The sequence below is a fragment of the Nocardia sputi genome, assembly GCF_023501985.1.
The window spans coordinates 56,752-114,422 of sequence record NZ_JAMFLC010000003.1 but is presented as its reverse complement, the minus strand read 5'-3'; the positions used below and the strand labels follow the sequence as shown (position 1 = coordinate 114,422).

Annotated in this window: 45 protein-coding genes and 1 pseudogene (2 of these 46 only partly in view); 26 read left to right on the top strand and 20 right to left on the bottom strand. The window is 67.5% G+C overall.

All coding sequences use genetic code 11. The features are described from left to right. From M8859_RS05375 to M8859_RS05350, 6 genes are all read left to right on the top strand, one after another. Positions 1-399, top strand: partial view of a hypothetical protein gene (locus M8859_RS05375; protein ID WP_159925792.1) — the 3' portion only. The gene continues 261 nt to the left of window position 1, outside the view; the window shows 399 of its 660 coding nt (coding positions 262-660); the start codon falls outside the window, past its left edge; its stop codon occupies positions 397-399. A 521-nt stretch (positions 400-920) separates the two neighbouring features. Next, entirely contained in the window at positions 921-1,364 is a 444-nt protein-coding gene (locus M8859_RS05370) for an IS630 family transposase (protein ID WP_236565508.1), read from the top strand. After that, complete coding sequence (locus tag M8859_RS05365; RefSeq protein WP_223514302.1) at positions 1,361-1,510, top strand: hypothetical protein; 150 nt, start codon at positions 1,361-1,363, stop codon at positions 1,508-1,510. The genes M8859_RS05370 and M8859_RS05365 overlap by 4 nt, the downstream gene beginning before the upstream one ends. A 494-nt stretch (positions 1,511-2,004) precedes the next feature. Further along, on the top strand, positions 2,005-3,009 hold the full coding sequence (locus M8859_RS05360) for a trehalose-6-phosphate synthase (RefSeq protein WP_195071100.1): 1,005 nt from the start codon (positions 2,005-2,007) through the stop codon (positions 3,007-3,009). A 367-nt stretch (positions 3,010-3,376) separates the two neighbouring features. Beyond that, entirely contained in the window at positions 3,377-4,165 is a 789-nt protein-coding gene (locus tag M8859_RS05355; protein ID WP_159925788.1) for an oxidoreductase, read from the top strand. A 480-nt stretch (positions 4,166-4,645) separates the two neighbouring features. Beyond that, positions 4,646-5,206 carry an EF-hand domain-containing protein gene (locus M8859_RS05350; RefSeq protein ID WP_195071099.1) on the top strand — a complete coding sequence of 187 codons (561 nt, stop codon included), beginning with the start codon at positions 4,646-4,648 and terminating at the stop codon, positions 5,204-5,206. A 184-nt stretch (positions 5,207-5,390) separates the two neighbouring features. Here the strand turns inward: M8859_RS05350 and M8859_RS05345 are convergent, their stop codons facing one another. Further along, on the bottom strand, positions 5,391-12,065 hold the full coding sequence (locus M8859_RS05345) for a type I polyketide synthase (RefSeq protein WP_249643939.1): 6,675 nt from the start codon (positions 12,063-12,065) through the stop codon (positions 5,391-5,393). A 191-nt stretch (positions 12,066-12,256) separates the two neighbouring features. Between M8859_RS05345 and M8859_RS05340 the strand changes: the two genes are divergently transcribed. From M8859_RS05340 to M8859_RS05330, 3 genes are read left to right on the top strand one after another with little or no spacing between them, the layout of a single operon-like run. Continuing rightward, positions 12,257-13,354: an AMP-binding protein gene (locus M8859_RS05340; protein WP_159925782.1), complete on the top strand. Its 1,098-nt coding sequence runs from the start codon at positions 12,257-12,259 to the stop codon at positions 13,352-13,354. Beyond that, positions 13,354-14,739 carry an aldehyde dehydrogenase family protein gene (locus tag M8859_RS05335; RefSeq protein ID WP_159925780.1) on the top strand — a complete coding sequence of 462 codons (1,386 nt, stop codon included), beginning with the start codon at positions 13,354-13,356 and terminating at the stop codon, positions 14,737-14,739. Before M8859_RS05340 ends, M8859_RS05335 begins: the two co-directional genes overlap by 1 nt. A 24-nt stretch (positions 14,740-14,763) precedes the next feature. Next, positions 14,764-15,750: an aldo/keto reductase gene (locus M8859_RS05330; RefSeq protein ID WP_255466201.1), complete on the top strand. Its 987-nt coding sequence runs from the start codon at positions 14,764-14,766 to the stop codon at positions 15,748-15,750. A 10-nt stretch (positions 15,751-15,760) separates the two neighbouring features. Here the strand turns inward: M8859_RS05330 and M8859_RS05325 are convergent, their stop codons facing one another. The 3 genes from M8859_RS05325 to M8859_RS05315 form a co-directional block, all read right to left on the bottom strand. Next, on the bottom strand, positions 15,761-16,993 hold the full coding sequence (locus tag M8859_RS05325; RefSeq protein ID WP_159925776.1) for a cytochrome P450: 1,233 nt from the start codon (positions 16,991-16,993) through the stop codon (positions 15,761-15,763). A 17-nt stretch (positions 16,994-17,010) separates the two neighbouring features. Continuing rightward, the gene (locus tag M8859_RS05320) at positions 17,011-18,108 is read right to left on the bottom strand and encodes an SDR family oxidoreductase (protein WP_159925774.1); all 1,098 of its coding nucleotides are present in this window, start codon (positions 18,106-18,108) and stop codon (positions 17,011-17,013) included. 664 nt (positions 18,109-18,772) lie between these two features. Next, positions 18,773-19,917, bottom strand: a protein-coding gene (locus tag M8859_RS05315; protein ID WP_249644009.1) for an IS3 family transposase whose coding sequence is annotated in 2 segments (ribosomal slippage) — positions 18,773-19,638 and positions 19,638-19,917 — 1,146 coding nt in all. Because the reading frame shifts where the segments join, the coding sequence is not laid out codon by codon here. Between the two features lie 159 nt (positions 19,918-20,076). Between M8859_RS05315 and M8859_RS05310 the strand changes: the two genes are divergently transcribed. The 3 genes and pseudogenes from M8859_RS05310 to M8859_RS05300 form a co-directional block, all read left to right on the top strand. Then, a complete protein-coding gene (locus tag M8859_RS05310) occupies positions 20,077-20,559 on the top strand; it encodes a hypothetical protein (RefSeq protein WP_249643938.1) in 483 nt (160 codons plus the stop codon). Between the two features lie 264 nt (positions 20,560-20,823). Continuing rightward, the gene (locus tag M8859_RS05305) at positions 20,824-21,030 is read left to right on the top strand and encodes a hypothetical protein (protein ID WP_159925770.1); all 207 of its coding nucleotides are present in this window, start codon (positions 20,824-20,826) and stop codon (positions 21,028-21,030) included. After that, positions 21,008-21,629, top strand: a pseudogene (locus tag M8859_RS05300) (transposase); the annotation flags it as partial. The gene M8859_RS05305 and the pseudogene M8859_RS05300, both read left to right, overlap by 23 nt. A gap of 211 nt (positions 21,630-21,840) precedes the next feature. On the opposite strand, the gene M8859_RS05295 reads toward M8859_RS05300, so the two are convergent. Next, complete coding sequence (locus tag M8859_RS05295; RefSeq protein WP_195139422.1) at positions 21,841-23,040, bottom strand: cytochrome P450 family protein; 1,200 nt, start codon at positions 23,038-23,040, stop codon at positions 21,841-21,843. Between the two features lie 126 nt (positions 23,041-23,166). Then, a complete protein-coding gene (locus tag M8859_RS37515) occupies positions 23,167-24,333 on the bottom strand; it encodes a TIGR04222 domain-containing membrane protein (protein WP_372492856.1) in 1,167 nt (388 codons plus the stop codon). 158 nt (positions 24,334-24,491) lie between these two features. Between M8859_RS37515 and M8859_RS05285 the strand changes: the two genes are divergently transcribed. Together M8859_RS05285 and M8859_RS05280 are read left to right on the top strand one after the other, a co-directional pair. Continuing rightward, complete coding sequence (locus M8859_RS05285) at positions 24,492-24,803, top strand: hypothetical protein (protein WP_249643936.1); 312 nt, start codon at positions 24,492-24,494, stop codon at positions 24,801-24,803. A 70-nt stretch (positions 24,804-24,873) separates the two neighbouring features. Beyond that, the gene (locus M8859_RS05280) at positions 24,874-25,446 is read left to right on the top strand and encodes a GNAT family N-acetyltransferase (protein WP_159925728.1); all 573 of its coding nucleotides are present in this window, start codon (positions 24,874-24,876) and stop codon (positions 25,444-25,446) included. Positions 25,447-25,460: 14 nt separating this feature from the next. Here the strand turns inward: M8859_RS05280 and fadD11 are convergent, their stop codons facing one another. The 6 genes from fadD11 to M8859_RS05250 form a co-directional block, all read right to left on the bottom strand. After that, positions 25,461-27,302 (bottom strand): fatty acid--CoA ligase FadD11, encoded by a 1,842-nt coding sequence (gene fadD11 / locus M8859_RS05275; protein WP_159925726.1) that lies wholly within the window; start codon positions 27,300-27,302, stop codon positions 25,461-25,463. A 69-nt stretch (positions 27,303-27,371) separates the two neighbouring features. Continuing rightward, a complete protein-coding gene (locus M8859_RS05270) occupies positions 27,372-28,250 on the bottom strand; it encodes a short-chain dehydrogenase/reductase (RefSeq protein WP_321209656.1) in 879 nt (292 codons plus the stop codon). Further along, positions 28,247-29,713 carry a flavin-containing monooxygenase gene (locus M8859_RS05265; protein ID WP_249643935.1) on the bottom strand — a complete coding sequence of 489 codons (1,467 nt, stop codon included), beginning with the start codon at positions 29,711-29,713 and terminating at the stop codon, positions 28,247-28,249. The genes M8859_RS05270 and M8859_RS05265 overlap by 4 nt, the downstream gene beginning before the upstream one ends. Next, on the bottom strand, positions 29,710-31,212 hold the full coding sequence (locus M8859_RS05260) for an aldehyde dehydrogenase family protein (RefSeq protein WP_195071943.1): 1,503 nt from the start codon (positions 31,210-31,212) through the stop codon (positions 29,710-29,712). The genes M8859_RS05265 and M8859_RS05260 overlap by 4 nt, the downstream gene beginning before the upstream one ends. A gap of 60 nt (positions 31,213-31,272) precedes the next feature. Next, a complete protein-coding gene (locus M8859_RS05255) occupies positions 31,273-32,325 on the bottom strand; it encodes a PDR/VanB family oxidoreductase (RefSeq protein ID WP_372492854.1) in 1,053 nt (350 codons plus the stop codon). Then, positions 32,325-33,215 carry a metal-dependent hydrolase gene (locus tag M8859_RS05250; RefSeq protein ID WP_159925720.1) on the bottom strand — a complete coding sequence of 297 codons (891 nt, stop codon included), beginning with the start codon at positions 33,213-33,215 and terminating at the stop codon, positions 32,325-32,327. Before M8859_RS05250 ends, M8859_RS05255 begins: the two co-directional genes overlap by 1 nt. A 96-nt stretch (positions 33,216-33,311) precedes the next feature. Between M8859_RS05250 and M8859_RS05245 the strand changes: the two genes are divergently transcribed. The 3 genes from M8859_RS05245 to M8859_RS05235 all read left to right on the top strand — a co-directional run bounded on the left by M8859_RS05245 (position 33,312) and on the right by M8859_RS05235 (position 36,787). Further along, positions 33,312-33,944, top strand: coding sequence for a TetR/AcrR family transcriptional regulator (locus M8859_RS05245; protein WP_159925718.1), 633 nt, complete (start codon positions 33,312-33,314; stop codon positions 33,942-33,944). Between the two features lie 145 nt (positions 33,945-34,089). Further along, a complete protein-coding gene (locus M8859_RS05240; protein ID WP_159925716.1) occupies positions 34,090-34,614 on the top strand; it encodes a hypothetical protein in 525 nt (174 codons plus the stop codon). Between the two features lie 601 nt (positions 34,615-35,215). Next, complete coding sequence (locus tag M8859_RS05235; RefSeq protein ID WP_249643934.1) at positions 35,216-36,787, top strand: flavin-containing monooxygenase; 1,572 nt, start codon at positions 35,216-35,218, stop codon at positions 36,785-36,787. A 16-nt stretch (positions 36,788-36,803) separates the two neighbouring features. On the opposite strand, the gene M8859_RS05230 is transcribed toward M8859_RS05235, so the two are convergent. From M8859_RS05230 to M8859_RS05215, 4 genes are read right to left on the bottom strand one after another with little or no spacing between them, the layout of a single operon-like run. Beyond that, on the bottom strand, positions 36,804-37,157 hold the full coding sequence (locus tag M8859_RS05230) for a VOC family protein (protein ID WP_195071941.1): 354 nt from the start codon (positions 37,155-37,157) through the stop codon (positions 36,804-36,806). Between the two features lie 34 nt (positions 37,158-37,191). Then, a complete protein-coding gene (gene lipP1, locus M8859_RS05225; protein ID WP_195071940.1) occupies positions 37,192-38,139 on the bottom strand; it encodes a LipP1 family hormone-sensitive lipase in 948 nt (315 codons plus the stop codon). Positions 38,140-38,157: 18 nt separating this feature from the next. Beyond that, entirely contained in the window at positions 38,158-38,916 is a 759-nt protein-coding gene (locus M8859_RS05220; RefSeq protein ID WP_159925714.1) for an SDR family NAD(P)-dependent oxidoreductase, read from the bottom strand. Between the two features lie 31 nt (positions 38,917-38,947). Next, positions 38,948-40,075, bottom strand: a complete 1,128-nt coding sequence (locus tag M8859_RS05215) for an LLM class flavin-dependent oxidoreductase (protein WP_159925712.1) — start codon at positions 40,073-40,075, stop codon at positions 38,948-38,950. 237 nt (positions 40,076-40,312) lie between these two features. Here M8859_RS05215 and M8859_RS05210 point away from each other — a divergent pair, with 237 nt between their 5' ends. The 4 genes from M8859_RS05210 to M8859_RS05195 are packed head-to-tail and all read left to right on the top strand — an operon-like array spanning position 40,313 to position 44,387. Continuing rightward, the gene (locus tag M8859_RS05210) at positions 40,313-41,050 is read left to right on the top strand and encodes a glucose 1-dehydrogenase (RefSeq protein ID WP_201295260.1); all 738 of its coding nucleotides are present in this window, start codon (positions 40,313-40,315) and stop codon (positions 41,048-41,050) included. A gap of 13 nt (positions 41,051-41,063) precedes the next feature. Beyond that, positions 41,064-42,776 (top strand): 3-oxosteroid 1-dehydrogenase, encoded by a 1,713-nt coding sequence (gene kstD, locus M8859_RS05205; protein ID WP_249643933.1) that lies wholly within the window; start codon positions 41,064-41,066, stop codon positions 42,774-42,776. Then, positions 42,776-43,510, top strand: coding sequence for a glucose 1-dehydrogenase (locus M8859_RS05200; RefSeq protein WP_159925706.1), 735 nt, complete (start codon positions 42,776-42,778; stop codon positions 43,508-43,510). The genes kstD and M8859_RS05200 overlap by 1 nt, the downstream gene beginning before the upstream one ends. Before the next feature lie 58 nt (positions 43,511-43,568). Further along, positions 43,569-44,387 carry an SDR family NAD(P)-dependent oxidoreductase gene (locus tag M8859_RS05195; protein WP_159925704.1) on the top strand — a complete coding sequence of 273 codons (819 nt, stop codon included), beginning with the start codon at positions 43,569-43,571 and terminating at the stop codon, positions 44,385-44,387. Here M8859_RS05195 and M8859_RS05190 read toward each other — a convergent pair. Next, on the bottom strand, positions 44,384-45,499 hold the full coding sequence (locus tag M8859_RS05190) for an AMP-binding protein (RefSeq protein WP_249643932.1): 1,116 nt from the start codon (positions 45,497-45,499) through the stop codon (positions 44,384-44,386). The genes M8859_RS05195 and M8859_RS05190 overlap by 4 nt on opposite strands. A gap of 330 nt (positions 45,500-45,829) precedes the next feature. On the opposite strand from M8859_RS05190, the gene M8859_RS05185 reads away from it, so the two are divergent. Together M8859_RS05185 and M8859_RS05180 are read left to right on the top strand one after the other, a co-directional pair. Continuing rightward, positions 45,830-47,989: a pyruvate, phosphate dikinase gene (locus tag M8859_RS05185; protein WP_195139311.1), complete on the top strand. Its 2,160-nt coding sequence runs from the start codon at positions 45,830-45,832 to the stop codon at positions 47,987-47,989. Then, entirely contained in the window at positions 47,979-48,764 is a 786-nt protein-coding gene (locus tag M8859_RS05180) for a tyrosine-protein phosphatase (protein ID WP_195071937.1), read from the top strand. Before M8859_RS05185 ends, M8859_RS05180 begins: the two co-directional genes overlap by 11 nt. A gap of 160 nt (positions 48,765-48,924) precedes the next feature. On the opposite strand, the gene M8859_RS05175 is transcribed toward M8859_RS05180, so the two are convergent. After that, positions 48,925-49,830 (bottom strand): tyrosine-protein phosphatase, encoded by a 906-nt coding sequence (locus tag M8859_RS05175; protein WP_249643931.1) that lies wholly within the window; start codon positions 49,828-49,830, stop codon positions 48,925-48,927. A gap of 80 nt (positions 49,831-49,910) precedes the next feature. Next, on the bottom strand, positions 49,911-52,316 hold the full coding sequence (locus tag M8859_RS05170) for a PEP-utilizing enzyme (RefSeq protein WP_249643930.1): 2,406 nt from the start codon (positions 52,314-52,316) through the stop codon (positions 49,911-49,913). Positions 52,317-52,481: 165 nt separating this feature from the next. Here M8859_RS05170 and M8859_RS05165 point away from each other — a divergent pair, with 165 nt between their 5' ends. From M8859_RS05165 to M8859_RS05155, 3 genes are all read left to right on the top strand, one after another. Continuing rightward, positions 52,482-53,963: an FAD-dependent oxidoreductase gene (locus M8859_RS05165; RefSeq protein ID WP_159925696.1), complete on the top strand. Its 1,482-nt coding sequence runs from the start codon at positions 52,482-52,484 to the stop codon at positions 53,961-53,963. A gap of 95 nt (positions 53,964-54,058) precedes the next feature. Then, complete coding sequence (gene hsaA / locus M8859_RS05160; RefSeq protein ID WP_195071934.1) at positions 54,059-55,222, top strand: 3-hydroxy-9,10-secoandrosta-1,3,5(10)-triene-9,17-dione monooxygenase oxygenase subunit; 1,164 nt, start codon at positions 54,059-54,061, stop codon at positions 55,220-55,222. Further along, a complete protein-coding gene (locus tag M8859_RS05155; protein ID WP_159925692.1) occupies positions 55,222-56,076 on the top strand; it encodes an alpha/beta fold hydrolase in 855 nt (284 codons plus the stop codon). The genes hsaA and M8859_RS05155 overlap by 1 nt, the downstream gene beginning before the upstream one ends. A 23-nt stretch (positions 56,077-56,099) precedes the next feature. Here M8859_RS05155 and M8859_RS36775 read toward each other — a convergent pair whose 3' ends face one another. Next, on the bottom strand, positions 56,100-57,671 hold the 3' portion of the coding sequence (locus M8859_RS36775; protein ID WP_283779376.1) for a LuxR C-terminal-related transcriptional regulator. It continues 711 nt past the right edge of the window; the window shows 1,572 of its 2,283 coding nt (coding positions 712-2,283); its start codon lies beyond the right edge, outside the window; its stop codon occupies positions 56,100-56,102.

The window sequence follows — 57,671 nt, the reverse complement described above, 5'->3', positions numbered from 1 at the left end:
TCCTCGGCAAAAAATTGCAGCTCGGCCAGCCTGGTGCAGACCGTCGCATGGAGTGATGAGACGAGAGCTGCGTACACCTTCGGCGTGAACGTCGGCCCGAATGTGGCGAATATTGCCTTCGGAGCCTCATCCGAGACCGCACACACCGAAGGCGGAAGCACTCAGGTGACGGTGGACCAGGGGACCATTGCTTTCGTCGAACGCGCGCAAATCATGAAGATCTATTATGGGTACCTTGAGACTCCATATATGCAAACTTACCCCGACGGGCCTCCTGATCAGAAGTATCGGATCTACACTGGTATCTTCAAAGCTGTCCCGGATGGAACAGACGGTAAGCATTCAACTATTCAAACAACGACTCGCAGTCTGAGTGATGAAGAAAAGTCGACCTGTTAGCCCAACCAGTGACTCGAGGATTTTACCTGGGAGGGTCTGCGGCCGAAGGTGTGTGGATGCCGAGACCTGGTCAGGTCAAGCTGGAAACGGATGAGCGATTGTCCGACCGCATCGCGGTCGGGCTGTCGACGTGGACGTTTCCGCCGGAGTTGGTGGATCGTGTGGTGGCCGATTTCACCCGCCGACCAGGCAGCGCCGCCGACGAGCCGTCCACGAGCCCTCTGGGCCAACGTCCTCAATTGCCGCGAGGCGCGGTTACCGAACGCCAGCAGTTGTCGTCGTTCGTAACGACGTCGTGTGCCGACTCACGGCGGTCGTCGAGATTCACGGACCACTGATGTTAGGCGACAAACAGTGGCACACCCTCGGCTTAGCAGCGAATGTGTCCACGGCCAACTCGTACCCAAGTTCGGGATCCAACCGGCAGCATCGATCGGGTTGCGCACGACGGTGTTGCGAGAATCAGCGAACAGGCCACGAAAACGTGGAAGGCTCCGGGCGACCCGGATTTTCAGGCCAAGATGGCGAGGGTGCTCGACCTCTACGACCATCCGCCCGCCGACGGCCGCGTGGTCTGCGTGGACGAGTTCGGGCCGCTGAACCTGCAGCCCCGCCCTGGCCGCGGCTGGTTCACCGCCCGACGGCCACGCCGGTTGCGCGCGACCTACCGGCGCACCCAGGGCGTCCGGCACATGTCCGGTGCGTTGCGTTCAGGCCAGTTGTACTACCGGATCCCGGACCGGAAACGGTGGACGGAGTTCCTGGCGTTCCTGAAATCGCTGCGAGCGCGCTGGCCGGGCCGGAAACTGTCTCTGATCTGGGACAACTACTCGGTCCACAAACGCGCTGAGGTCAAGGCGTGGTGCACGGCGAACGCGGTCGAGCTGGTGTTCCTGCCTACCTACTCCTCGTGGCTGAACCGTATCGAGTGCGAGTTCGCCGCGCTGCGGTACTTCGCGCTGTGAACGGCACCGACCACCGCAGCCACGGCGAACAAGACGAGGCGATCAGCACCTACATCCGTTGGCGCAACCAGCACGCCCGACCCGTCCGCGACTTCGCCGTCGGATCCAAGATCCGGCACCCGGATTACCTACCGAACGTTGCCTGACACAGCACTAGGTTCGAGTGGTGCCAGAAATACCGGGGTGGTGAGATCCAACAACTCCACGGTGCTGTCCTGCGCTCGTCGCCGCACCTCCTCGATGGTCCACTCATTCGGAAGCGTGCCCTTGTCCACCACCTGATTCTTGCCGAAGCGACGCCATTCTCCTCGTCCGGGTCGACGAACCGACCCTTGATGAACGCCTCGCCTCCAGTACAGAGGGGCCGGTGCTGCTGACCCTCGAGCCACCTGTCCAGCGCACCGCACCGGACACCCCGAGTCAGGTCGGTAGTTTCCTGATCGCGGGAGAGAAGCCTGTTGGAGGCGGGGCCGAGGCTGGGTACACTCGGCCGCTGTGAACTGGACTGCCGCTGATCAAGCCTTGTTAAGCATGGTGTGGCCAGAGATCCGTCATAGCTGGCGATGAGGTGGTTGATCTCTACGGCAACCCAGCAACCCCTCCGTGTCGCATCCGCACATCGGCTCCTTGAAAGCGATGTTTGAGCGCATATCGCCTGCGCATCGGACTGTTCCACCACACTCCGTTCCCACCGCCGGAGGTGTTCGCTGCCCTGCCCGCCGCAGACGAAATCCTCTGCTCGCTCGCGAAGTTGGATTGGGCTGGTTTTCACACCGATGCCTTCGCCGACAACTTTCGACAAACTCTGGTCGGCCAGCCCGCACTGCCAGCCTTGGGTGTGCATCCGCTGGGTATCGACCGTCCAGCCATCGAAGCACTCGCCCGCAGCCGCGCCTCGCGCATACGACCGAGCCGACACGCATTGGTGCTCTCTGTCGAACGTCTCGACTACACCAAAGCCCCTGTACACAAAGTCGACGCCATAGCGGCGTTGCTCGACCACCGCCCGGACCTGCACGGCCGACTGGTGTTCCGGCTCGTCTGCCCACCACCGGAACCAGGCATTTCCGCATACGACACCACTCGCCGCACTCTCGAGCGACGCACCACCGAGATCAACGACGCCTGGCGTGTCGGCAGTTGGCAACCAATCGACTATATCCCGCATAATCTGCCGCTCCCGGAGGTGATCGACCACTACCTGGCCGCGGACGTGTTCTGGGTAACGTCCCTGCAGGACGGCATGAACCTGACTGCGAAGGAATTCATCGCCGCCCAGTCGGCGGTGACCGGACCCGGCTTCCGCCCCGGGGTGCTGGTGCTGTCCCGCTACGCCGGTGCCGCAACCGAACTCGGCGACGCCGCCCTACTCGCCGACCCGAATTCCCCCGAGGACCTCACCACCACGCTGGCCCGCGCCCTGTCCCTCGACCGCACCGAGCGCCGCACTCGCGCGAAACGTCTGTCCCACCTCTTGGGCCACGACCGGCCCATCGACCGGGCAACCCGCATCATCGCCGCCATCCGCGCCCACACACCCGGCCCGGCCGCAGTGCGGATCACCTGTGGCGCAAGTCAGCGCCATGAGCCGCACCTACTGCCACGACCGAGTGGCCGACCTGGAACCACGGTTGGCACTGGATGACTACGTAGCGCTGCTTATGGAGAACCGGCTGACCGTCGTCGACACCGCTGACCTGTCCGACCGGATGAGCGAACGTGTTCCAGAGCCAGTCGCTGGCCGCTGTCATGCGGATCCGGTAGCCGCGGCAGCGGCGATTGGGACACGACTACATGTGTGCATCACCCCAGTTACTGGGCCGGGGCACTACATGCGGTGCCGAATTATTCGGTATGCCAACGTATTTCGTCCGACTTTGCCGATCTCGATTGAGATATTCGGATATCATCCCCGCATGCTGCCCGGCCTACCCCGGGCCGACCCGAAGCGGCGGTGCGGCTGAGCCCGGCGCCGGCTACCTTCGACTGGCAGTTCAGGAAGGAGAATCTGCATGGATCTCGAATTGACCGGCAAGACAGCAGTTGTCACCGGAGCCAGCCGCGGTATCGGATTGGCCATAGCCGAGGCATTGACTGCCGAAGGCGTGCGGGTCGTCGGTGGCGCCCGCACCATCACACCTGAACTGGAGAAGGTAAGTATCGCTGCGGTGTCAGCTGATCTGAGCACTGCGGAGGGAGCGACGCGGCTGATCGACGGTGCACTCGCCGAGCTCGGCGGTATCGACATCCTGGTCAACAACGTGGGCGCGGGTGATGCGGATCTGCTGGGGCTGGGCGGCTTTCTCGATGTCACCGACGATCAGTGGCGAAATCTGTTCGACCTCAATCTGTTCAGCGCCGTATGGGCCACCCGGGCAGCACTGCCTAGCCTACTGCAACGGCGTGGATCGATCGTGAACATATCCTCGATTTTCGCCCAAACCCCTACTCCCGGCCCAATCGGCTACAGCGAGGCCAAGGCCGCGCTGACTGCCCTCAGCAAACGACTCAGCGACGAGTTCGGCCCGCACGGGGTGCGCGTCAACACCGTATCGCCTGGTGTGGTGGGTAGTCCGCTGTGGCGTGGTCCGGAAAGTTTCGGAACAAACGTCGCTGCGGCACAGGGTATTTCTCATGCCGAACTACTGGAGAACCTCGGTGATATTTTCAATATCGCCTCCGGCCGGATCTCCGAGCCGGAAGAGGTCGCGGCACTGATCGCCTTCCTCGTTTCCGATAAGTCTGCCAATATCGTGGGGGCGGACTTCGTCATCGACGGCGGCACCATCAAGACTGTCTGACACCCGCACGAGCCGACCGAGGCCGGTGCAGCGGCGTCTCTGCTATATGCGCGTGCCCGGTTGCGGGACCAACCGCTCGGCGCCATCCCATGGCCATGCGGCCTTGTCGCTACGGATGAGGGTAGTGCGGTAGCCGTGCTGACCGGCTCGATCTGGCAGATTTGTCGGTGTCCGGCGGAGCGTTGATACACCACGTCATTCGCGGTGGTCCGCGGTGTGTTCTTTTCGGTGTCGCGGCCGCCGCTGGTGTGTCAGTGTCGGTGACGCGGGATCCGTTGAGGGAGTTCGTCTTCGGAGAGTCAGCACGGAGCGTGAGTCGGCGGTTGCCGAGATGGTTGATACCACAGCTGTGGACCCGGTGATTCCGGCATTTCTCCCCGAGCACGCCTAGCCGCTCGATATGCTGGACCTGCACTCGGTCGTGTCAGGACGAGTCCGCTTCTCGGCTGTAATGTCAAGAGAGAAAGAGTGTTCAGGAACATGATCTCTGATTTTCTCGACCGCAAACTCAGCAAGCGCTTCCATGCCTACGACGTGAATGGGGACGGTGTTATCGAGCGTGGCGACTTCGCCCTCGCGGTGGAACGTATGGGACAGGCCTTCGGACGGGAACCCGATGACCCCGAGATGCAGCGGGTCGCGGAGTTGAATTTCGCTGTGTGGGATCGACTGGTCGCTCATTGCGACGCGAACAGCGACGGGAAGGTAAGCGAAGAAGAGTTCAAAGAAGCATCTCTGTCAGGTTCGTTGGAGACGGTCGACTCGTTCGAAGAAGACTACCTTCCCCTGATCAACGCGGCTCTGGACATCGCGGACGCCGATCGTGACGGAAAGCTGACCGCGACCGAGTTCACTCTGTGGGCCGGTTCACTGCTGAACCATTCGCAGCCCGAGATCGATGAAATTCTCCGTCATTTCGATCGCGACGACGACGGACTGATCTCACGAGAGGTCGTCCTCGCCTCGATCCGCGAATACTTCTTCAACGACTCGCCGGACTCGGCGGGAAGCTGGGTGGTCGATCCGTCTCCCGGCCAATAATCCCGAGGATTCCGGGGAAGTCGTTTCCGCCGTTGGGCGGCCTTTTCATCCCTGCGCTCCCGGCGGCCTCCGGGAGCGCAGGGATGATTCTGTATACTCGAAATCTCACTCGCATTGCTCTGGCGCATACCTCATTCCGCGAAAAGTTTCCGAATACAGCTATCGCTGTCACCGCGGCTGTGTGTTATCGGTCTGCAGGCGCTTCCAGCACGGCATCGGCGTTGGCGTGGGGAACTTCCATCGTTTGAGAGGCCGGTGGGGTGGTAGTTCTGCTCCGCAGAAGTTCCCTGCCCAGTTGGTGTGCCAGAGCTGCGGAGTTCGGATGGTCGAACAACGCATTGGTTCCCATGTGTAGGCCGGTGATTCGGTTGAGGCGGTTACGGAGTTCCACAGTGGTGAGCGAGTCGAAGCCGAGGTCTTGGAACTTTTCGTCGGGAGCGACCGTGTGGCCGGCGGGGTATCCCAGCACATCGGCTGCCTGAGTGAGAACCAATTCCAGCACGAGACGGTGTTGTTCCGCCGCGCCGGCTCCTGCCAACCGCCGCGCCCAGGATGATGGGCTGTCGTGGTGTGCTCGCAAGCCGACAGGGAGGCCACGGCGCGGAACGAGGTCGCGCAGCAGCAGTGGTTGCTCGAGATGGGATGAGCGCAAAACGGCCAGATTCCACCGCATCGCGGCTGTCATCGCTCGTGCGCTGCCTCTGGCCGCGTCGAACAGCGTCAAGCCATCGGTGACCGACAGCGCCACCACCCCGCCACGGATGAGACGTTGCTGCCTGATGCGGTCCACCCCGCTACTGATTCGTGAAGGCGGTGCCCACAGGCCCCAGGCCACCGAGCAGGCGGGGAGACCTTCTGCGCGCCGGTGGTAGGCCATGGCGTCGAGGAAAGTGTTGGCGGCGGCGTAGTTTGCTTGGCCCGCGTTGCCGAACAGGCCCGCGCCGGACGAGAACATGATGAATTCCGCCAGGTCCAGGTCGCGGGTGAGCTCGTGCAGGTGGATGGCGGCATCGAGCTTCGGCCGCAGTACCCGCTCCAATTTATCGGTGTCGAGCGATTCGAGTGTCCCGTCGTCCACGGTGCCCGCCGCGTGCACGACAGAACCCAGTGAGGGTATCGACGCCAGTAGTGCGGCGACTTCTTCTCGATCCGAGACATCGCAGGAAACGATGCGGATTTCGGCGCCGACCGCGGCCAGTTCGGTGGCGAGATCAGGTGCGGTTTCGGTCGTCGTTCCGCTCCGGCCGGCCAGTACCAGTCGGCGCATTCCGTGTGCGGTCGCGAGGTGTCGGGCGAGGAGAGTTCCGAGTGTGCCGGTGCCTCCGGTGATGAGCACGGTTCTCTCGGGATTCGGCTCGACCGGGACGGTCAGTACTACCTTGCCGGTGTGCCGGGCATGGCTGACGAATCGCAGTGCCTCACCTGCCTGCCGGATGTCCCAGGCGTGAATCGGCAGCGGGCGGATGGCTCCGTTCTCGATCAGAACGACGAGCTCGGCGAACTTTTCCTCGAGGCGAGCTGGTCCCAGGTCTCCTAGGTCGAAGGGTTGGTAGCTCACTCCGGGATGTTCGGCGGTGACCGTTCGAGGCTCACGGACGTCGGTCTTGCCCATCTCGATGAAGCGCCCGCCCTGGCGGAGCAGACGCAACGAGGCGTCTGTGAATTCCCGAGACAGGGCATTGAGCACTACGTCGACTCCACCCCCAGCGGTGGCGCGGTGGAAGTGTTCTTCGAACTCGAGCGTGCGCGAAGAGGCGATGTGCCGGTCGTCGATGCCCTGCTCGTACAGGGCTTCCCATTTGCCGGGGCTGGCCGTGGCATACGCCTCTGCCCCGATGTGCCGGGCCAGTTGCAGGGCGGCCATGCCCACCCCACCGGCGGCGGAATGGATGAGGACCGATTCCCCGCGCGTCAGGCCCGCCAGGTCCAGCAAGGCGTAGTGGGCCGTCAGGAAGGCGATAGGGAACCCGGCTGCCTGGGCGAATGACCAGCCGGCGGGGATCCGGACCAGGGCCCGGTGGTCGGCATCGACCGATGACGCGAAGCCCCCTGAGACCACGCCCATCACTCGATCGCCCTGGACGAATCCGGTGACCCCGGTACCCACCTCTGTCACCACCCCGGCTACCTCGCGCCCCATCGTGGCCTCGCCCGGGTAGATGTCCAAGGCGATCATCACATCGCGAAAGTTGACGCCTGCCGCTCGCACCGAGATCCGGACCTGGCCCGCTCGAAGCGGACCGTGCGACCGTGATTCGAGGGTCCATCGGTCGAGATCGCCCGGCTCCGTGGGAGCGAGACGCCACGGTGAGCCGTCGGCGGGCCGCCGGAGCTCGTCGGTCGCGGTGTCCGCACGCGCCAACCGAGGCACGTAGAGTGTGTTCGCCCGGAAAGCCGACTGCGGCTGTCCGGACGCGCGAGCCGCTGCCAGCGCTTGGGGTAGGTCGGCGCCCTTCTCCACGTCGAGCAGCAGGATCCGCTCGGGGTTCTCGGTCTGCGCGACCCGGACCAGTCCCCAGATAGGTGCACAGGCAAGGTTTTCCACGCGATCTCCTGAGATGGCGGACACTGCCTCTCGGGTCACTACGACAAGTCGAGTTCCGGCGAAACGATCGTCTGCGAGCCAGGCCTGGAGCAGGTGCAGAATCTGGGCGCTCATGACGTGTGTTCGCCGGATCAGCATGCTGTCCTCTTCCCCACCGACGTACGGAACCAACACGACATCCGGTACGGGGGTCCCCCCGGCCACCGAGAGGACGAACGCTGACCAGTCGGGCGCCGCCACGACCGAGTGTCCGTTCGCTTCGAGCGCCGCGGCCATAGGGAGTCGGTCGGGACCCAGTACGGCGTAGGCACAGTCATCGGACCACGCCCATGCGTCCGGCTCGGGGGCGCGGACCCAGTCGAGCCGGAACAGGGCTTCGGCGGCGGATTGCTTGCCCTCTCCGGCCGGCATCGCCGGCCGCAGAACGAGCGAGGCGACCTCGATGACCGGACTGCCGGCCTCGTCTGTCACGGTGAGGGACAGCTCGATCGAGTCCTTGGTGTCGGTCCTCCCTGGCCGGAGCCTGGCCCGCAGCACGGACGCACCGGGTGCGTACCGATCGACGCCGCTCCACGAGAAGGGCAGCCACAGTTCGGCCGGTCCGTCGGCGAATCGTGCCACTGCGAACCGAGTCGCGTGCAGCACTGTGTCGAGTAGTGCGGGATGTACGCCGAACCCGCTCGGGGGGAGCTCCTCCGGGAGTCTCGCCTCCACATACACGTCCGTTTCCAGCTGCCAGGCGGAGCGTAGGCCACGGAACGCCGGCCCGTAGTCCATCTCACGTTCGGCCAGTTGCCGATAGAGATCGTCGAGTGGGATCGGCACGGCATTCGGTGGGGGCCACGGGGCGTCCCCAGCCCGCAGCCACGCCGACGACTCGGATGGTAGCCCGGTGGCGGGGGCCACGGTACCGGTCGCGTGTCGTGTCCATGAGCCGGGCTCGGCGACATCGGGATCGGCTTCGGGCCGAGCGTAGATGGTCAGCTGCCGGTCCCCGTTCTCGCCTGGCGGACCGACCTCGACTTGGAGCAGCACCTCGCATTCGTCGGGCACCGGCAGCGGGGCGTGCAGGATCAGCTCGTCCAGGCGATTACAGCCGAGTCGTTCGCCGGCGTGTGATGCCAGCTCGAGCAGTGCCGTGCCGGGGAACACCGCAGTGCCTCCGATGGCGTGTTCGGAAAGCCATGGGTCGGTCCTGGGTGTCAGTCGGCCGCTGTAGACGTGCCCGCCCGAACCGGCGAGTTCGACCGGAGCCGTCAACCACGGGTGGTCGGCGACAGCGGGGGTGACGGGGACGGCTCGGCGTCCGACCACCGCTCTCTCGGGCCAGTACCGATGACGCTGGAAGGCGTACGTGGGTAGGTCCACCTGCCGTGGCCGTAGCGCGGCGAAGAGGGTGTCCCAGTGCAGCGTCACACCGTGGATGTGTGCCCGGGCCAGTGCGGTCGTCATGGCCGAGGCCTCGGGCCTGCGGCGGCTCAGGACCGGGCCGAACGACTGTGCCTCGGGCAGGCAATCGCGGACCAGAGCGGTCAGCACGCCATCGGGGCCGACTTCCAGGTATCCGGTCACACCGTCGGCGTTCATCCGGCGCAGCCCATCGTGGAAGCGCACTGTCTCCCGGACGTGCCGAACCCAGTATGCCGGGGAACACGCTTGTTCCGCTGTGAGCGGAGCGCCGGTGACATTCGAGATGAGCGGGATACGGGGCGGGGCATAGGAGAGTTTCTCGGCCACCTGCCGAAATCGCTCGAGCATGCCGCCCATCCGCGGAGAGTGAAAGGCGTGGCCGACTCGCAGCCGCTGCGTCCGACGGCCCGATGCCTCCCAGTACGCGGACTGATCGGCGATTGCCTCCTCATCCCCGGACAGAACCACAGCCCGTGGACCGTTCACCGCGGCGATCGCCAACTCGTGCTCGTGACCGGCCAGTGCCTCGGCGGCTTCTTGCTCGCTCGCCGCCACCGCCAGCATCGCGCCGCCCGCGGGCAACTCCTGCATCAGCCGGCCTCGTGCCGCGACCAGCGCGCAGGTGTCCGCCAGCGAGAGCACGCCCGCGATATGCGCCGCGGCGAGCTCTCCGACAGAGTGGCCGAACAGCACGTCCGGCCGTAAGCCTGCCACCTCGAGGAGACGGAAGAGCGCGAGCTCGCAAGCCAGCAGCGCTGGTTGGGTGAAGTCGGTTCGGGCGAGCAGCGCGGCATCCGGTGACCCCTCGTCGGCGAAGACGACCTCCAACAACGGCCGGTCCAGCAATGGGTCCAGATGCGCGCAAACGGCGTCGAGGGCCTCGGCGAAAACCGCAGAGCGGTCGTACAGTTCCCGGCCCATGCCCGCGCGTTGAGCGCCTTGACCGGTGAACAAAAACGCGATCTTGGGGTCGGGCACGGCGGTGCCGAGGATCACTCCGGGCGTCTCGCGATCCTCGGCGATCGCCTGCATGCCCTCGAGGTAGCCGTCCCGGTCGGCGGCGAGCACCACGGCGCGGTGCGGGAACGCTGTGCGGGTGGTGGCCAACGTGTAGGCCACGTCCACCACCGACAGATCCGGGCGAGAGCGCAGGTGGCCGACGAGCCGATCCGCTTGGGCGCGCCGCGCGAGCGCACCCCGACCGGACACCACCCAGGGCACGGTCCCGGGCTCGGGTGCCGCGACCGGATGCGAGCCGGTGTCACCGACGGGCTCGCGAGCTTCCTCGAGGATTACGTGCGCATTGGTGCCGCTGATCCCGAACGAGGACACCCCGGCGCGGCGTGGCCCTTCGAGTTCCGGCCACGGCCGTGTCTCGGTCAACAGTGACAGCCCGCCCGCCGACCACTCCAGCGGCGCCGGTCGGTCGACGTGCAGCGTCCTGGGCAGCACTCCATGGCGCATGGCCTGTACGGTCTTGATGATTCCGGCGATTCCGGCGGCAGCCACCGTGTGGGTCAGATTCGATTTCACCGATCCGAGCCACAGCGGCCGTTCGGGGGTGCGGTCGCGGCCGTAGACCGCCATGAGTGCCTGTGCCTCGATCGGATCGCCCAGCTTCGTTCCGGTGCCATGGGCCTCGACCATGTCGATGTCGTGCGGTGTCAGGGCGGCGTTGGCCAGCGCCTGGCGGATGACGCGGCGCTGAGCCGGTCCGTGCGGGGCGGTCAACCCGTTGCTCCTGCCGTCCTGATTGACCGCCGTCCCGCGGACGACGGCGAGTACCCGATGGCCGCGTCTGCGGGCGTCGGTCAGCCGCTCGACCAGTAGCATCGCCACCCCTTCGCCCCAGACGGTCCCGTCGGCGCCCGCGGCGAACGCTTTGCATCGCGCGTCCGGCGCCAGGGCGCGTTGCCGACTGAACTGTACGAAGGGTTGCGGAGTGCAGAGGACCGTCACGCCTCCCGCGATGGCCAGCGAGCACTCGCCCGCCCGCAGTGCCTGACCGGCCAGGTGCAACGCGACCAAGGACGACGAGCACGCGGTGTCCACCGTCAGAGCCGGGCCTTCGAAACCGAAGGTGTAGGCCACACGCCCGGAGGCGACCGCGAACGAGTCGGAGGCACCCACGAATCGCCCGGCCGTGTCCGACTGCTGTGTCATCGAGTCGTATCCGAAGGTGCTCATCCCGAGGTATACGCCCGTCGGGGTAGCGCGCAGGGTGGTCGGGTCGATGCGAGCGTGTTCGAGCACCTCCCACGCGGCTTCCAGTACGAGACGCTGCTGTGGGTCCATCGCTACCGCCTCGCGGGGAGAGATACCGAAGAACGCCGCGTCGAACATGTCGGCATCGGCTAGGAAGCCGCCGTGCCGCACGTAGCAGGTGCCCGCGCGGTCCGGGTCCGGGTCGAACAGGTTGTTCAGGTCCCAGCCCCGATTCGTCGGGAAGGGGGACACGGCCGAACGTTCCTCGGTGACCAGGCGCCAGAGGTCGTCGGGGGATGCCACTGCACCGGGCAGCCGACAGCTCATACCGACGATCGCCAGCGGCTCATCGATGGCGGCGGGTGTGGCGTGGAGCGTGGCCTCGGTGATTCCGGATGCCGCCGCGTCCGAGGCCGTCAGTACGGACCGCAGATGCTCGGCCAGCGCTCGTGGCGTCGGATACTCGAAGACGGCGTTCGCCTCTATGGGAACGTCGAGCGCCTCGGCCAGGAGGTTGGCCAGCCGCACGCCGGGCAGCGATCCCAGGCCGGAGTCCCAGAATGCTCTGTCGACCGGGATGGCGGCACGCTTGTTCCCGATCGCTCGGGCGGCCGCGTCGCGGATCAGCTCGATGAGCCGCCGTTCGCCGTCGACGGAGCCGGATTCGAAGTCGGTGAGATACAGACGATCTGAGGGCACGAGCGGCTCGTCGCTACGGTTCAACGCGCACTCCCTTGGTGGGCCGGTACATCACCGATCTGTTACAGCGTTCGCTGACAAAGACTCTCGAATCACGCGATCGGGCCCTCGGACCCGCATCGCCATAGAAGAATGACTGATATCGTATCGCGTTGCCGAGTCGAATACCGTTGGTATCGAGAGGGTTTCATATGCCAAGTTTTCCGGAACCGGTGCTGGAAACGCCCATCGGAGAGACGCCCGACACCGCCGAGTTCTTGGCCGCCGCCATGCGCTGGCACTTCGGGCCGGAGACCGGCTCGACCTTCTGGCTTCAGCGCGCCGCGACCCTCGGCTTCGACCCGGTGCGCGATGTGCGGTCCCTCACCGATCTTCGACTCTTTCCCAATGTCGTCGACGAACTGCGCACGGTGCCGGTGGAGCATCTGATCCCACGTGGATACGGCGGAGGCGTCTCGGTCTTCGGTGTCTACGAGAGCGGGGGCACCACGGGCAGCCCCAAACGCCTGCCCTTCCTCGCCGACTGGATGGACCGCGTCATCACCTGGGCGATGCGGGACATGGACGCACGAGACCACCCGCGTAACGTCAACTGGCTGACACTGGTTCCGAGCGGGCCGCAACTGTTCGGCGACTGGACTGCGGAACTGGTCCGCCGCCGGGGCGGGGTCCGTTTCTGCATCAACATGGATCCTCGTTGGGTGAAGAGGACGATCGGCGCAGGCGAGACCGATATCGCGGATCGGTACGTCGATCATCTGATCGCTCAGAGTGCGCACATCCTGCGCAGTCAGCAGGTCGGGGTACTGGTATCCACGCCTCCCCTGCTGGAGCGCCTGTGCCGCGACGAGGAACTGGTCGATCTGATCAACGCCAAGGTGCGGCTGATCGTCTGGGGCGGAGCGCGAATGGATCCGGACACCCGCCGGGTACTGCGCACCGACGTGTTCCCCGGCGTGGAACTGTACGGCTACTACGGCAACGTCACTATGCTCGGCACCACGATCGAACGCCCCGGTTCCGATGACGCGCGGTGTATATTCGACACCTTCTCGCCGCACATCGTGCTCTCGGTCGTCGATACCGCTACCGGAGAGCCTGTCGCCTACGGCGAGCACGGCCAAGTGATCGTGAACCATATCAGCCGGGCCATGTTGCTGCCCAACAACTCAGAGCGCGATCTGGCCATCCGGATCGAGCCGCCGGTTGGACAACTCGGTGACTCCGTTGCCGACATCACCTCGATGACCTCCTTCGCCGGGGAAACGGTCATCGAGGGAGTGTATTGATGGCCGCCCCGGCGCAACTCGACGTGCTCGGTCCACGGGGTGCGTTCCGCGCCCTCACCCGCCATACGCTCGAAGACGTGACCGGCACACCGGCGGCGGAGCTGAGCCTGGCTCCGCCGGTGTTCGTGAGTCGCGCTCTCACCGCCCTACGCCGAGCGCCCACCCCGCCGCGGCGCGAGCGAATGGCCGCGCTGGCCCGCGCGGGTCACCTGTTCGCGGAGGCCTCTCTGGGCGGATTGTCACCTGAGGATTACCAGTACCTGGTCTGCAGGGTCAGTGGAGTACCCGCCGCGGTGGTGCGACGCGCGACGCGGTGGATCGAGAGCTGCGCCGTGGGAGCGGACCGTGCCGCGGCGGATGCGTGTCCCCGCGCGGCGGCGGGAGAGGATTCCGCCATCCGTTCCGGCTCGGAGCCGGAAACCCGGCACATCAGGTGGGCCCGGCGCGGCGATGTCCTGGCGGTCGGTGCGGCAGGCAATCACCCTGCGGTGCAATCGCAGTGGCTGGATGCGCTGGCACTCGGTTATCGGGTCGCCGTGCGGCCCTCGTGGCACGAGCCGTTCACCCCGCACCGGCTGGTTGCCGCGTTGCGGGCGGCCGGGTTCGGCGCCGACCAGGTGATGCTGCTGCCGACCGACCAGGAGGGCGTCGATGCCCTGATCGGCGGCGCGGACCTGGCCGTGGTGTACGGCCGTGACATGGTCGGTCGGTACGCGGCGGACCGTACGGTGGCCACGCACGCGGCCGGAAGGTCGAAGATCCTGCTCACCGGTGAGGACTGGCGCGACCATCTGGACATGGTGGCGTACTCCGTAAGTCATGACGGTGGCACCGCGTGCGTGAACGCGACGGCGGTCTTCGTCGAGGGTGATCCCGCGCCCTTCGCCGAAGCCCTCGCCACGCGGCTGGCGGAGCTGCCGAGTTCGCCGCCGGAGGACGATCGGGCCGTGCTGCCCGTACGCCGGCTCGAGGAGGCGCGGGTGATCGAGAAATACCTGCTGCGCCACGCGCAGAGCGTCCGGACATGGCTCGGCGATGACGGGATCGTGGATCCGTTGGGCGACGGCAGCGCTGTGCTGCGCCCGGCGGTGTTCCAGCTGGACCGGGCCGACGCCCCCCAGGCCAACCTGGAGCTGCCCTTCCCGTGTGTCTGGGTCGCCCCATGGTCGCCGTCGGACGGTCTGGCGCCCCTGCGGGACACCCTTGTGCTCACAGTGGTCACTTGCGACGACGCCCTCATCGATCGCCTGGTGGCCGAGCCGTCGATCGGCAATGTCCATGTCGGTAACCATCCGACGTGCGCGATGGAGCCGGGGCATCCGCAAGACGGGTACCTCGCCGAATTCCTCATGCGCAGCAAGACGATAGTGCAACGAAAGAGGTGATCGCCTGACCGAAAGGAGTTCTCGGTGGACACACGCCGCTTGGGTAGCTTGACCGTTGGTGCTCAGGGCCTTGGTTGCGCGGGGATGAGCGAGTTCTACGGAGTCACCGACGACGACGAGTCGGCGGCGACCATCCACCGCGCATTGGATCTCGGTGTCACACTCCTCGATACCGCCGACATCTACGGCAGGGGCGCCAACGAGGAGTTGATCGGCCGGGTGATCGCCGGGCGTCGCGACGAGGTGATGATCGCGACGAAGTTCGGTCTTGTCCGCGCCGACGACGGATACGCCAGAACTGTGCGCGGAGACGCTCGTCATGTGCGACATGCGTGCGAGGATTCGCTACGACGCCTCCGCGTGGACCATATCGATCTGTACTACCAACACCGCGTGGATCCGACGGTACCGATTGAAGAAACCGTTGCCGCAATGGCGGAGTTGGTGACCCAGGGCAAGGTCCGCGAGCTGGGCCTGTCCGAGGCCGGGACGGCGACCATTCGGCGAGCGCACGCGATCCATCCGATTGCCGCCGTGCAGTGCGAGTGGTCACTGTGGACCCGCGATCTCGAGCACGACGGCGTCCTGAGCACGTGCCGGGAACTCGGCGTCGGCCTGGTAGCGGCCTCTCCGCTCGGTCGCGGCTTCCTGACCGGGCGGTTCACCTCGGCCGCGGACTTCGGGCCGCTGGACTTCCGAAGGATCACGCAACCGAGGTTCGCCGACGGGAATCTGGAACGCAACCTACCGATCACGGCCCGATTGCGGGCGCTCGCCGACCGGTATGGCATGACCATGGCTCAGCTGGCGCTGTCATGGGTGCATCACCGAGGCCAGGACGTGGTGGCGATTCCCGGAACCAAGCGCCGATCCTATTTGGAGGAGAACGTTGATGCGGCCGGGCTAGTCCTGTCCGCTGCGGATCTCGCCGCGATCGAGGGCGCGGTACCCAGGTCCATGGTCGTCGGGGAGCGTTGCGATCCCGCGATGGCCCGTCAACTGGGCCTGTGACGCCGGCCGGTCACGCTGTCTCCCTGCGGTCGGCGCGGCATGGGCCGAAACCCACCAGCAGCGAGTCCAAGGACCGGACGGACAAGTTCTCCCTCCACCGGATCTCCTCACCGGCGAGCAGGACAACGGGCGCGACCCGGCACAGCTCCTCGAGCACGATCTCTGCCTCCATTTGTGCGAGCGTGGAGCCAGGGCAGGTGTGGATCGAATGACCGAACGCGAGGTGACGGTCGCTACCGCGTCCGATATCGAAGCGATCCGGTTCCGGGAAGGCCGAGGGATCACGGTTGGCCGCGCCGGCGTGGAAGTAGATGAGGCTGCCCTTGCCGATCCGTGTGCCCCGCAGCGTCAACTCCGCCGTGGCCATGCGGGAGATCCGCTGGACCGGGCTCTCGAATCGGAGGACTTCCTTGACCGCGTTGCGGATTCCGCTCGGGTCTCGACGCAATTGTTCGAATTGCTCCGGATGCCGCAGCAGCAGCAGTATTCCGTTGCCGATCAGATTGCTCGTGGTCTCGAATCCGGCGAAGACCATCATCAGGCAGACTGCGACGATGTCGTCGTCGCTCAGCGATGGGTCGTCGACCAAAGCGCTCAATAGATCCGCGCGCTGTTCCCCGCGCCGGGCGCGCACCAGTGGGCGCAGCAGGTCGGTCGTCTGCCGAACGGTGTCCATCGCGGCCTCCGCCCGAGGCAGATAGGCATGGGGCGCCGCCCCGAAGAAATCGACGATGTCGACAGCGCACCGCTTGAGCAACTCGACCATGTTGTCGGGTACGCCGAGGATCCTCGATGTGACGTACAACGGAAGCGGCAGGGCCAGATCCGCGATGACGTCCATGCCGCCGCGTTCCACCGCCCCACGCAGAATGGTCCGCGCGGTATCGCGTATCAGCGGTTGGAAACCGGCGACGATCGTCGGTCTCATCGCACGCGTGACCGGCGTGCGCAACCGCGCGTGCTCATGGCGGTCCAACATCAGCGGCCAACGGCGCAGCACCAGGGACAGCGGCTCGAACCGGTCCCGCTGCTCCGCGGGGAACTGCGCGAGGCGTGGGCTGATCCGGTCCGCGGAGATCGCCGGATGGGCCAACCCGAAGCGCACATCCTCATACCGAGTGACCACCCAAGCATGGAGCTGCTCGCTGAATGTCACCGGCCGGTTCTCGCGCAACCTGCCGAGTACAGGGTATGGATCGGTTCGGGCCTGAGTGCTGAGCAGATCATACGCGGCCTCCGCCATGGTTTTCCTCCTCGAGATCAAGTCCAGGAGGAGGCCGCTGGTACGGCTCTCACGCCTGCCATCAGGTAGTCGTAGTCGACGCGGACCGACGAGGAGGGCACCCCGAGCAGCGCGACGATCCGGGTGTCGTCATACCGGCGACGGTGGCTCAGCATTCCCGAAGTGGGTGTTCTGTCGAGGAACGCTTCCAGCGCGGTCCGCTCGGTGGGCGGTGCCGCTCCGATCACCAGCCGCAGCGGAGCCAGCGCCTCCATGACGTCCATCAACACCCGCACCGGGACGTCATGGCCGTGCACGACGTGGTATGTCTCCACCCGGCCGGTGTGCTCGAGGTCGGTCAACCGCGCCATGACCTGCGCGGCCCGCTCCACCGGCACGAAGTTCAGGTGCGCCTGGGGATGACCGATGGCGCGCACGACCGTTCGGGATGCCCCGCACGTTGTCGGGCAGAAGCGCCCGACGGCCGCCCGGATGGTCCGACCCAGAGGCAACAGGGGATGCGGCGGTAGACCCGCCTGCGGGGGGCGGTTCGTCACCAATATGCTGGGCCGCACCACAACAGCTGGCCGACCGTAGCGGCGGGACCACGTTCGTATCAGTGTTTCCGCCTCGAATTTCGTCTGCTCGTACGCGTTCTCGAAACCGGCCGTCCCGTCCAGTTCCGACTCGTACACCACGCCATCGCGTCGTGCGCCGGCTACGAATGCGGTGCTGACGTGGCACAGCAGGGGTTGGCGTTCCCCGGCGGACACCAGATCGAGTACGTGGCGGGTGCCGGCGACATTGACCGGGCGGAGCGCACTCAGATCGTCGTGCATTTTGATGCTTGCGGCGCTGTGCCATACGACGTCGATCGCATCGGCCAAGTCGCGGAACGCCGCGGGGGAAAGACCGAGGCGTGGCAACGACACGTCCGACTCGACTATGCGCATCCGGTGGGGCAGCGCATCGATCAGGCTACGCGGTTCCCCCACGAGCTGGAGGAATCGCGTGATGCGATCCAGCGCGGCTGGATCGCGAGCCAACACGACGAGGTCGTGATTACGAGCAAGTAGCTCGCGAACGAGGTGAAGACCGAGAAAGCCGGTCGCACCGGTTATGGCGACAGAAGACATGTCGACCTCCGCTGACAGCAAGAGCAATGTAAGACTACAGGCTCATCCGATACATGTCCTTCATTGGCGCACAACGGAATAGGACGAAAGTTCGCGCAGTCACCGTCGTCCACCTCGGCGGGCCCCCGGCCCGTGGCGGCCAGGGTCCGTGATCGCCCTGTGTGTCGTCGAGGTCACGTCGCAGACGGCTTCGGACCGACATGACCGGCGGCGAGCAAATGTCGCAAGTGTTCCGAAAACAACACCGGCGGACCCGCCATCCCGACCGGCCGGGTTACAGCATCAACCTTCCTGGACGCGGCACTAGCACCGCTGGATCAGGGCCCGACCTCTCGCGACTTCCGTGGCGCATCATTGTTGCGTCTGATGCAACCGCAAAGTACCGACCGCCTGTCGGACTAACACGCCGCAGGGCGGGCAACTGATAAACAGGATTCAGGTCATAAGATCAGCGTGCATATCCATTGACGCGCCGTGAGCGGAGGAACGATGGGTGCCGAACCGCAGCAACAAGCCGGGGAGGGGGCGCAACGTGATTCACCTGAGGAGCTGGACACCTCGCCGGGGCCACCCTCTGGCCATGGGGCCGTTTCGGAGGCCGGTTCAAGGCCGGCGCCGGAGGTTGGGACTGCCCCGAGTTCGGTTGACTCGCGGGTGTGGTGTTTCAGGCCGCGAGCGCGGGCTGGTTTATTGTCTCAAACTCGATCGGCGTCAGGCGGCCGAGTGTGCGTTGCCGCCGTTTTCGGTGGTAGGTCTTCTCGATCCAGACCACGATCGCCAACCGCAGTTCGGCCCGGGTTGCCCAGCGCTGCCGGTCGAGAACATTCTTCTGTAGGAGCGCGAAGAACGACTCCATCGCCGCGTTGTCACCACACGCGCCGACTCGGCCCATTGACCCTCGTAACCCGTTGACCGACAACGCATTGACGAATTTCCGAGAGCGGAACTGACTGCCCCTGTCCGAATGCACGATCGTCGCGGTCGGCGAGCGGAACGCGACCGCGTGACGCAGCGCCGAGGTCGCCAGCGACGCTTTCATCCGGGAATCGATCGAATAGCCGACGATCCGGTTGGAGAACACGTCCTTGATCGCACATAGATAGAGCTTGCCCTCGCTGGTGGCATGCTCGGTAATATCGGTCAGCCACACCGCATTCGGGACATCAGCGGTGAACTTGCGGTCGACAAGGTCGTCGTGGACCGGCGGGCCGGCCTTCCGGTTCAACCCGCGCTTCTTGGCGAATACGCTCCAGATCTGCTGCTGAGAGCATAATCGAGCGACTCGGTTCTCGCCCGCGTGGATGCCGCTGGCGGGCAGTTCGTCGGCGATGAACCGGTAACCGAACGCCGGGTCATCGGCATGGATGTCGTAGGCGGCGTTGATCAGATGCGCATCGTCCCAATCACGTTGCGAGACACGATTCTTCTTCCATTTGAAGAATGCTTGGGTGGAGAATCCGAGCACCCGACAGGTCACCGCGACAGGGATCTTGTCGGCGGCCAGGTCCAGGACCAGCGGGTACATCATTTTGGGTTGACGTCGCGGGAGAAATAGGCGACCGCGCGGCGCATGACCTCGGCTTCTTGTTCCAGTTGCCGGATTCGTTTGCGGGCCTCGCGTAACTCGGCCGACTCATCGGCAGTGGCGCCGGGGCGGTGTCCGTCCTCAATATCAGCTTGCCTGACCCAGTTCTTTACGCAGCTCTGCGAGATCCCGAAGTCCTTCGCTATTTGGGTCAACGGGATCTCGCCCTTACGGGCGACCGCGACAACATCGCGGCGGAACTCCTCGGGATAGGGCTTGGGCATGGTGGTCATCCTTCCACCGCGAGGACGCATCCTCACAGATCAGGAGTCAACCAAACCGGGGGCAGTCCCGTTGGGTCTCGTAGTGGGCGGTATGCGCTGATTACAGCGCTGGTCACTGCCGTGATCTCGAGCTTTGTTTCTGCGGGTGCAGCTGTCTACGTGAGTATCAACGAGTCGAACCGAAGTAGTCAGCTGGCCGCATCCGAGGCGGCAAGGGAGAGTCGCCAGAAGTTGTACCGAGAGTTCCTCAGCACTCTGAACCGCTATGAGGCAGCATTGTCCGAAACCAGCCATTTGCTGATCGAGCCGACCACTTCACCAGATCTCCAAATCGAGAAGCTGGGGGAGGTCGGCAAGACCCAGATTCTGTTCGTAGACGCTTTGAACACCGTATGGATGACGGGAAGTCATGACATGTTTATGATCGCGGACCGATTTGTGACCCGTATCGCCGTTTTTAGCAGCGATCACTATGGCCCCTTCGTTAGTCGGTACATATCAAAAAACACCTACCCCACTTGGGGCGATGATGAGTGGCGAAAAGCCACATCTTCTCTGGGGAAAGCGGCTCTGGACTTCCTCGCAGACCTTGGAGAGATCACCAGCGACTTCCTGAAACAGGCGCGAAAGGACCTCGCTTGAGCGCCCCGACTGGGAGTGCAACGACTGCAACTGGCCGGAACCGGGCGAAGCTGTCGGCCACTGATCTACTACCTGCTGGCTAACCGCTTCGCAAAGACTTTGCCAAGAATTGCATGCCGCCGTCGCGACCCGCGTGGGAACGAGCCACCGCTGACGGCTGGCCACCCGTTCTGACGAATAGCGCAAGCTTCGAATACATGCACGCCACCGGTGGCCGATGGGCATGTCGCGAGCGGTAGCCGTCGCCGGTGCGCCCGACCAGGAGTGTTCGATCAGCTGCGGGTGCAGCGTCCGGAACGCATCGATCAGCCCGCAGTCGGTGGTGAGACGACGGTAGAAGTCGTATTCGAATTCGACGAAGAAGCGGTAGCGCGGTTGATGGTCGGGTTCGAGAACGTTCAGCTCGCCCAGGAACACCGTCTGGTCTCTCGGTCGCGCGGCGGCGAACAGGTGGTGGAGCGTGTTCGGTAAACCCCGCCGCGGCAGGTCCCGGCGTCCGGGTCCGGCTGTCCACGACGATCTCGTCCGCCGGAAATTCGCTGTGGATCGTCCGAACATGTTGTGGCTCAGCGATATTTCCGAACATCGCATGAACGCGCCGAGTTTGGCGAGGATGCGCGAGACGTGCACACCGGCGGTATTGGCGCTGATGAACAGTTCGGGTCGGATCGTGGGCTATTGCATCGACTTGCGAATGAAATCACGGCTCGCGGTCACCGCATTGCACAATGCCGTCGCCCGCCGTGGCGAGGTGGCCGGCTGCATCGTCCACACCGACCACGGCAGCCAATTTCGTTCCAGGCTTTTCATCCACGAGATTCCGGATGGACGGGTCGATGGGCAGGGTCGCAGCCGCGGACGACAACGCCGCGATGGAGAGCTTCTTCGGCCTGCTGCAACGCAACGTCCTGGACCGGCATCAGTGGACCAACCGTGAACAACTCCGGATCGCGATCGTGACCTGGATCGAACGCACCTACCACCGGCGCCGACGCCAAACCCGACTCAGACGTTTGACCCCGATCGAATACGAAGCGATCATGACCCCAGCAGCCCGACAGGCTGCATAACGCCTGTCACCTCATCGTGCAGCAGCCCCAACCGGGGAACAACACACTCGCTCGCCCGAGACGCGCGCGCCCGGTCTGCTGATTCTTGGGCGAGGATGGCTGGTGCCCGCCGGCGCATCGAGTTTGCATCAGCTGGGCCCAAGAACGAGGTTGGACCACGTAAGCATTCGCCAGTCGGGCTTCCGGTCAACCGTGCGACCGAGGTACCTCCTCAGAGGCGGAACGGGGTAGAGGGCGGGAACACGACCGGCAATGCTTCCAGTGCTCGGTGGAATGGGCCAGGGCGCCATACAAGAGCCTGCTTGGCGACCGCTAGCCTCAGCTCTGGGAGGGTGTCGAGGAGTTGGTCGATGACTTCCTGCGCGAGCAGGAGACCGTAGGGTCGAGCGTGAGCTGGGCAGGCGTGCGGGCCGGTGCTGAACGCCAGATTCCATCCGTTGTCCAGGAATTCGCCTGTGTTCATCGCTGGATCGGTGTTGCAGGCGGCCATGCTGATGATGACCGGCTGATTCGCTGGCAGCCAGACGTCTTCGATCAGGATTGGCTGGCGCGGATAGGTGATGCAGTAGTTCGCCATCGGCGGGTCGGTGGCCAGCCTTTCGTGGAGCGCGGTTTTGGTCGACATGTGCATGCTGTCGCCGAAGCGGGTGTCGGTGAGCATCAATAGCAGGGTGTTGGCGATGAGGTTCAATGGGGGTTCGACACCGGCCGCGAACAGCAGGACCAGCTGATGCACCATCTCCTCGTCGTCCAGCCTGGCGGGATGCTGCACCAGTCTCGTGACGACGTCGTCATCGGGGTAGGAGCGTTTGAGCGCGGTAAGGTCGAGCAGCGCTGGGCCCATGATCGCGTTCACTGTTTCGGTATCCACGCCGTCGAACATCGCGGCGCTGGCCTGCGCGACTCGCTCACCGATGTCCGGTGGACAGCCGAGCACCTGGCAGAAGACTGAGAAGACCAGCGGTTGGACGTACTGGCTCAATAGTTCGGCATTCCCGGCCTCGCAGAACGTGTTGATGATGGGGATGGCGGATCTCTCGACCATGGCGCGCAGAAGGTTCAGGTCGATCCCGTCCAGCGCGTCGGTCAAGGCAGCGCGGTAGCGTGCGTGCCTTTCACCGCTGGTGCGGATGGCGTTGGGGCGGGCCTCGATCATCGGCATGATCGGGATGCCTGCGGGTGCGGTCTTCTGCCACACGCTTGGATCGGCGGGGAAGTGGTCGTCGTCGTTGAGAATCCGCACGGCGGTGCGATAACCGATTACCAGGGTCGCGGGGACTCCTGGCCACATCTCGACCGGCACCAACGGTCCGTAGTCTCTACGCATCAGACGGTAGTGTCCGTGTGGATCTGCCGCGAATTCTGGACTGTGGATCGGGATTCGAGGACCGATGCTCTCGATCGGCGACATTGGGTCGGTCGCGGTAGCACCCTGATGCGTGTACTGCGGATACACGAAGTCTCCTTGGTTTCGGTTGCGGCAGCATACTACCCGAGACGAGGACCGCCAGCTGACCTATGTTGTTGTCTATCAACATTATTCGTCACCCATTTTGCCGTATCGGCGGTGCCCGCCCCTGGCTGAGGCTCCAACAGCAGAAGACCTACGAGTTCTGCTACGACCCCGTGGTGGGGGGGGGGGGGGGGGGGCCCCCCCCCGCGGGGGGGGGGGGGGGGGGGGGGGGGGGGTGGGGGGGGGGGGGGGGGGGGGGGGGGGGGGGGGGGGGGGGGGGGGGGGGGGGCCCCCCCCCCCCCCCCCCGCCACCCCCCCCCCCCCCCCCCCCCCCCCCCCCCACCCCCCCCCCCCCCCCCCCCCCCCCCCCCCCCCCCCCCCCCCCCCGCGGCCCCCCCCGCGCCCCCCCCCCCCGCCCCCCGCCCCCCGGGGCGCCGCGACCGCCTGTGCGAGTCCCGGATCCAACGCGATAAGGGCGCCTATGCCGAACACCGCGGCCGCCAGCGCCGCGGATTCAGCGCCGTAGGTCGCGTAGGACGGTGAATTGGTCGGCCGCAGATGCCCACTGCGCTGGGTCGCGGCCTCGCGAGCACGGACACCGAGCGCGGTCAGCCGGGGCTTGCGCACCACCAGCCAATAGCAGAGTGCCTGCGCGATCACCAGCGCGACCACCAGGCCGACCGGGTTCCCGTGCGAAGCGCCCGCGATGACCCGCACCACACCGAGCGCGCCCGTGACCAGGATCGGCATACCCGCGTCACGCAGGCCGTGGCGCATGCCGGGCCCCGGGAAATACCCGAGGTCGACCATCCTGGTGCGCAGGGCGTCGAAGGCGCCGGGCGATCCGTCGACGACTGCGCGGACGGTCTTGCGCTGCCCCACCGTCAACCGGTCGTGCACCGACATCGTGAACGGATCCAGCTGCCCGCGCTCCTGAGCGGTGAGCGTGCGGACCGGCGCGGCCGCCGAATCGATCGCGTCGGCAGCGCGCAGCCGGGCCATCGCCGCCAGCGTGGCGTTCTGGTCGCCGAACAGCATCCCCAGTTCGGGCGGCGTCAGCTCCGCGCCCGGCGCGGTGGCCGTGTCGGTTTCCGGATCCGCGGCCGTGATCCGTGACCGCAGCCAGAATCCGGCGATCACCGCTACGAGCACCAGCGGCAGGTAGAGGGTCAGGAACGTCGGCCCGGAGATCCCCCACGTCTCGCCCGCGGCGACCAGCCCGTCCGAGCCCACCCCGTCGATCACAGTCATTTTCCACCTCGGAATCGGTCCAACCTGCAGTCAGTATCAGGCCGTATCGACCCGTGCGCCATGGCGAATCGCCGCTGGGACGAAAATGGCCGTGATCGACTCGCAGCGTCCGGATGGCGATGGCCGACCGGTTTCCCGCCGGATTGCCAGGGCAATCGGTGACCATGGAAGCTGACGATACGAGCCGAGCGGCACAACCAGCGGGCGCCGCGGCGAGCGGCGCACATCGGTCCGGCCGAGTCACCGGAGACGAGCTGCGCCGATTGCTGGCCACCGACGAACCGGACGCACGCTTGGTCCTGGAAGAGGGGCAAGTGAGGATCGAACACAGTGCCGGGCCGCAACCGCGCGGAATGCTCATCGTCTCGCGAGTCGAACTGGCCGACCGGCTCGGCGACGATCCCGACGCTACCGCACTGGCCGAAGCCGCCGCCGAGCTCGACGCCGAAGTCCGCCTCCGCGGCGCGTGAACCACCACGATCAACCCGCACCCGAACAATCGGATTGCACGGCCGTGCCTGTGAGCGCCACCATATCGGCATGGACATCGAGCCATGCTCGGCACTGGCACCGGGCGTCGGGCCACCGCAACGAATCGAGGTGGGAGAACTGTTGTTGCGGCGGTGGCAGCCGGAGGATCTGCGGCCGCGGCTCGAGGCCGTCAACGCGTCGTTCGACCTCATCCACCCGTGGATGGACTGGCTCGCCGTACCGGCGACACTGGACAGTCAACGCGCCTTCGGCCGGGAAACGGATGAAAGCTGGCCCAGCGCCGCCGGAAGTTTCAACTACGGGATCTTCGACGCAGGCGGCAACGTGCTCGGAGCGATCGGCCTGCACGACCGTCTCGGCTCGCGAGCTGTGGAACTCGGCTACTGGTGTCACGCCGCGCGGACCGGCCGCGGGGTGATCACCCGTAGCGCGGCCGCGTTGACCCGGGTCGCGTTGGCGCTGCCCGGCATCGACCGTGTCGAGATCCACTGTGACGAGGCGAATGTCCGCAGCGCCGCGGTCGCCCGGCGGCTCGGCTACCGGCTCGACCGGATCGAGCCACGCGAGAGGCGCGCGCCCGCGGAGTGCGGCCGCGGAATGTACTGGGTCAAGGAGCGCTGACCCCCGCGCCCTGGTCAGCTGGTCGCCACCGCCGCGTCCGCCGTCGTGGTGACCGGTCCGGTGGGCTCGTGAACACCGGGGCCGAGGTCCGGTGCGTAGAGTTCGGCGATCTCGGTGGCGTACTTTTCGGCGATCACCCGGCGCTTGAGTTTCATGGTGAGGGTCACTTCGTCGCCGCCTGCCTCCCAAAAGGTGGGCAGGACGCGGAACCGTTTGACTTGCTCCACCCGCGAGAGTCGACCGTTGCCCGCGGCGATGCCCGCCGCGATCTGCTCGATGACACCGGCGTCGGCCGCCAGGGCCGCCGCCGAGGGATCGGTCAGGTGGTGGCGCGCGGCGTACGGCCCGGCGGTCTCGGCGTCGAGGACGACCAGTGCGGTGTTGTAGGGCCTGCCGTCGCCGATGACCGCGATGGCCCCGATCAGCGGTGTCGCCGCCTTGATCGCGTTCTCGATATTGGTGGGAGACATGTTCTTGCCCGCGGAGTTGATGATCAGCTCCTTCTTGCGGTCCACCACCCGCAGATATCCGTCCTCATCGATGGTGATCACGTCGCCCGTGCTCAGCCAGCCGTCGGAGTCGACCGCCTCGGCGGTCTTACCGGGTTCCCCGCGGTAGCCCTTCATCACGAGCGGGCCGCGGACGTGCAGTTCGCCGTCGTCGGCGAGCCTGGCCCGCATACCCGGCAGGAGCTTGCCCACGGTGCCGAGCCTGGCGTCCCGGGGGTGGCTGACGCTGCAGATGCAAGTGAGTTCGGACATGCCCCAGATCTCGGCGATCGGGATGCCGAGTCCGGCGAAGAATCCGAGCGTTTCGGCCGGGATGGGCGCGGCGCCGGACATCGCCCAGCGGACGCGGTCGAGACCGAGTTTCGCGCGCAGCCCCGACAGGACCAGTTGGTCGGCGCGCGCCCACTCGGCGGCTACCGAATCCGGGACCGGCTCCCCGTTCAATTGATGCGCACTGCGCTGCGCGGCGACCGCCAGCGCCCAGCGCAGCGCGGCTCGCCTTACTTCATCGGGTTCGTCGGCGACCGCGAATTCGACTGCCGCTTTGAGCTTTTCCCACACTCGAGGCACCGCGCCCCAGATCGTGGGGTGCAGGTCGGCCAAGGCGCTGCCGATCCGGCTCGGGTCGGCGACGCAGGTGACCTGGGTGCCGAACACCTCCTGGAAGTAGAGCGCGGTCAGCCGGTCGGCGATGTGCGCGGTGGGCATATAGGAGGTGATGGTGTCCCCGAATCGGATTCCCAGCACTTGATCGACGGCGTAGCACTCGAACATCAGGTTCCCGTGGGTCGTCTCCACCCCTTTGGGATTGCCGGTGGTGCCCGAGGTGTAGATCAGCGTGGCCACGTCTTCGGCCCGCACTGCCCGCCAAACGGCCTCGAAGTCGAAGTTCCGGTCGCCCGCGGCGATCAGGTCTGCGACCGACAAGGTCCCTCGCGGTGCGTCGTCGAGGCAGACGATGTGGTCGAGTTCGACCCCGCTGGCGCGTACTCGCTCGACATATTCGGGTTCGCACAGCACCAGGCGGACACCGGCGTTGCCGAGGACGTACGCGATCTGCTCCGGCGACGCGGTGTTGTACACCGAGAAACTGGTCGCGCCGAGGTGCTGCGCCCCGACTTCGAGTGGATAGAACTCGATGCGGTTGGACATCATCAAGGCCACCGCGTCGCCGCGCCGCACCCCCAGCCCCGCCAATCCGGTGGCGACCGTCCGGACCTGCGCCGCGTAGTCGCGCCAAGTCAGAGTCGCGGCGTCCCCGGGAGTCCGAAGCGCGACCGCGTCGGGGTCGACGCTCGCGTTGTGTTGAAAGGCGGCGGGGAGTGTGTCGAAGCGTCGAGTACTCACGCAGGGATTCCCTTCGGATCAGAGGAAGCGTGCCGGCTGGATCGAGGTGGGTGGAAGGGTCGGGAGACGTCAGGACCGTGCTGTGCGGGCTTCCACCCTGCGCAGCAAGTCGTGGACCCGGGCGTCGCGGGCGAGGGCGTGGTCGAGGACGACGTTGATCGCGCCGCGCAGCAGGGCATAGGGCTCCCAGCCTGCCGGTGCGATGGTGCGCGCCGCGCGGCGCTCGATTCCGTCGGCGATGGTCCGGGCCGCGTGCGCGGCCGAGATCCGTACGTTCAACGGCCACGGCAGTAGATCGTCCAGCTCACGGCCGAGTTCGTCGTGATCGAGCGTGTCGTGCGTCATCCGGGTGTCGACTATGCCGAAGTAGGCGATGCCCGCGGTAGCGCCGAAAGGCGCCAGCTCCACGCGCAGCGCCCGGCCCAACTGTTCGACCGCCGCTTTGCTGATCATGTACGGCGCTCCGGCCATGCCGGGCGCGAACGCCGCGCACGAGGAGACCACGACCACGTGGCCACCGGCGGCGACGACGTGGTCGAGCGCTGGGCGCACCGTGTTGAACGCACCGGTGAGGTTGATGTCCATGACCCGATCGAAGTCGCGGCCGTCGAGGGTGCGCACCGTCGACGGACGAGGCACCACCCCCGCGTTGGCCACCACCACGTCCAAGCGGCCGAAATGGTCGGCGGCCCGGTCCACGACCGCTTCCATCGCCGAGCGGTCGGCGACGTCGGCGGCGACGGCCAAGGCCCGGTCGCCGAGCGCGGCGGCTGCCGCGGCGACGGCGTCGTGGTCGACGTCGACGAGGACGACCGCGGCCTGCCGCTCGTGCAGCATGACCGCCAGCTCGCGCCCGATCCCGCGGCCGGCGCCGGTGATCAAAGCGACCCGTCCCTCGACGGCATACCCGCGTCGCCCGCGAACGAAGGAGAGAAGGTCGCCCATCATCGGCTCACCTGGTAGGCCGCGGTGTCGAACCGGCTGGTGCGGTGCCGGTATTCGAAGCTCCAGTTCGGGTAGAGACCGGCATTGAGACCATCCGGCGTCTGGTAGTAGCTCTGGCATCCGCCGGTGAGCCACACCGTCGACGAACTACGCCGGGCCATCTCCGCGACGAAAGCCGCCTGCGCCGCGGGCCGCACCTCGATCCGCCGCGCTCCGGCCGCGCGCGCGTTGCGCAAGGCGTCGACGATATAGGCGATCTGGGATTCGATCATGTAGATCGCGGACTGGTTGCCCGCGGCCCCGAAGGGTCCGAGCGTGCAGAAGAAGTTGGGAAACCCGGCGACCGTGACACCGAGATAGCTCTGCGGTCGCGTGCGGTAGAGCTGTGCCAGCGTTCGACCGTCGCTGCCGGCATAGCGCTCGTAGGCGCTGGGGATCGAGGTGAAACCGGTGCCGAAGATGATGGTGTCGACCGCGTGCTCGCTGCCGTCGCGCAGCAGGATCGAACGCGGACGGATCTCGGCGATGGCCTCGGTGAGGACTTCGACGTTCGGCTGGTCGAGCGCCGGGAGGTAGGTGTCGGAGAAAATGGCGCGTTTGCAGCCGATCACGTAGTCGGGGGTGAGCTTCGCGCGCAGGTCCGGATCGCGCACCTGACGCGACAGCTGCCATCGGCCCAGCGCTTCGTAGGGATGCCGGAAGCGTTGGTCGACCAGTGAGATGAGTCCGAACGTCTCGATCGCCGCGTAGAACCCGCCGCGAATCACGCGCTGCGCCAGCGGGATACGCCGGAGCAGACGTCGCTCCAGTTCGGACGTACGCCGATCCATGCGCGGGACGATCCACGGCGCCGATCGCTGCAACAGCAGCAACCGGGCCACTTTCGGCTGGATCTCCGGTACGAACTGCACCGCGGAGGCGCCGGTGCCGATCACCGCGACCCGCTCACCGGTGAGATCGTGCTCGTGATCCCAGTGCAGTGAGTGGAAGGCCGTGCCCGCGAAGGACTCGATGCCCGGCAGCGGCGGGTACTTCGCCTCGGCGAAAAGCCCGGTCGCCGAGAGCAGGAAGTCCGTGGTGAGCGTTCCTCGCGAGGTCTCGATCCGCCAGAGCGAACGCTTCTCGTCCCACCGGGCGTCGAGCAGTTCGGTGCCGAACCGGATGTGCCGGACGACATCGTGTTCGGTGGCCACCGCGCGGATGTACTCGAGGATCTCCCGCTGCCGCCCATAGGTGCGCGACCAGTCCGGATTGGGTGCGAACGAGTAGCTGTAGAGGTGTGATGGCACGTCGCATGCGCAACCGGGGTAGGTGTTTGCGCGCCACGTACCGCCGAGGTCGTCGGCTCGTTCGAGGACGACCAGGTCGTCGAACCCGGCCTCGCGCAGCTTGATCGCCAGGCCGATGCCGCCCAGTCCCGCACCGATGATCGCTATCGGTGTGTGCTCGATCCGATCGGCATTCACCGGCGCTTCCTTCCGTGCAGAACCGCCACGAGCAGGTCGACGATCGTGTCCACGCGGTGGTCCCGCCGGAACGATGTCAGCGGCAGCGGAGACGGGAAGCGCTGACGGGTGGCCGCTTTGGCGTAGGTGAACTCCCTGAGCCCGTCCGGCCCGTGGACGCGGCCGAATCCGGAGGCGCCCACGCCGCCGAGCGGCAGAGCGGGGATGGTCGCGTGCGCGACGAACGCGTTGATCGAAACGCCGCCCGCGCGAATGCGGTCGGCGATGTCGCGCCCGTGGCGGCGGGCGAAGACGGTTCCGCCCAGCCCGTACGCCCCGCGGTTGACCAGCTCGACGGCCTCGTCCATGTCCCGGACCTTGGTGACGGTGAGCGTGGGACCGAAGGTCTCCTCCGTCACCGCGGGTGCGTCCTCGGGGACGTCGACGAGGACGGTCGGCTGGACGAACTGACGATCGATGCCGTCCGGGCCTCCGAGCACGGCCCGGGCGCCACGGGCGATGGCATCCTCGACGTGGCGGCGAATGATCGAAAGCTGTTTCGGCATGGTGATGGGCCCGATCTTCGAATCCGCCTTACCGGCCTCGATCCCGGTCGCCGCCGCCACCAGCTCGGCGAGGAACTCGTCGTAGACCTCGGCGTGGACGTAGACGCGCTCCACGGCCAGGCAGGTCTGTCCGGCGTTGGACAATCCGCCCCATACCGCCGCGTCGGCCGCGGCCTCGAGGTCGGCATCGGCGTCCACGATCAGCGCGTCCTTGCCGCCGCACTCCATCAGCACCGGGGTGAGATTCTGCGCGCACGCGGCCATGACGAGCTTGCCGGTGGCGGTGGAACCGGTGAACCCGATCTTCCCGACATCGCTGCGGCACAGCGCGTTCCCGGTAGGGCCGAGACCTGTGACCACCTGGAGGGCCGGTGCGGCGGGCGCAGTGCGAGCGAAGGCCTCCGCGAGCCAAAGCCCGACACCGGGGGTGTACTCGCTGGGTTTGAACACCACGGCGTTCCCGGCGGCCAGCGCGAACGAGATCGACCCGAGCGGAGTGAAGACCGGGTAGTTCCACGGTCCGATGACGCCGACCACTCCGAGGGGAAGGTACTCGACCGAGGCCGCATGATTGAACGTCAGCATGCTCGACGGCACGCTCCGACGCCCCAGCACCTTCTCGGCGTTGGATGCAGCCCACCGCAAGTGTTCGAGGGCCATGGCGATCTCGAGCTTGGCGTCGGAGATCGGTTTGCCCATCTCACGGTGGATGACCTGTGCCAATCCCGCGCGTCCCGAGGCGATTTCGGCGCGCCAGGCGTTCAGGTACCGAGCGCGTCCGGCGAAGCCGAGGCCGCGCCACCAGGCCGCGGCCTCGTGGGCGGTGGCGACGACGGCATCGACGTCGTGGCGGTCGTGGACCGGATAGGTGCCGACCACCTCACCGGTGGCCGGATCGTGCACGTCGAAGGTCGACACCGCGGGCTGTACGGGATTGTTCGTCGAGACTTTCAACGACTCGTCTCCCTCGATCGGCGACGGATAGACAACAGGTGTCCCTTTCGTTCAGCGGTCTCAGAGATCGACCACGAGGTGGTCGCCGGCGGCACGAGAGACGCAGACCAGCATCTGGTTCTCGCGTTCGGGCGCGGTGAGCAAGCGGTCACGGTGGTCGACGGCCCCGTCGACCACCGTGACCTTGCAGGTGCCGCAGAAACCCTGGCGACAGGAGTAGGGGGCGTTCGGCAGTGCGCGGTGGATCGCGGTGAGCGCCGATTCGTCGGCCCCGACCCGGACGGTGGCGCCGGTGCGGATCAACGTGAGGTCGAACTCGGCGCCGTCGACGACCGGGAGGGCGGAGAACCGTTCGGTGTGCAACGATCCGGTCGGGTTGAGTTCGAACATGCACCGCTGCGCCGCCTCGAGCATCGGTGGTGGTCCGCACACGTACACCGCGGCGCCGGGTTCGGCGCGAGACAGCAGGGCGGCGACGTCGGGTGGACCGAATTCGTCGTCCGGCCGGATTTCGGCATCCGGCAGGTCGGCGAGAAACGGCATGGTCTCGCGGGAGCGGCCCAAGTACACCAGGCATCCACGCGTACCCGCCGCCTCGACCATCGGGAGGATCGGTGTGATGCCGATGCCACCGGCCAGGAACAGATACGAGGGCGCGTCGATGAAAGTGAACGCGTTACGCGGCCCACGGATCCGCAGCGGATCACCGACCCGCAGCGATCGGTGTATCTCCCGCGATCCGCCGCCGCCCTCGGGAATCAGCCGTACGGCGATGCGATAGCGGAAGCGGTCGGCCGGGTCGCCGCACAGGGAGTACTGGCGCTGTCGGCCCGACGGCAAGAACACATCCACGTGCGCCCCCGGTCGCCACGCGGGCAGCGGCCCGCCATCGGCCGCGCGCAGGGTCAGGCTCACCACGTCGGCCGCTTCGCGAGCGATGCCGGTGATCGTGGTGTCCAGATCGAATCCGGTGCGGCGCACCGCGTTCGGGCGCGACAGGAGTGCGGCGGCGCGGCCGGTGACGAACAGCTTGCGATAGATGTCCATGACGTCGCCGAGCAGACGTAATCCCGTCGGCGCCGGGCGGTCGGCCACGGCCGGTGGTCCGCTCATCACCGCGCCGCCCGTGCTGCCGGCGAATGCGCCAGGTAGCGTAGCGCTTTGTCCATCGGGCCCAGCTGGGACGGATGGAATCCCGGCCGCAGATACCGCGGCATCTCGGTGAAGAACACCGTCCATTTCGGGATGACGCCCCGCCGGGTGGCGCTCCAGAACTGCAGACCCCAGAACCGGCCTTTCCGCGGCGACGGATCCTTCCGGTACAGACAGGCGGTCGAGACGATGAACAGCGGCAGCAACGTCGCGCTCGCCAGGATCGCCGTGCGAGCCTTTCGCGCATAGCTGCCGTCCAAGTGCATGAACGCGTCGTAGACGACGCTGCGGTGCTCCACCTCTTCGGCGCCGTGCCACCGGACCAGGTCCAGCATCGCCGGATGCATGCCTTTCTCCTCGAGGATGTCGGCGTTGAGCAGCCATTCCCCGAGTACCGCGGTGTAGTGCTCCATGCCCGCGAACAGCCCCAGTCGTTCCTTGAGCCACTCGTCGCGCGCGCGTCCGGTCAAGCCGTGGTCTCCGAGGATGCGATCGACCAGCCAGGCGACTTTGGCGACGTAGGAGTCGACGTCCAAGCCGATCGCTTGCAGATGCCTGCGCGCGGCTTCGTGACTGTTGGCGTGCATGGTTTCCTGCCCGATGAACCCCGTCACCTCCTCCCGCAATCGCTCGTCGTCGATGTGCGGGAGAGCTTCGGCCAGCGCCTGTGCCATGGCGCGTTCCCCTTCGGGCAGCACCAGGTGCATCACATTGACGATGTGGGTGGCCAGGGCTTCACCCGGCACGTAGTGCATGGGCACGGAATCGAAATCGAAATGGACGTCGCGCGCGGTGATCGCATGCGCTTCGTCGCGATACCGGCGCTGGGTCGCGCCCGCCTGCTCAGCCATGACCCGACCGTACATAACTACAAATCATATTGCAATGTTGCAGCAACAACTAGGCTCGAATGTTGCAGAAAGGATCGGCTTTGCTAGCGTTGGCCTATGCCCACCGCGTCGAAGAGCCCTGCGAACAGCGAAAACGCTGCCAGTGACCTCGTCACCCGGATTCTGGACGCGGCCTTGGTCCTGTTCGAGCAGGTCGGTGTCAAGAAAACAACGATCGAGGAAGTGGCCAGGAAGGCAGGCGTCGACCGGGTAACCGTCTATCGCCACGTCGGAGGCCGCGACGACCTGGTGCAAGCCGTGATCAGTCGCGAGGTCGCCGCGGTACTCGCCGAAATCGCCGAGATCCCCAATCGCCACGACGATCTCGGCGATCTCGTCGCCGACATCTTCGTTACCGTCATCACCCGCTGGCGCACGAATCCGCTCGTCGACCGCATGCTGGCCCTGGAGCCCGCGCGTGTGGTCTTGAAACTCACCGTCGACGGCGCGGGACCCTTCGCGATGTCCGTCCATACCACCGACACCGCGCTCCAGCGCGCCGTCGAGCGGGGAATACTCCCGCCCGCTACGGATTTGACCACCCGTGCGGAAATCGTGTGCCGGATCGTCCACTCGCTGATCCTCGCCCCGCACGGGCTCACCGAACTGCGAACCGACCGGCAACTCGGCGATTTCGCTCGCACCTACCTGGTGCCCGTGGTGGCCGGACCCAACGTCCTGCCCGGCTGACATCCGAGCGCGCGAGACCCCCGCGCCGTCGTGCTGATGCGCGCGAATGCTCGGTTCCGGCGCGACAACCGCTTTCGGCGACTTGTAGGGTTCGGGCAGCGCCGGAAGAATGTCCGGCGAAGACGCGGAGGAAGGGACGGCGGGGATGTCGGACGCTTCGGTCGAGGTGCTCCTGGACGACTTCGAGAACAAGGACAAGTGGGAGGTCGCGGCAGCGGGGGCGGACCGGACGCATCTGACGACGTTCGCCGAGGGCGCGCCGGGCAAGAGGCCCGGGGTGTACCCCGATGGCGTCGCGGGCGCCGACTACCGCGCGCTCGTGCTGTTGATCCGGTCGGCGACCGACGATCTCGAGGTCGAGCTCGACGTTCGGCCGGGGCAGTCCTTCTCGATCGCCGGACGGTTGGAAGCCTTGAGCCTGTGGGTGCGCTCGCCGCACGCGTCGATCCGGGTGTCCGCGCGGCTGCGCGGCGCGAGCCGGGACGAGCGAGAGCTGGACTTGGGGGACATCGCCGCGAACGGAGAGTGGCGACCTCTCACACGGGAACTCGCCGACCCGATGGACGACGCCGACCTCATAGCTTTGACGATCCGGCTCACCCAGGTAGTGAAGCGGGAAGGCGAAGTGATGATCCTGCTCGACGACCTGACCGCCCGCACGACGGCATAAGAGCGACCGGCAACCCGCTGCCGCTGCAACCGCTTTGCTTCGGGCCGCCCTGCGAATGGTCATCGTGGGGGGCCGGAAGCGATCAGCCCGTGAGCCATCTGAAGTCCTTGCGGCTCACCCTGTCCAACTTCTCCTGTCCCCGAAGTGCTTCGACGCGTGCGGATGTCGGCCGGAACGAGTAGTTGTCCATATGGCGACCCCGGGTGTGCCGCCGAACAGCGCCCCGACGAAGTCGTACCCACGCGCAACCTGTAGGCGCTCGGTGGCAATGTGCCCCCTGGGCTCGGCCGGTAGCTGCCTCGATGCTGACAATCCGCGGGGGGAACCGAACATTTCGGACCTGAAATTAGCTAGAAGTGTGCTGAGTTATGCGTGCCTCTCCGGCCGCTTCCCCGTGTCCGGAATCGCCCGGACGGTGATGAACGGTTCGCCGCGCATCGTCCCGCTGATCATGTCACATGCTTCCCGATGCGGCTCCGTGCTTCTGGCGCACTTGGCGCCGAAGAAGGCGACTTCATGATCTTGCCATCCAGACTGCTCCAGCCAACGAAGAGATGAGGTAGCTGCACGTTGACTATCTGCTGATCGTGAAGGAGGAGGGTTGGCGAACGCGATGAACTGCAAGGTGGCCGTCGTCGGCGCGGGCTTCGGTGGCATCGGGATGGGAGTCGCGCTACGACGCGCCGGGATCACCGATTTCGTGATTTTCGAGCGGGGTTGCGACGTCGGCGGTGTCTGGCGGGACAACACCTATCCGGGGTGCTCCTGCGATGTGCCGTCCCACTTGTACTCGTTCTCGTTCGCCCCGTATCGCAGTTGTCGCGTCCGGTTTCCGCGCCAACGGGAGATTCTCGACTACCTGCGCCAGGTTGCCGCCGACCACGGGTTGGGCCCGCATCTGAAGCTGGGTGTCGCGATCGAGGAGGCGACCTACCTGGAAGCCGAGGGCCGCTGGGAACTGACCACTTCCTGCGGGCAGCGCGTGCTCGCCGATGTGGTGATCTTCGCCGTGGGCCAGTTGCACCGGCCGAATGTGCCGGATTTCCCCGGTCGAGCCGATTTCGCCGGACCGTCCTTCCATTCCGCGCGATGGGACCACGACCAGGACTTGCGTGGGAAGAACGTGGCCGTGATCGGCACCGGCTCGAGCGCGGCGCAGATGCTGCCGACCCTGGCCGCGACGGCGCGTCACGTCCGCGTCTTCCAGCGCACGCCGCACTGGGTGCTGCCCAAACCGAGTTCCGGCTTCGGACCGGTCGCCCGAGCGGCGCTGCGGCTGCCGGGCGCCCACGGCCTGTACCGCCGGGCCCTGTACTACTGTGCCGACGTCGTGCTCACACCGATCATGCGCCGGGGCTGGTCGTCGCGGCCCGCCGAATGGGCTGCCCGGCGGTACCTGCACAGCCGGATCAGCGACCCGCGGCTGCGCGCGAAACTCACCCCCGGCTATCCCATCGGCGGCAAGCGCATAATTTTCGACAGCCACTATTACACGGCGTTGACACGCGAGAACGTCGACCTGATCACCGCCCCCATCACCCGGATCACCCGCGACGGACTACTCACCGCCGACGGCGCGCATCATCAGGCCGACGTGATCATCTACGCAACCGGCTTCCGCGCCCCGGAATTCCTGGTCCCGATCAGCGTGCGCGGACGTGGGGGAGTGCTCCTGCACGACCAATGGAGCTCGGGCGCGACAGCCCTGCTCGGTGTGGCGGTTCCCGGCTTCCCGAATGCCTTCCTGATCGCCGGGCCGAACAGCTTCAACCCGGCAGGCAGTAACCCGGGTATGAAGGAACTCCAGATCGACTACATCATCCGGTGCCTGCGCTGGCGGGACCGGATCGGCGCTTCCGCTATCGAAGCCCGGGCCGCCGCGATGCGGGCGCACCAGCAGTGGATCGAACGAGCCGTCGCGACGACGGTGTGGCCCACCGTCGAGCAGAGCTGGTACAAGCACAGCAGCGGGCGGGTCACCAACCCCTGGCCTGCCTCGGCCCGTGCCTATGACCGCGCGTTGCGGCGACCGCCCGACGAATCGTTCCGCGCTGTCTCCCTCGATCCGGCGACGCCGGATCGCAAGCCTGCGCCACGAGCGAAGCGCGGGCGACCCCCAGCCGTGCCGGAGCGTTCCGAACCGGAACCGACTGCGGTGATCCGCACCGAATAGGGGTGTGCTCGACGGGTCAATGTCCTGATGCCACGGGCTCGTACAGGGCGATGTGCCAGGGAGAGCCGGGCGTCGGCTGTATGACCGCGCGGCGTTCGTGTGGTCCGGTGACCGGCTGCCCCGCCGCGAACCCGTTGGCGCGCACCCGGTTCAACGCGGATTCCAGGTCGTCTACCTTGATCGCGAGGAACGGGGTGTCGTCGTCGCGGTCGGTGCCCGCGAGCATGACACGGACGCCATCGCAGTCGAACTGGGCCCAGCGGTCGCCGTCTACGACGGTGGGCTCGGCGCCGAAGACGGCGCTCAGCAGTGCCACGGTGGCGGGTAGGTCGTCGGTGGGGTAGGCGGGGCTGAGCCGCTGGATCGTCATGGGTGCTCCGTAACAGTCGAAGGCGCAGGTTGGTTCAGCAATGTCCCGCCGCGCGTGCGCTGCGAATGGCCGCGTATGTGGCGGTGTTCGCCCGCACCGCCTCGGGCAGGTGGACGGCCATGCTCATGAAGCCATGGAACATGCCGTCGTAACGGTGGACTTCGGCCGCGACACCGGCTTGCCCGAGCCGCCGCCCGTAGTCTTCGCCCTCGTCGCGTAACGGATCGAACTCGGCGGTGACGATGTGTGCCGGCGGAAGTCCGGACACCTCGGCGCTGAGGGGGTTGACGTACGGGTCGGCGCCGTCGTGCGAGCCCAGGTACTGGCTCCAGTACCAGCGCAGGTGCGCGGCGGTGGTGAAGTAGCCTCTGGCGTTCTCGCGGTAGGAGTCGGTGGCGCACGCCGGGTCGAGCATGGGGTAGAGCAGTAGTTGCCGGGCGATCGGAGGACCGCCCCGGTCCCGTGTCATCAGCGCCATGACGGCCGCGAGATTGCCGCCCGCGCTGTCCCCGGCCACGACGAGGCGGGCGGGATCGCCACCCAACGACTCGGCATGGTCGGCGACCCAGCACAGCGCGGCGTAGGCGTCCTCGGCCGCGGCGGGAAACCGGTGTTCGGGCGCCTGCCGATAGTCCACCGACACCACGATCGCCCCCGCTCCGACGGCAATGGCCCGGCAGAACCGGTCATGGCTGTCGAGGCCGCAGAGCACGAATCCACCGCCGTGACAGAAGATCACGATCGGCGCCCGCCCCGCCGCGGCTGCGGGCCGATAGATCCGGACCCCGACCTCGGGTGCGCCCGGCGGGCCGGGAATCCGCCGCTGCCGTACCTGCGCGACGGGGATCGGCTCGAGGACGGGCGCTGGACGAGCGGCGAGTAGCCTGCGCGCCTCGGCGGCGTCGAGCACCGCGGTGCCCAGTTCGGGAAACGCGGCGCTCGCGGCATCGACGATCGCCCGCGCCTCGGGTGTCAGCGGCATCGTGCTTCGCTCCTTCGGCTATCGCTGCGCATCCGGCGGCAGGAACTTGCCCGCTGCCAGCCCGCCATCGATCGTCACTTCGGCGCCGGTGATGTAGGCCGAAGCGTCCGAGGCCAGGAACGCGACCAATTCGGCGACTTCCTCCGGCGTGCCGGTGCGTTGCAGCGGTAACGCCGGAAAGCTGCCTGGCCCGGTGGTCAGATACGGCACCATCGGCGTCGCGATCGGGCCCGGATGCACCGAATTGACCCGGATACCGGCCGGGCCCAGCTCGAGCGCCGCGGTCTTGGTCAGGCCGCGCAGTCCCCATTTCGAGGAACCATAGGCGGAGTGGCCCATCAGCCCCTCGAGGCCCGCCTGCGAGGAGATGTTGACGATCGAGCCACCCCCTGCCCGCGTCATCGGACCGACCGTCGCGTGGATGCCGCGGAACGGGCCGACCAGGTTGACGCGCAGGATCCGCTCGAGCTCCTCGGGCGAGGTCTCCGTGAGCGGCCCGGCGGTGTAGACGGCGGCATTGTTCACCAGGACGTCCAGCTTGCCGTAAGCCGAAATCGCCGCGCTCACAGCGGCATTCCAGTCGTCACCGCTGCTGACGTCGTGCCGGACGAAACGCGCCGCGCCGCCGAGGAATTCGGACAGTTCCGTGCCCTCGGCCTCCAATACGTCGGTGATCACCACTCGGGCGCCGCGTTCCACGAACAACCGGGCTTCGGCAGCACCCTGTCCCCGGGCGGCCCCGGTGATCAAAGCGACTTTTCCGCTCAAATCGACCATGTCGAACTCCTCGATGTCTTCGGCGCGGGAATCAGTGGTTGCGGAAGTGGGGGATGACCTTCTCGCCCCAGTGCCGGATGGTCTCCAGGCAGGCCTCTTGCGGCACGGTGCCCATCTGGATGAGGCAGAGGATCTCGTCGGCGCCCGCGTCCTGCAGGCGCTCGACATAGGCGATGGCGTCCTCGGGGCTGCCGTAGGCGTGTTCGACATTGAAGACCGAGGTGGCGCCGGTCCGCACCGGGATCTTGGCCTCGTGCAGGTAGGCCACATGGTCGTCGGCGGCCTGCTTGATGGCGGCGACCTCGTCCGCGTTCGGATCGACCGCCTCGTCGGGGGCGGGTCCCGCACCGTAGTAGTGCTTGATGGACTGCGCGAAGAAGCGCTGCCCGCGCGCGCCGATCTGCTGGGCCCTCTCCCGGTCGTCGAGGACGATGGTCGGGCACAGCGCCGCGAAGTGATCGTTCACGACGGTGGACACGAACCGCTCACCGGTGCGGACGGCGATCGCCTCGTCGTAGGTGCGCCGCAGATCCGCGATCTCCTCCACGCCCGCGAAACCGAGGACGAGCGCGCCGATTCCGTAGTCGGCGGCCATCTTCAGGGTGTCCTTCTTGGTGCAGGCCATGAACAGCGGCGGATGCGGCAACTGCTCCGGCCGCGGCAGCAGTGAGTGCGGTGGAACCTGCAAGAGCTCGCCGTGGTACTCGAATTCTGCTTCCGGGTCCTGCCACGCCTTGCCGATCATCCGCAGCGACTCCTCGACCTCCTGGTAGGTGCGCTCGGGGTCGACACCGCACATCGACGTCTCGACCGGCGTCGCGCCGCGACCCGCGCCGAGGTCGAGGCGGCCACCGGACAACACGTCGAGCATCGCGGCGCGTTCGGCCGCCCGCACCGGGTGGTTGAAGTGGAACGGCATGCACACCACGCCGTGGCCGATCCTGATCCGCTCGGTCTTGGCGGCCACCCAGGTCAGGAAGACCTCCGGTGCGCTCATGTGCGCGTACCACTTCAGGCCGTGGTGTTCGACCGCCCAGACGGTGTCGAACCCCATCCGGTCGGCGAGCACCGCCTGCTCGACACAGTCGCGCAGCACTTGGTGCTCGTGCTCGCGCGACGGGTCGGCCATCTGGGCTTCGAAGATCATCGAGAACTTCATCCGGTCTCCTTGTCGATCGCCCGATCCGGGCGAAATCCGGTTTCGTCGGGGTGGCTCGTCCCGGCGGGGGACGGCCGGAAGCTGTATGCCTAATCGAAATATGACCGCCGGAACCTCTCAGGTCAGGAGCTAGTCCCGCTGGCCGGGACCGTTCGGTGCCGGGCGCTTTCCCCGGTCCTAGCGTCGGTGGCGAATGACGGTCAGAGAGGACGGGAATCGGTGGGACAACTCGACGGCATGGTGGCGCTGGTCACCGGCGGGGCGCGCGGTATGGGCGCCGAGCACGTGCGGCAGTTCGTCGCCGAGGGCGCGCGAGTGGTGTTCGGTGACGTGCTCGATCACGAGGGAACGGCGCTGGCCGCCGAGCTGGACTCCGCCGCGCGATACGTGCACCACGACGTGACCAGCGAGGCCGATTGGGCCGCCGCGGTGTCCGAAGCGGTCACCCATTACGGGCGGCTCGACGCGGTGGTGAACAACGCGGGCATCCTGCGTTTCGTCCCGATCGTGGAGATGGGCCTGGCGGACTTCACCACGATCATGGCGGTCAATGTCACCGGCACCTGGCTCGGCATCAAGACCGCCGCGCCGGTGCTGGCCGAGACCGGAGGTGGAGCGATTGTGAACGTCTCCTCCGTGGAAGGATTCGTCGGCGCCGCCGGTCTCTCGGCATACAGCGCCAGCAAGTTCGCGATCCGCGGCATCACCAAGTCGGCCGCCCGGGAGCTGGGCCACTTGGGCATTCGGGTCAACTCGCTGCACCCGGGTGGCATCGCCACGCCGATGACCGCGGGGGTGTCCGGAGCATCGGGCGTCGACGGCGACGACTTCTTCGCGAGCTTGCCGATTCCGCGCTGGGGGCAGCCCGCCGAGGTCTCCCGTGTGGCGGTGTTCCTGGCCTCGGACGCGGCCAGCTACTGCACCGGAGGCGAATTCGTCGTCGACGGCGGCATGCTCACCGGTTGCGGATACTGACGGAAGCGACGCGATGACTCAGGAATTCGAATTCGACGTGGTGGTCGTCGGTTCCGGCGCAGCGGGCATGACCGCCGCCCTGACCGCTGCCTACCGCGGCCTGTCGGTGACGCTGATCGAGAAGAGCCGATCCTTCGGCGGTTCCACCGCGCGTTCGGGCGGCGGTATCTGGATTCCCGACAACCCGGTCCTGCGGCGCGAAGGGGTGCCCGACAGTCCGGAGCTGGCCCGCACCTATCTCAAAGCGGTGGTCGGCGACCGGGTTCCGGAGGCCAAGCAGCGGGCGTTCCTCGATCGCGGGCCCGAGATGATGCGCTACCTGGGCGCTCGGAGCAAGCATTGGGAATTCGTCTACGACCGTGGCTATTCCGATTATCACCCGGAGTTTCCCGGTGGATCGGCCCAGGGACGCAGCATCGAGCCCGCGCCGCTGGACGGACGGCTGCTCGGCGGCGATCTGCACAAGATCAACCAGCCGACCATGTCCGGCCCGAAAGGAATCGCTTTCACCGTCAGCGACTTCCACGACCTGAACATGATCGCCCGCACCTGGGCAGGAAAGCGCACCGCGATGAAGGTCGGTGCGCAGGCGGTGCGCAACAAGCTGCTGGGGCGGCTGCCGCTGAGTCTCGGCAAGGCGCTCGCGGCCCGGCTGTGGCTGTCGCTGCGCGACGCCGGGGTGCCGGTGTGGCTGAACACGCCGCTGACCGAACTCCTCACGGAGGGTGATGCGGTGGTCGGCGTGCGCGCCGAGCACGACGGGAGGCCGGTGGTGATCAAGGCGCGCCGCGGCGTGGTGCTGGCGGCCGGCGGCTTCGAGCACAACCTGGAGATGCGCAAGCAGTACATCAGCGGTCCCCAGTCCACCGACTGGACTGTCGGCGCCACCGAGAATGTCGGGGAGGGCATCGTCGCGGGCCAGAAGGTAGGTGGTGCGGTCGATCTCATGGACGACGCCTGGTGGGGCCCGTCCGTGCGCAATCCCGACGGTCCGCCGTTCTTCTGTCTGGCCGAGCGTTCTCAGCCCGGCGGCATCATGGTCAACCACGCCGGTGAACGATTCGTCAACGAGTCGGCCCCGTATGTGAACGTGGTGCACAAGATGTACGAGCGGGAAGCGGACGGCGGCGGGCACATTCCGGCGTATTTCATCATGGATCAGCGCTTCCGGGACCGGTATCTGTTCCTGAGGAACTTCCCCAAACGTCCTCTTCCCCGGAAGTACCTGGATGCGGGGATCATCTCCCAGGCCGGGACCCTCGCCGAGCTCGCGACGAAGATCGGTGTGCCCGCGGGGACGCTGGCCGCGACGGTGCAGCGGTTCAACCGCTTCGCCCGTGCAGGTCGCGACGAGGACTTCCGGCGTGGCGATTCCGCCTACGACCGCTACTACGGCGACCCGACCGTGCGGCCCAATCCCTGTCTCGCCCCGATCGAGCAGGGTCCCTTCTACGCGGTCGAGATGGTGCCGGGCGACCTGGGCACCAAGGGCGGTTTGGTCACCGACGAGCACGCCCGCGTCCTGGACACCGACGATCGCCCGATCGCGCGTCTGTACGCGGCGGGGAACAACTCGGCCTCGGTGATGGGCAACGACTACGCGGGTGCGGGCGCGACCATCGGTCCCGCCATGGTCTTCGGCTACATCGCGGCCGACCACATCGCGGGCGGCCGGCCCGGCGGCACCGCGCGGTCGACGGATACATCCATTGAAGGAGAGGGCTGATGGGCCGGGTCGAGGGCAGGAACGTCATCGTGACCGGCGGCGCCCGGGGGATGGGCGCGGCCTTCGCGCGGCGGCTGGTTGCCGAAGGCGCCACGGTGGTGATCACCGACGTCCTGGTGGACGAAGGTGCCGCGCTGGCTTCCGAGCTGGGCGGCGACGCCGCGACCTTCCTCCCGCTCGACGTCACCGACGAGGCGGCGTGGAACGACGTGGTCGCCTATACGGAAAAGGCCTTCGGGCCGGTCTCGGGCCTGGTCAACAACGCGGGCATCGTGCACGTCGATCCGATCGAGAAGCTGTCGGAAGCCGACTTCCGCAAGGTGATCGACGTCAACCAGGTCGGGGTGTTCCTCGGCATGAAGGCGGTGCTGGGGTCCATGTGCCGGGCCGGAGGCGGCTCCATCGTCAATATCTCCTCGATCGGCGGCATCATCGCCTTCTCCGGCATCCTCGGCTACACCGCCTCCAAGTGGGCGGTGCGCGGCATGACCAAGACCGCCGCGCAGGAGTTCGCTGCCTACGACATTCGCGTCAACTCGGTGCATCCCGGCGTCGTCGCCACGGAGATGACCGCCGATTCGGCGCGCTCGCAGGATATGTCGGGCAACCAGCCGATCCGCAGGCCCGGCCGCCCGGAAGAGCTGGCGAATCTGGTGCTGTTCCTGATCAGCGACGAGTCCAGCTTCAGCACCGGCTCGGAATTCGTGGCCGACGGCGGCTACACCTCCCTGTGACAACGCCCGGCAGGGCAAGCCGGCGGGCCGACCGCCGATCGAGACAAGGAATCAACCCGTGAAGAATTTCGAGGGCAGGACCGCGGTGATCACCGGCGCGGGCGCCGGAATCGGCCGGGCATTGGCGGTCGAGCTCGCCCGCCGCGGCGCCCGTCTGGCGCTTTCGGGCCGTCACGCGGACAACGTCGCCGAGACCGCGGCGCTGTGCGCGGCGGAGGGCGCGCAAGCCCGCGCCTACGAACTCGACGTGACCGACCGGGACGCGGTCTACCGCCACGCCGACGAGGTGGCCGAGGACTTCGGCCGGGTCAACCTGGTCGTCAACAACGCCGGAGTCTCGCTCACCGCGAACGTGGAAGAACTCAGCTGGGCGGACTTCGAATGGATCGTGGGCATCAACTTCTGGGGCGTCGCGCACGGCACCAAGGCGTTCCTGCCCCACGTCATCGCCTCCGGTGACGGGCACATCGCCAACGTGTCGAGCATGTTCGGCCTGGCCGCGTGCCCCAGCCAGGGCGCCTACAGCGCGACGAAATTCGCGATCCGGGCTTTCACCGACGCGCTGCGGCAGGAGATGAACATCGCCGGGCACGCGGTGGGCGTCAGCAGCGTGCACCCCGGCATGATCAAGACCGAGATCGCCTGGAAGGCGCGGGCGGGCGGCGATCGTGATCGCGACGCCTTGGCCGCCAACTTCGACCGCCTGGCCAAGACCACCCCCGAGCACGCCGCGCGGGTCATGGTCGACGGCATCCGCAAGAACAAGGCGAAGATCTTGATCGGCACGGACGCGCGCGTGATCGACTGGCTGCCAAGGCTGTTCGGTGCCGGATACCAGAAGATCCTCACGGCTCAGATGAAGAACGAAGTCGCCTAGAACAACGGCCTCGCCGCGCGGTCACGAAGGACCTGTTTGAGAACCTTTCCGCCGGCGTCGCGGGGCAGGGACTTCACGAACTCGATGCGTCGCGGGACCTTGTAACCGGCCATGCGCGTGCGGGCCCACCCGGTGATCTCCGCCGCCGCGATGGTCGCGGGACCGGTGCGGACGACGAAGGCGCAGCCCACCTCGCCGAGCCGGGGATCGGGAACGCCGACCACCGCCGCTGCACGGATCGCCGGATGTGTGAGGAGGATTCGCTCGATCTCGGCGGGATAGGCGTTGAAGCCACCGACGATGAACATGTCGGCGAGGCGGTCGGTGATGCGCAGGTAGCCGTCGGCGTCCATGGTGCCGATGTCGCCGGTGCGCAGCCAGCCGCCGGAATCCACGGCCGCGATGGTGGCCTGCGGATCATCGAGATAGCCGTGCATGACGTTGGCACCGCGAACGACGACTTCGCCGGGCGCACCGGCCGGCACGGGCCGACCGGATCCATCCACGACGCGCACCCGCACGCCCGGCAGGGCCCTTCCCACCGTTGTCGCGACCAGGTTCGGCGGCGCATCGGGGGAGCAGACCGTCGCGATGCCGGTCGACTCGGTCAGCCCGTAGCCGGTGAAGACCTTTTCGACGCCCAGATCACGGCGGATGCGTTCCACCAGCCCGGTCGGCACGCTCGAACCACCCGTACCCGCCAGCCGCAGTGACCTCAGATCGTGGGTGATGGATCGGCCGTCGGAGAGCAAATCGTGGAAGAGCGTAGGGGGACCAGTGAGCACGGTGATCCGCTCGCGCTCGATGACGCCACAGATCCGCTCCGGATCGAAGCGGCCCACCGGCACCATGGTGGCGCCCCGCAGCAGGCACGCGATGACCCCCGCCTTGTAGCCGAAGGTGTGGGAGAACGGGTTCACCAGCAGATATCTGTCGTCGCCGCAGAGAGTGACGGCATCGGCCCACCGGGTGAACGCCACGATCGTCTGCCGGTGGGTGGCGGGCACACCCTTCGGCGCACCCGTGGTGCCGGAAGTGAACAGAATGTCGGATGCGCGCGCCGTCGCGCCGCGCCCGATCGGCCAACACCGCCGGGATCGTCGCGAGCTCACCGGTCGCTTCGCGCCGTCGATCCATGCGGCGATGGTGGCGCACCAGCTGGGCGAGCGGTGGCGATCAGCCTCGAATATCCCGCTGACCGGGAATCCTCCCTCCCTGCGGCCCGCTCGGCCCCTCACGCGGATCGCCGCACCCGGGTGCCAGGCGCGGGTGTCCATCCTGCTCAGCGGGACCACGGCTACGGCAGGCGGCAGCGAGCCCGGCAGGCTCGAATCGGGCGACAAGTGTGCGCGCCGCGGTTCGCGCCCGGCAGGACACGGTCCGGCGGACGAGATCCGAATCGCGCGCAGGCGCGGACCGTTCAGTGATTGCTAAGGAGTGACATGACCACCGGAGCAGAGCTAGTGGAGCGAAACGACGAGGCAGCGAGCGCGGCGCCGGTCATCGAACTCGACGGCGCCTGTTCGCTGTCCAGGGAACGCATCGGCGGCAAAGCATGGAGCGTCAACCGCATGCGCGCACTCGGTCTTCCCGTGCCGCCCGCGTTCGTGATCACCATCGACGGGTGGGCCGACTTCTCGGCGCGCGGGGTGATCGGCCAGGGCACCTGGCATGCGATCCGTGCGGGCATCGCCGCGCTGGAACACGGCACCGGACGAACCTTCGGAGCAGGCGCCCGTCCGCTGTTGGTGTCGGTGCGTTCGGGCGCCGCGGTGAGCATGCCGGGAATGATGGACACGGTGCTGAACCTCGGCATGAACGAGCCCGTCGCGCAAGCGTTGGCGGCCGAGACCGGTAACCCGGACTATGCGGCGGATACCAGGGAGCGCTTTCGTACGCAGTACCGCGAAACCGTGCTGGGTGCTCCCGCCGGTGCGGTGCCGGAGGATCCGTGGGAGCAGTTGCGGGCGGCCATCAGCGCCGTCTTCCGGTCCTGGGATTCGCCCCGGGCGCAGACCTATCGGCGCAATCGCGGTGTGCCCGCGACCTTGGGCACCGCGGTGACCGTGCAGGCCATGGTCTTCGGCAACCTCGACGAGTACTCCGGCACCGGCGTGCTGTTCAGCCGCAACCCGAACACGGGAGAACGCGCGATGTTCGGCGAATGGCTGGTCGGCGGCCAAGGCGAGGACGTGGTATCGGGCCGGACCACCCCACGACCGCTCGACGAACTGGCCACCCTGTTGCCGCAGGTGCACAGCCGGCTCGTCGCGGCGGCCGAGTTGTTGGAACGCGACGGCCGCGATATCCAGGACATCGAATTCACCGTCGAGTCCGGCACCCTGTGGCTGTTGCAGGCGCGCCCCGCCAAGCGGTCGGCACGGGCGGCCGTGCGGGCCGCGGTCACGATGGCCGAGGAAGGATTGATCGGCACGGACGAGGCATTGCGCCGGGTCACGGCCGACCAGGTGCGGGCCGTGCTGCGTCCGGCGACCGGGGAGTACACCGGGACGCCACTGGCGCGCGGCGAATCCGCGTGTCCCGGACTGGCCTCGGGCGTGGTCGTCGGCGATCCGCACGAGGCGGAGCGCCGTGCGGAGGCCGGTGAGGACATCATCCTGGTGCGCCCGACCACCAGCCCCGACGACCTGCACGGCATGATCGCCGCCCGGGCGATCGTCACCGGGCTGGGCGGCGTCACCTCGCACGCCGCGCTGGTCAGCCGCGAGATCGGCCGACCGTGCGTGGTCGGTTGTGGTCCCGGTGTCGTCGCGGCGCTGGCCGGCCGAGTGGTGACCGTGGACGGCGGCGCGGGCACGGTGTGGCCGGGCCGTGTCGAAGGCAAACCCGTCGACGCGAGCACCCTCGCGGATGTCGGCCGGTTGGCAGGCTGGGCGGGCACCGGCGTCGACGAGTTGTCGGCGTGGCTGGACGCGCGTGGGACCGACGCCTCGGCAGCGGTGGACGTGGCGCCTTCGGCGGTGGCAGAGGTTCCCGACCTCGATCTGCTGCGCCTGATCGGCATCAAAGGCCGCGCCGCCCACGACGCGCTCGCCGCGGGCGTCGGTGCGTCCGCCGAGGTCGTCGCCGCCCGATGCGCGGAGTTGGTGGCCAGGGGCTGGTGTGCCGCGACGCCGATCGGTGTGCGCCTCACACCCGAAGGCAGACAGCACTTGGACTGCCTGCTGGCAATGGAACGACAGGCGGTCGACCGGGCCGCGATCGCGGCCGTCTATGCCGAATTCTGTGGTTATAACGACGTTCTCAAAGAGATCGTGACCGCCTGGCAGATGAGAGATCCGGCCACCGTCAACGATCACGCCGACGCCGATTACGACGGTGCGGTACTGGCCCGGCTGACCGAACTGCATCGCGCCGTGCGACCACTGTTGGAACGGATCGGTGACGTCGCGCCGCGGCTGGCTGGCTACCCCATCCGGTTCGCGCGTGCGATCGAGCGAATCGCGGCCGGTGATCAATCCTGGGTCGCCAGGCCCGTGCTGGACAGTTACCACACCGTGTGGTTCGAGCTGCACGAGGACCTGATCGGACTGTGCGGCCTGAGCCGCGCCGACGAGGCGGCGGCCGGCCGTGCCCACTGACACCGCGGGAGAATCCACTGTGCCGGACAACCGGTGGGTCGAGTTCGCCCAGATCGACAACGTCCGCGATCTGGGCGGACTGCCCGTGCGCGGCGGTGGCACAACGCGTTTCGGGGTGGTCTACCGCTCCAGCACCCCGCAGAACCTCACCGAATCCGATCTGGCGAAACTGCTCGGTCCGATCGGTCTGCGCACGCTGATCGATCTGCGGCTGCCCGACGAAGTGCGGCGGGAGGGCTACGGACTGCTCGCCGGCGCCGACGTCCGGCGGATCTGCCTGCCGGTGCGCAAGTCGCCGCGATCCTCGCTGGCGGCAAGGGATCTGGTCCCCGACGCCAGCCGGGTCGATCTTGTCGACCTCTACGACAAGCTGCTGGCGGGCAGCGTCGACTCCCTCGTGGCGGCCGTGCGGCTCGTCGTCGACGCCGGCCGCCATTCGGTGCTGTTCCATTGCGCCGCGGGCAAGGACCGCACCGGCGTACTCGCCGCGGTGCTGCTGGACGCGGTCGGCGTGCCCGCGGAGGCCATCGCCGCCGATTACGCGTTGACCGGTGAACGCATGCAGCGAGTCCGCGACCGGCTCGACGCGCTCGCGTCCTACGCCGGGCTGCCCCCGGTCAGCACCGGCATCCTCGGTGTGGAAGCCGAGGTGATGCGTCGTTTTCTCGCGAATCTGTCCGCCCGGCACGGCGGCGCGGCCGAATGGTTGCTGACCAACGGACTGACCACCGCGGAGCTGGCACGACTGCGCGAAGTGCTGGCCGCACCGGTATAACCGCTCGACTCCGGACGGTGCGGTGAGCGGGGGGCGATGCCACGAGGCCGCCGCGCCGAGTGTCGACGGGCAAGCGCGATCGGACGGCCGCACATCCGGTGGGCTGACACCAGTGAGCGGGTCGGTGGATCATGATCCACCGACCCGCTCTCGTTCGCGACTACCGCGACAGCAGTTCGGACTTCAGCGCCTCGAGTGTCGCACCGTCGACGCCGAGCCCGTCGGAGACGAACCGGTCGAACGACCCGAACGACGTTCCAGCCTGATCGAACGCGGCGTCGAGGAAGTCGGCGCGCACGCCGAGGATCGGCTCGAACAGCGCGGGATCGGTGACCAGCCCCTTGGCCACCAGTCCGTCCATCAGCGCCTTGTTGCTCGCGGCCAGGTGGTCGTTCGATTCCAGATAATCCTTGTACACCTGGCCCTTCGGAACGCCGAGCGCGGTCATCAGGATCGCGGTCATCCAGCCGGTGCGGTCTTTGCCCGCGGTGCAGTGGAACAGCACCGGTCCGTTCGCGTTCGCGATATCCCGGATGGCTGTCGCGAACTGTGCGCGAGCCGTGGCGTCGGTGACGAGCCAGCGATAGTAGTCGCGCATGATGCCGACGGCTTTGCCGTCACCGAACATCTGCTGCTGCACCGCCGGACCGCCCTGCACGGCTCTGCCCACCATCACGTAGAAGTCGTTGCCCGGGTCGTACACCGGACGCGCGAGCGCGGGAATCGACGCCGGAAGCTTGTCCGGGTTCGCCCCCGACTCGGCCGGGCTGCGGAAATCGATCACCTCGGTGATGCCCGACGCCACCAGCTTCTGCTGGTCGGCGGCGGTGAGCTTGTCCAAGGCGTCGGTACGGAAGACGACGCCCGTGCGCAGTTTGCCATTGCCCTGGGTGGGATAGTCGCCGATGTCCCGGGCGTTCGGCGCCGTCGACAGCTGCATGGACCGGTCGTGCACGGTGTGTACGAGTCCCGGGCCCGCGAATGCGGTACCGGTGGACGGGAACACGGCGATCAACGCCACGGCGACACCGGTCACCGCACCGCGTACAGCACGCGAAATCGTCACTGGATCATTCCTTCCATTGGGTCGCGGCCCGGCGGCGCCGAGCCGGCAGGTGAGCCGGGGTGCCTCACCCCGGCCACGGCTCAGGCGTCGATGAGCAGGGTGACCGTGCCCGCCGACCCGTCGACGCGCACCCGCTGCCCATTGGCGAGACTGGTGCTGGCGGACTTGGTGTCGACGACACAGGGGATGCCGAATTCCCGGGCCACGATGGCGGCGTGCGAAGCCGAGCCGCCGATGTCGGTGACCACCGCGGCGGCGTAGGCGAACATCGCGGTGTGCCCGGTGTCGGTGACCGACGCCACGAGGATGTCGCCCGGCTCGATGTCGTCATCGAGGGACAGCACGCGTTTGACCGTGCCCTCCACGACGCCGGGACACACCCCGATCCCGGTCAGGCTTTCTCCGGGGGCCAAAGCGTTCGCGTCCGGTAGCGGTTGCCAATCACCCGCGATCACGTCCGGCATCCGCACACTCTGCAACCGGGTCAGTTCCGCTCGCCGTCGCGCGACGCGCTCGGTCGAGTCGGCAGGCGCCCACAGGATCTCGTCGAGGGTGAGGAAGCACGCGTCCTCGGCTCGCTGTAGCCGACCGGCCCGGATCAGCCGTTCCGCTCGCTCGCGCACGGCGAGGCGCAGGCAGTGGGTATAGCGGACGACGGCGTCGCGGACGCGTTCGCGCGCCATCGTCGCGCCGGCTGCCATGCGCGCGGTGCGACTGGCGGCCGCATCGACCGGCTCCCGTTCGGGCGCGGGCATCTCCGCGGCTCGGGCGGCGGCGACCACCAGTAACTCGGGCCGGTCGCCGAAGGTGGGGTTGATCAGCTCGCACTCGCCCGGCCCGCGATGTCCGATCCGTTCCAGCTCCTCGTCCAGCGCGGCGGAGAAGGCCGGTGAGGCCGCCCGCGCCGCCGTGACGTCGCCCTTATGTGCCGCGTCGTGCAGTGCGGTATCGGTTCGGCACAGTCCGGCGAGCCGTTCCACGGCGAGCATGGTCCTGGCCGACTCCAACCGCTCCGGATCGATCGGTACGACCGCTGATTGCTTGCCGCGGGAGTGGATGGCGGTGGCCGCGCCGGTCATCATCACGCCGATGGACGCCGCCGCCCAGGATTGGTTCAGCCGGTCCCGCCACAGCAATGCTCGCGCGTGCAGCTGCTCGTCGGTGAGCTCGCGTATGGCCGCGGCGCTGAGGGTTTCCCGGTGGGCGGCGGCGTTGATGCCGTCGGTGGTCTCGCGATACCGCAGCGCGGTGCGCAGCACCCGGCCCGCCGCTCGCCAGGTGGCGCGGGTACTGGCGAAGCCGGTCGGAGTGGGTGGCTTGCCGTGCGGGGTCAGCGAGATCTCGGCCGGAATGTTGCCGTAGACGTCCCGGCGGATGCTCTGCTCGTCCCACCCCGGCATGTTCTCCGCGGCCAGCACACCGATGGAGGCGTTGATGTAGATGTGGTGGCCGAGCACGGTGGTGACCCGGCTGGTCCAATGCTCGAGCGCTATTCCGTCCAGCGCGATCATCCTGCCCATCGCGGCGTTGGCCAGCCGGATCGCACCCGCCTGTAGATCGACGGTCAACGGTGTGAGTGGTCCGGGCAGCGCCTCGGAGGTATTCGTCGCGGTGTGCACCGGGTAGGCCGGGTCGACCCGATCGTCGAACTCGCCTTCGAGGCCCTTCGGTGCCACCGACACCAGGGCGTGGCCGTCCGACGTGGTTGCGCGGGCGGGTATCACATACCCGGGCAGAGGAATGGCGCCAGGCTGAGTGATGAAGTCGCCACCGCTGTACTTGCGTCCGGCCAGCCCGCGAACGATGTCGGCAGCCACTTCCGACGCGCTCCAGCCGCAGCGGAATCCCCAATCATCGCGAGCCGCGTCGGCGTTCAGCTCCGGTGGCGCCGACCGGGTACGGGACGCCCACGAGAAGATCCGGGTGCCCGCGGCCTCGCGGATGCTGCGCGCGTCGTCGCCCGAAACCACGCCGGACGCCGCCAGGTCGACGACGCCGGTGCGCGCCGATCCCGCAGCCACCACCAGGAAACGTTCGAGGTCGTCGTGATGCAGCAGCTGAAAGCCGCCCGTGCGGCGAGAATGCAGCAGCGGCGACAGAATGCGCCAGTTCTCGCGGTCGACCCGCCTGCCCCCGACCGGGGCGGTGCGCACGATGAGGGCTTGCGCTCCGCTGGACCGCACGGCATCCACGGCGACCGGATCCGCACCCGCGACGACCGGGATCACGAGCCGCGCTCCGGCTCCTCCGGCCGCACTCGCGATCGCGGCGAGCGAACCGCCGAGATGCACCACCGTCGCGCAGCCGGCGACGGCCTGTGCGCAGATCGCAGGCCCAGCCGGGTCTCCGGTGATCACCCGGACCCGAGGGTCGACGTACCGGTGCCGCGCACGGTCCAGCCCGACCACATCATGGCCGGCGGCCAGCAGCGTGCGCGCCACCGCGCGACCGGTCGGAGCGGAGACTCCGGTGACCAGGACCCGCATGAATTCCTCCTCCTCGCTGGCGTCCCACGCAGACGTGACGCCGTTCACACACCATCGCCATCCGGTGCCGCCGCGACGGTCCACAGTCCCGATGAACGGGACCGGGGGGGTCGCTCAGCAAGATGGGCGAGCGGCTACGGCGAGCGAAGCGGAAAGGTCGACCACATGAGTGGTCGGAACGCGGTCGCGCCCCGGGATGCCGCCGAAGTGCGCACCTATGACATCGAGACCGATGTGCTGGTGGCCGGTTACGGTTGTGCCGGGGCCGCCGCGGCGTTCGAGGCGGCGACCGCCGGCGCCCGGGTGCTGGTGCTGGACCGGATGAGCGGTCCCGGTGGCGCGTCGGCCCTGTCGGGCGGGGAGATCTACCTCGGCGGCGGCACACCGATCCAGCGGGCCTGCGGATTCGACGACGATCCCGCGGCCATGGCCGCGTTCCTGTCCGCCGCGCTCGGCCCGGGCGCCGACACGGACAAGATCGCTCGCTACAGCGAGGACAGCGTGGCGCATTTCCATTGGCTCGCCGACCGTGGCGTGCCGTTCGAACCCACGCTGTGGGATGCGCCGGCCTGGGTGCCGCCCACCGACGACGGTCTCATGTGGCTCGGGGAGAACAGCAGGCCGTTCTGCGAGCTCGCCACACCCGCGCCCCGCGGCCATCGCCCGGCCACCGCCGACTTCGGCGGCAAGCTGCTCATGGACCGTCTTGCCGGAGCCGCCCGATCCGCCGGTGCGACAGCGCTTTTCGACACCCGGGCGACCTGCCTGATCGTCGCGGGCGACGGCGCTGTCGCCGGAGTGGTGGCTCGGCGCTACGGTACGGAGCTGACCATCCGGGCCCGCCGCGGCGTCGTACTGACCACCGGCGGATTCGTCGACAACGACATCATGCTCGCCGCGCACGCGCCGAAACTGCTGGGACACACCAAGGTCAGCGCGGGCACCGACGACGGCAGCGGGATCCGGATGGCGCAGGCGATCGGCGCGGCCGTGCGGCACATGTCCTCGGGGCAGGTCGGCATCTCGCTCATTCCCGGCCTCGCCGCGCGCGGCATGGTGGTGAACGGGCACGGGCAGCGGTTCATCAACGAAGACACCTATCCCGGCCGGATCGGCCAGGCGGCATTGTTCCGGCAGGGCATGGCGACGTGGGTCGTGCTCGACGAACAGGCTTACGAGGAAGTACCCGAACAACAGCGGTGGGGTGTGCGGCCGACCCATGTCGCGGAGACCGCCGAGCGACTCGCCGACCTGATGGGCGTACCGGCGGCCGCGCTTGCCGACACCGTCCGTCGATACAACACCTTCGCCGCGGCCGGCGCGGATCCCGAATTCGGGAAAGCGCCCCGGTGGGTGCGGCCTCTCACACCACCGCTGGCCGCGATCGACGTGCGGGCGGGGGTACGGCCACCGTCGGAGTCCGGTGATCGTCGCGGGACCGGCGCGTCCGTGTTCACCCTCGGTGGTCTGCACACCTCGCTCGACGGCGCCGTGCTCGATCAAGACGGCACTCCGGTCCCCGGACTGTTCGCCGCGGGCCGTGCCGCGAGCAACCTGCACGGCGAGGGCTACATCAGTGGCACGTCGCTCGGCGACGGCACCTTCTTCGGCCGTCGCGCCGGTGCGGCCGCAGCCCACACCAGCTGACCCGGAGCTGGATTCCGGTGATCGGGATGGATCGGATCCGACGGCACCGCACCGGCCTAGCGTCGAGAGGCGCACTACGAGGAGGACTACCGGATATGACCAACAAGGTGCTCGATCGGGTACGGGATCTGCTGCCCGCGATCCGAGAGCGAGCCGCCGAGACCGACCAGCAGCGCAGAGTGCCCGAGCAGAGCATTCGGCAGCTGACCGAGGCCGGGGTGTTCCGCATGCTGCAACCGTCCCGCTTCGGCGGCGACGAATCCTCACCCGTCGCGTTCTACGAAGTAGTCCGTGCCATCGCCACCGCATGCCCGTCCACCGCGTGGGTCTCGTCGGTGCTGGGCGCGCATCCGTGGCAACTGGCGCTGTTCCCCCTGCGGGCGCAGGAGGACGTGTGGAGCGCCGATCCGGACACGCTTGTCTCGTCGTCGTACGCGCCGACCGGCAAGCTCACGCCCGTCGAGGGCGGATTCCGGATCAGCGGTCGCTGGAGCTTCTCCTCCGGCTGCGATCACGCCCGCTGGGCATTCCTCGGCGCGGTCGTGCCGGACGGGGAAGGGGGAGCGGAGTACCTGACCGTTCTGGTTCCGCGCACCGACTACCGCATCGAGGACGTCTGGCACGTGTCGGGGTTGTCGGGCACCGGCAGCAACGACATCGTCATCGAGAGCGCGTTCGTCCCCGTCCACCGGACCTACCGCGCCAGCGAGCAGGCGGCGCTGCGCGGACCCGGCCAGGAGGTCAATACCGCACCGCTGTACCGGATCTCGTTCGGCTCGGTGTTCTCCAACACCATCACCGCACCCATCATCGGCGCCGCCCAGGGCGCTTACGAAGCGCACATCGAGCGTATGCGCGAGCGGGTGCGGATCTCCTACGGCGGGCAGAAAGCGGCCGAGGATCCGTTCGCCCACGTCCGGGTCGCTCGCGCCGCCTCCGAGATCGACGCGGCCGTCCTGCAGATGGAGCGCAATATCGGCGAACAGCTGCGCTATGCCGAGGCAGGTGAGGAGATTCCGTTCGAGTTGCGGGTACGCAGTCGCCGCGACCAGGTGCGCGGCACCGAACGTGCGCTCGAGGCGATCGACCTGCTGTTCGACAATTCCGGTGGTCACTCGATCCGCAAACCGAATCCGATGGAGCGGCACTGGCGCGACGCGCACGCCGGGAGCGTGCACGTCATCAACGACGTCGAGCGCGCGTTGGTGCTATACGGCCGCAACGCCTTCGGGCTGCCGGTGACGGACCGGATGATCTGATGACGCTCACCGCCGAGAACACCACGCGCTGGAGCGTGACGGGTGGGCTGAGATCGCGCTACCACGAGGCGGGGTCGGGTGCGCCGCTTGTCCTGCTGCACGGCTCCGGGCCGGGGGTCTCGGGCTGGGCGAACTTCGGCGCGAATCTGCCGGTGCTGGCCGAGCGCTTCCGCTGCTTGATCGTGGATCAGCCGGGCTTCGGCGCCAGTGGTCGCCCGGAAGTGTACGAACGCAACTATCTGCGCGTCTCCGCCGACGCGGTGCTCGGACTCCTCGACGACCTCCATTTGGAACGCGTACACCTGCTGGGCAATTCGATGGGCGGTGCGGTCGCCACATTGCTGGCGCTGGAACATCCCGACCGGGTCGAGCGGCTCGTGCTGATGGCGCCAGGGGGCGTCGGGGTGAATGTGCTCGGGCCGGAACCGTCCGACGGCATCACGCGGTTGCTGGAGTTCATCGCCGACCCGACTCGGGAGCGCCTGCTGCCCTGGCTGCGCACGATGGTGTCGAACCCGGCGACCCTCACCCGGGAGCTGATCGACGCCCGGTCGGCCGCGGCCTCGGACCCGGCCGCCATCGCGGCGCTGCGTGATGCCTACGCGACCTTCGCCGATCCCGCTCTCGCCGAACCGGTCCCGCTGTGGGCGCGGCTGCGCGGCCTGCGCGCGGATACCCAGATCCTGTGGGGTCGCGACGACCGGGTGACGCCGGTCGAGGCGTCGTTGCTGCCGTCACGCCAGATCCCGAATGCCGACCTGCGCGTTTTCGCCAGCTGTGGGCACTGGGTGCAGATCGAGCGCAAATCGGCGTTCGAACGCGCCGTCATCGATTTCCTCACCGCCGGTCTTTGATCGCCGCCAACGGCCCGCGTCGATCACACGCCGTGATCGCGAACCCACCCCGCGATCTGAGTGCGGGAGGTGAAGCCCAGCTTGGTGAGGATGTGCTCGACGTGGGTCTCGGCCGTGCGAACCGAAATCACCAGCTCGGCGGCGATGCGCTTGTTGCTGTGGCCGGCTGCCACCAGCCTGGCGACGTCCTTCTCCCGTCGAGTGAGGACATCCGCCGCCTCGGACGCGGCCGAAGCGGGGCGCGGCGACGGCGCCGCGGCGGGCGCGCGGCCCAGCGCGTAGTCGATCGCCTCGCCCAGCGACAGCGCGGCGCCGCTGTCGAACACCTCTTGGAACACGCGCTCGCCCAGGGCTTCCCGGGTCCGGCCGCGCATCTTGTCGCCCAGTACGCCGGTGATGGCGTGTGCCAGCCGTACCGTGCTGCGCGCGAGGATCTCCGCGGCGCCCAGCAGGCGCGCGGCTCGTTCGAAATCGGCGCGCGCGACGGCCGTCCAGGCCAGCCCCTCGAATGCGGAGGCCAGCCACACGCATCGGTCGAACTGGCTGAACATCTCGATGGACCGGGCGAGATACCCGGTCGCGGCATCCTGATCGCCGCGCCGCCAGTGATCCAAGCCCATCGACCACTGCGCCAGGCCGCCGAGCAGATGCGGTCCCCGTTCGGTGGCGACCTCGAGCAGCCGCTCGGCGAATACGGTGGAGCGCGCGTCGGCGAGCACCAGCGCGCACACGAAAGCGAAAGCGAGGCTGTCCATCTCGATCGCGTGATGGCCGCATTCCGCCGCGAGATGCGCCGCCGTCTCCGCCGATTCGAGGGCACGGGCGGTGTCGCCGTCGTTGAAGGTCAGCAGCGCCGAATCGAGCACGGCCTCGGCGAGGATGTCGGGGGCGTCGAGTTTCCATGCCAGAGCGACGCATTCGTCCACCAACTGGTGAGCGGACCCGCGATCGGACAGCAGCGCCGCGAGCGAAGCCGCCGCGGAGAGCGCGCGTGCACGCGGCCGCGTCGGTTCGCCGGACTTGGCCAGCGCGTCGGTCAGCCAGCGATAGCCCTCGGTGAGGAAGCGGTTGTGTTCCCAGAACGGCCGCAGCACCGCGGCCATCTCGAGCGCAGACTCCGGTGTGCCCGCGAGATCGAACTGGAGAGCCGCGCGTAGATTCGCGTGCTCGCGATTCAGTTCGCGGAACCAGGCCACATCGTCGGAACTCCAATACGCGGTTCGGCCGCGCAGCGCCAGCCGCCGGTAGTGGTCGCGGTGGCGTGACCGTACCGCGGGCTCCTCACCCCGTTCGGCCAGCCGGTCGTGGGCGAACTGCCGGATCGGCTCCAGCATCGCGTATCGGCCGATGTCGCCGTCGTAGCGCAGGCTCAGCACCGATTTGTCGACCAAGCCCCGCAGCGCGTCGAAGAGCGTCCGCGGGCCGGGCTCCTCCACCACGCACACGGCTTCGGCGGCGTCGATGTCGAAGCCGCCGGAGAATATCGACAGCTGTTCCCACAGTCGCTGCTCGGCCGGGGTGCACAGATCGTAGCTCCAGCGGATCGCGCCTTCGATGGTCTGCTGCCGTTCCGGCGCGAGACGCGGTCCCGCGCT

Coding starts and splice junctions, on each gene's coding strand:
- M8859_RS05250 (WP_159925720.1), bottom strand. CDS start 33,215: ATGGCTGAGCAGGCGGGCGCGACCCAGCGCCGGTATCGCGACGAAGCG.
- M8859_RS05155 (WP_159925692.1), top strand. CDS start 55,222: ATGACGCTCACCGCCGAGAACACCACGCGCTGGAGCGTGACGGGTGGG.
- M8859_RS05335 (WP_159925780.1), top strand. CDS start 13,354: ATGGCCGCCCCGGCGCAACTCGACGTGCTCGGTCCACGGGGTGCGTTC.
- M8859_RS37515 (WP_372492856.1), bottom strand. CDS start 24,333: ATGACTGTGATCGACGGGGTGGGCTCGGACGGGCTGGTCGCCGCGGGC.
- M8859_RS05210 (WP_201295260.1), top strand. CDS start 40,313: ATGGTGGCGCTGGTCACCGGCGGGGCGCGCGGTATGGGCGCCGAGCAC.
- M8859_RS05200 (WP_159925706.1), top strand. CDS start 42,776: ATGGGCCGGGTCGAGGGCAGGAACGTCATCGTGACCGGCGGCGCCCGG.
- M8859_RS05240 (WP_159925716.1), top strand. CDS start 34,090: ATGTCGGACGCTTCGGTCGAGGTGCTCCTGGACGACTTCGAGAACAAG.
- kstD (WP_249643933.1), top strand. CDS start 41,064: ATGACTCAGGAATTCGAATTCGACGTGGTGGTCGTCGGTTCCGGCGCA.
- M8859_RS05340 (WP_159925782.1), top strand. CDS start 12,257: ATGCCAAGTTTTCCGGAACCGGTGCTGGAAACGCCCATCGGAGAGACG.
- M8859_RS05320 (WP_159925774.1), bottom strand. CDS start 18,108: ATGTCTTCTGTCGCCATAACCGGTGCGACCGGCTTTCTCGGTCTTCAC.
- M8859_RS05215 (WP_159925712.1), bottom strand. CDS start 40,075: ATGAAGTTCTCGATGATCTTCGAAGCCCAGATGGCCGACCCGTCGCGC.
- M8859_RS05170 (WP_249643930.1), bottom strand. CDS start 52,316: ATGCGGGTCCTGGTCACCGGAGTCTCCGCTCCGACCGGTCGCGCGGTG.
- M8859_RS05255 (WP_372492854.1), bottom strand. CDS start 32,325: ATGAGCGGACCACCGGCCGTGGCCGACCGCCCGGCGCCGACGGGATTA.
- M8859_RS05370 (WP_236565508.1), top strand. CDS start 921: ATGGCGAGGGTGCTCGACCTCTACGACCATCCGCCCGCCGACGGCCGC.
- hsaA (WP_195071934.1), top strand. CDS start 54,059: ATGACCAACAAGGTGCTCGATCGGGTACGGGATCTGCTGCCCGCGATC.
- M8859_RS05350 (WP_195071099.1), top strand. CDS start 4,646: ATGATCTCTGATTTTCTCGACCGCAAACTCAGCAAGCGCTTCCATGCC.
- M8859_RS05185 (WP_195139311.1), top strand. CDS start 45,830: ATGACCACCGGAGCAGAGCTAGTGGAGCGAAACGACGAGGCAGCGAGC.
- lipP1 (WP_195071940.1), bottom strand. CDS start 38,139: ATGCCGCTGACACCCGAGGCGCGGGCGATCGTCGATGCCGCGAGCGCC.
- M8859_RS05245 (WP_159925718.1), top strand. CDS start 33,312: ATGCCCACCGCGTCGAAGAGCCCTGCGAACAGCGAAAACGCTGCCAGT.
- M8859_RS05295 (WP_195139422.1), bottom strand. CDS start 23,040: ATGTCGCCGATCGAGAGCATCGGTCCTCGAATCCCGATCCACAGTCCA.
- M8859_RS05220 (WP_159925714.1), bottom strand. CDS start 38,916: ATGGTCGATTTGAGCGGAAAAGTCGCTTTGATCACCGGGGCCGCCCGG.
- M8859_RS05355 (WP_159925788.1), top strand. CDS start 3,377: ATGGATCTCGAATTGACCGGCAAGACAGCAGTTGTCACCGGAGCCAGC.
- M8859_RS05230 (WP_195071941.1), bottom strand. CDS start 37,157: ATGACGATCCAGCGGCTCAGCCCCGCCTACCCCACCGACGACCTACCC.
- M8859_RS05165 (WP_159925696.1), top strand. CDS start 52,482: ATGAGTGGTCGGAACGCGGTCGCGCCCCGGGATGCCGCCGAAGTGCGC.
- M8859_RS05280 (WP_159925728.1), top strand. CDS start 24,874: ATGGACATCGAGCCATGCTCGGCACTGGCACCGGGCGTCGGGCCACCG.
- M8859_RS05325 (WP_159925776.1), bottom strand. CDS start 16,993: ATGGCGGAGGCCGCGTATGATCTGCTCAGCACTCAGGCCCGAACCGAT.
- M8859_RS05270 (WP_321209656.1), bottom strand. CDS start 28,250: ATGATGGGCGACCTTCTCTCCTTCGTTCGCGGGCGACGCGGGTATGCC.